Here is a 44,862-nt window from a genome sequence, read left to right on the forward strand (position 1 = left end):
TCATAATCCCTTGGTCGGCGGTTCAAATCCGTCCACCGCTACCATCACGTTAGGGTTTATCCTCAAGGACTTAGACAACTTTTCTACGGCTTGGCCGGTATCGTTGTTAGTCACTTTTTTTCCCCTGTTTAGAAATGTTAGTCACTCCCCTCTTTTCCTGCCGCTGCTCCAGGGCGCGATTGGAGAGCTTGGCGATGGCATTCACCGCGCGGGTTTTCTGCTCGGCATGACGCACATATACGCTCACGGATGCGGCCGTAGTGTGTCCCGTGATCGACATGATTTCCCGTTCCGTGCATCCCATTTCCGCCAACCATGATGCCGCTGTCGCCCGCAGGCCATGCCACACAATTCCTTTCAGCCCGGCAGACCGGATTGCCTTACTGACAGCGGATTGAAACTGCCCTAGTTCCCATGGCCTGCCCGGTGCGTACGTCAGGATGGTATCCGCAGTGCGCAGCGTCAACTCCCGTTCAAGGACGCTTTTCAGTTCGGGATGGCAAGGTATCCATACCTTTGCGCCCGTCTTCTCCTGCACGACCTCGATCACGTCCCCATCAAAGGCGCTCCAGGTCATGGCAATCTGGTCGATCCCGCGTTGCCCCGTACCCAGCGCAAGCAGAAGGGGCAGCCGAAACTGCGGCTTTTCCCGCAGGAAGGTCTGAATTTCATCACGCGTCCATGCCCGATAGCCCGGACCGGTCTTGAGCCGTTTGGGACGAAGGGCCGGGTTATCGGAACGCATGCCGATCTCGATGGCGTAGCTCATCAGGATTGAGAGCATCGATACCGTCTTGTTGGCACGACGCGGGCTTGGAATCGGGTCATCCCCTTCTTTCCGGCCGGGGCGGAAAGCGTAGCGATCGCGGACCAGCCTTACGGCTGCCCTGTCCAGTTCAGACACCAGCGCCATGCCGAAATCATCCTCCAGCGGCTGGAGAAACTTTTCATAGTCCTTCCGCGTGCTGGGCTTGAGCTGCGTCCATTCCGGTGTTCCCCGATAACGGGCTATCAGTTCGGCCAGGCTGCCGGGAATAATGCCCGGCCGAGGCCTTTCGCTTTGCTCAAAACGGTTATGGATTTCCTGGTAGGACTTCAGAAACTCGGGGCTGCCGATCTCGCCCGCGATCCGCAGGCGAACACCATGCCGACGGTAATAAGCGTATTTTTTGCGACGGGCCTGATAGGTATTAACGTAAGGTAGAACGACGTTGGCCACTGGTCTTCCCTGCTGCCGCTGCAGCAGCAGTCCATGAATTCGTTGTCCGTTTCTGTCCGGGCCTGGCTGAGGCGGCCTGACCCTTGATCCGGTCCATCCAGGCATCGAGTTCTTCAATGAACCAGACGACCCGGCGGCCGGAAATATGATGGGGTCTGGGCGCATTGCCTTCGGCCACTTCTCGCCGCAGCGTCGTGACACTGATGCCACCGGCATACGCGGCCGCCAGTTCCTCGCTCATGGCACGCGGCCAATACGGCAGGCGCGATGCATCCTTCATGCCGTGACGTCCTTCCGTTCCTTTGCCATCCATGCCTGCACGCCGCGCGCACGGATCAGCTTCACATTCCCTTCCCTGACCAGCGGCCCACGGAATACAATCCGGCAGGGGCTACCGCTTTCGACCACCTGGCCAAGGTACTGACCGGTCCCGTCGCCGTAGATTTCCACGTCATAGATCTCCTGCCCAAACTGGAGACCACGCAGGCACGGATGCGCCTGATCGTTCAGGGCATGCGGTTTCAGTCCTTTGGATGCATACGCGGCCGCGATCAGGACATTGGCGGCTGCCCGGCGGTAGTTCTGCCAGTTGGGCACCAATGTGCCGCCATGGATGGTCTCGACCATGGCGTCAGGACCGCGCGGGTCATTAGAGGATTCGCACAGCGCACGCGCTCCGGCTTCCACGACTTCGCTGGGAATGGTGCTCATGGGACATCCCCCGCGATAGCCAGCCGCTGTTCACCTGCCATAGGGGCATGCAGTTGTGCCTTGCGCCCTTCCCTGTGGCCATCACAGAACGCCTGGTCAGACCGGCGCGAGGGCGGCGCAGCACGTCCTTCCGTCATTTTCTCCATCTCGCCCAATGCCGTGTCCTCATAACGCAGCAGCAGCTGCTCTTCCTCGGGCGAGATGACAAGGCGCTGCGCCTTGCTGCGCACGGCAAGGATCCAGCCCTCGGCAAAGTTATCGGCCCGGCTGATCTTGGTGGTGCGTTTGATGCGTTTGTTCTGCGCCCCCAAGAAGTCAGCACGCGCCTGGCGCAGCTGGCGGCTGAGCACATCGCACGTATAGGCTGCGATCTCGGCACGGTCTGTCAGGCCGTAGAAACGGATCTGGCCAGATCCTTCCATAAAGACCGATCTTACCCCGAAGACGGCATTGATCATTGACCACAGACGGGTCTGGTATCTGGTCGGCCGGGTCTTCGCGCCCCACGTGAAGCGGCACGCAAAATCCCCTATATTCGACAGGACCAGATCATCCTCGGTGATCTGGTGTTCGTGCATGAGCTGCTGCGCGCGCGCCAGTGCGGCGGCGGCTTCGTGCGCGTTGCTGGACCTGGACAGCGCCAGCAGCTTCTTGAGGCGCTCCATGACTGCTTTCTGGCTCATGCCCTTTCCGGTAGTTGTCCCGGTCATGATTGGCCTCCCACTTTCCGAGGCATGCTGTAGGTCGTGACGAAGCTGCCCCGGTCGTCGTACCCGGACTTGGCCAGCATGCCGCTGCGCACCAGGTCGTTGAGGATCCGCGTGACGTGGCTCTGCCGTTTCAGGCCGGGCATGAAACGGCGTACGGTGGTGGCCGGGACGGCAGGCGCATGGGTGTAGCGGATGGCGTCGCGGTGGGCGTCCAGCACCTTCTGGCGCATGCCGATGTGGACTGTCTTCATGGCAGGCACTCCAGAATGATCAGCCCCAGGCAACCCCATACGACGAAGAAAAACAGCACATGCGCGCCGACTTCCTGCGCTGTTGGCAGGTTGAGCCGGACGTGTTCAGGCAGGTGGATCATGCCGACACCTCTTTGCAGCGTGCCCGGTTCTCATCCCTGACGGCCAAAATATATGGCCCCAGATGCTCACCGATCTCGCCCTGCATATCGATGCCCATGTCCACCAGTTCGACGGCGATACGTGCCGCCTGCTTCCCCAGCAGCGGGAGCACCTCCACGCCCTGCAGTTGCGCAATATCCGGGCCAGAACTGAAATGGGTTCCTAACGGAAACAGGCATTGAGGAAATTCGGCGGCTTCATTGAACGCCTTTACGGCCTTCCGATACTGCTCACGGATCTGCAGTGCCCGATCCAGACCACGAAGCTTCATGACGCCACCTTCCCCGCCTTTCGGCGCGCGGCGAAAATGGTTGCTTCGATCTCGCCACTGGCGTTGTCGATGGGGGCTGCGCGCAGCAGCAGGCTTTCCATGTCCATCCAGCGGGCATCGGCCTGACTGGTGGCGTGGCGGCAGGCCTGCTCGATGCCTTCGGCCTTTGCCTGCTCGGCATCGATCATGAATCGGTTGTGCTGGTGCAGCAGGTTCATGGCGACGGACTGGTTGGTCAGGGTCGAGCGCGATGCCAGATCGCGCGGCGCCATGGGGCGGAAAATGTCGGTCATGCTGCAGCGTCCTTCTTGTTCGGAACATGGCTTGCCACGCGGTGGCAGCCGATCTGCTGGGTGATGATATCCTCGGCATCCATGGCGCGGGTGAGCAGCGCCATGCACTGGCGGATGCGCCAGCGTTCGGCGTGGGTGAGGACAATGCCGGGAGCGGGATTGGTGCACAGCGCCAGGCGCAGCTGGCGTTCGCATTCCTGCCGGCGCAGGACCGCGGTCTGCAGGTCACGCGCCTCACTGGCGGCAATCTCGGGGAGCGGAATGGTCATTTCCCCTCCCCCATGCCTGCGACCTTCTCGGCAAGGATCGCGGCCAGCAATGTCTCCCATTTCCTATGGATATCGATGACAGCCCCGGCTTCCATTTCCGATGCATGGGAAGGCTGGCCGCTGAGGGCGATAATCAGATCGAGCGTTTTTTCCCGCCGGGTGCTGCGGAGCACATGGATACGGAACGGCCTTTCATCGCGCAGGTCGGACCGTTCGGCATCGGCGATCAAGGCGCGGGCACGGGTCTCATCCGCTGCGGTAAAGGCAACGTAGGGTTCGAGGCGGGAGCCATCCAGACGCATGGTGCGCAGCTCGATGACCTTTTCCGGCGGCTCGATGCGGGACAGGTCACCGCTCATGACTGTGCACCCATCTGCTGGAGCACCTGCGCCATGCGGGCGCATACGCCCTCCACATAGGCACGATCCCGGTAATCCCCACGCGGGCTGTGCCGCTTCATCTGAGCAAATACCGGTTTAAGATCACCCCAATGCCCGCAATCGAAGCCAAGCCACCATACGGTGTCGGGCTCGCCGTCGTCAGGGATATGGCAGATCGACGTGGCTTCATCGCCATGCGAACAGCCGCCGGTAAATGTCAGACCGCCATGCGCTGCCTCATGAACAGCGTCCGGCATGTCATCATACGTCAGGCCATAGAGCGGATGCTGGGGCGGAATGCCCACATATCCGCACAGGATCCCGAGCTCCGGATTTCGCTTGATCAGGCACGGCAGGCCAGTCGCCTTGTCCTGCCATTGAGTCTTGTCGGGCTCATTGTCCCAGGGACCGGGGCCAAACGGTTGTTTGTCCACCGTGTGGTATTCACGGGTCTGCATAAAGAACCTCCATCGCGGGTGGCGATGGAGGTAGTTTCATTTAATGAAAGTATCTAGTCAAGAATAATTTCATTTAGTGAAACTGTCATTTCGTGGACATCGCTTTTCCTGTTTTGATCCAGATATCCAATTTCTCCGAATCCAATTCATTAGCCAGCTCAGCGATTTCCTTATAACGCGCGGCTTTTAGGCTTTCTTTTGGATCAAATAACAATTGCTCGGGGGTGGCTTTTAACAATTCCGCCACCCTTACGAATTGCGACAACGTCATATTTACCTTACCATTCAGCCACTTAGAGACAGATGGTTCGGACATCCCAAGTCCCTCAGCTAGGTGTCGCTGAGTCACGCCACGCAAGCGCATCCAAGGTCGAACGAACCGCAACGTGTGGCAGTTCAGCTCTACTTCTTCGGGTGTGAGATGCTTGTCGCTCATGGCGAAACGGTGCCACTACACGTGCACATAGTGGATGCCACCACATGAAAACTTTCTTGACCTGAAAGTTTCATCTGAATAAATCTCGGTGCATGAGCTTACGTGTCTTCCTTAAGCAGGCCGACCTGACCCAACGGCAACTGGCAAAAATCGTGGGTGTTAGCGAACCCACTGTTTCTCGCTGGATCACGGGAACTGCTCTGGTACCGACGGAAAAGCTCAGAACTGTCGCCGATACATTGGGGATATCGATCGAAGAATTGGTCCCGAAAAGCCCTGTTCCATCGTCTTTGACCGATATCTTCGAGCAGAGGGGGGCGGCATGAATATGATCCCCGCCCAAGACCTAACTCTGCGTTCTGCGTTGCCAGAGATATTCTCCTATGTCGGGAATCGTCTGTCGTGTCTCTGCGTCCACTGCGGCCGTGATTCGGTCGATCTTGAACTGCCTGTCGTCCTTAACCCCCTCGCAGTATGCGTAAAGATCGACGACCTGGTGGGTATCCTCGGCAGGGCACAAAAACCCGATGCGGTGCGGGACAACAGTCCGAGAGGTTTTGGTGCCGCTTATCTCGGTATAATCAATATTTATTGGGGCCGATTTCACATAAGCATCTTCCGGCGTCTCACGTCGATCGCGCACGATCTCTTTGACGGAAGTAGTGATGGACTGCAGGAATGCGACCAGCCCTGCGCTGTCGAGTACTTCGCCAGTATCCGGCAGCCATGCTTTTTCAATATTGGTGAAAAGAAAAGCACGGCGTCCATCCCTCAGTTCGCAAAACGCATTAATGTTGGCGATCTGATCACATCCGGTTTTCCTATTTACGTAGACTGTATAAGACGTAATGCAAATAGTTCTTTCGGTTCGACTATAGCCATCATTGTTATAGATGATTGTGATACGCTCTTTTTTTGTATTGCATCGTTTATAATCATCATTCCAAAGGATGTCGGCTCTCGGAATTTTTTGTATTTCTGGCTCTTTATCAGAAGAAATTACTGTGTTTTGGGGGCTAACAGGTTCCACATTACGCGGCTGGGTATCGTTCCATATTCGCCGAAGCCACAGGTATTTCCCAATGTTTGGGATATCTTCTCCGGTTTCGGCATCAGCAGCTCCCTTGATCCGGCTGTATTTGAACTGGCGCGGAGCCTTCCGCAATTCGCAGTAGGCATGAATGTCTGTGATGATGACCACGTCATCCTTGTTGACGTAGAAATCGAGCTTCTGCGGCACGATGGTGCGCTGGGTCGCGTCCCCTGCCCCATCCTGATAGTCGATGATGATTCGTGTCTTCTGGATCTCGACCGTGGAGATTTCCTGTTTGGCGCGGCGACGTCGCGGATTGGGCGGTTCGACCTCAGCCGTGTTCCAGTCATGGAGGGCCTTCTTCGCGCCCGTTCTGGCAAACAGGACATGGATCATGGCTATCGGGAACAATACCCAGCCGTAGATCAGCCATGGAAAGAAGGATCGGCCCTTCATCGCGGCAATAATGCCGGGCAGAGAGGCCACAAGAATAATGGCGATAATAGTCATTGTTTAATCTGTTCTTTTCCTGAAATCAGCCGCTGGGGGAGAGCATGAGCATCACCCTGTCCATCCAGAAACGGGAAAAATATGTCGCTCAATTTTTTGGGCTTCCCGAGGACATGTTTTCGCAGATGTCCCTTCCCGTGGATGAGCTGGAAGAGCGGCTGCTTGAGTGGGAGTGCAATGCACGCAGGATCGCCTCCTGCGTGAAATCTGACCGACGGAGTGCAGCATGAAAATCGACATGCTCGGTTTCCGGGTCGATGAATGGGAAATTTCCAACGCCGACCCGGATCAGACCTGTGCCATCAGCCCCCGGCAACTGGTTGCCCTGCTGAAGGCGCTGGAAAATGCGTGTGAAGATAGGAACAGGCCGACGCAATCCAGTCCTCTGTCGTCGTGGCTGGAAGGGTTTGAAGCCGGATGCGAATTGTCACGGAACCGTCAGGGAGTATCGCTTTCCTCTCTCCCGCCCCTCCTGCAAGCGGCGGCAGCGTTTTCGCCTGCATGGGGCTTAACTCCATCTCAACCTGAAATGCCTGTTTCGTCTCCTTCAGGTCGTGGAGAATCGACAGCTTCACAAGCCTTATCTGATTCGGATCAAGGTTCATCGGATTCCTCTCCATCGTTGTGTGTGGTAGCCGACAAGGTAGAGGATACGGGGGATGACGTCATGTCATCCCCCGGCACGACAGCCATTCCTGACGGGATCACCGCCGCCCGGTCGCAGCACGCCGGTACGAAAAAAAGCCAGGTGTCTCACCTTGTGGACTTTCTCGTTTTCCATGGGATGGCGACCGATGCCGAGGATGCACGCTGCCTCATCCGAAAGGGTTCGGTCAGTATCAACGGTGTTGCTGTCAGCAGTGAGCATTGCCGCCTGTTTCCGGGTGACGTGATTACGCGGGATTTCGCGTGGCATCCGCCTTTCTGTGCCCCCCTTGTCGATGGAATCCCGGTCAAGCCGCGTGATCCCATCACGGTTACGGTCGATGCCGATTTCGACGCGGTGCTGGCCCAGCGCCACGGTGAAAGGCTGGAAATCGTGACCGGGCAGAGTGGCGTGTCCGGTTTCATGAACGGCATTCGTCCCCCCACTTTGGCAGATGCCCAGAACACGCACGCGATGGTCATGCGTCTTTTTGCCAATGCGCGGCGGCTCAACGCGAAAATCAAGGCATTGCGGGGGGCGACCACCGGCGCTGCAGGTAGCAAGGCAAGGCAGAAGGGGCAGCCCCGTGGCTAAAGCGCCAATGCCGCCACGCCCCCGCCATCGCGACACGGAGCCAGTCGTTCCGATGGTCCCCGGATTCTGGTGCGCATTGCTCATGCCGTGGAAGTGGCCCGCGCGCAGGCGCGGCCTGCTGCGGCGCGAATGCATATCGCGCGCCCAGAATGTCGGGCTGCAGGACCCGCAAGAAATCGTCAAGGCAGCATGCATTTTCGAGCAGTACCTGTCCGGAATGCTGCCTTCCGAGGTGCGCGATGAAGACGCGGCACCATCCCCGTTTCCTCCAACTGTCTGAATAGGAAATTGCCCCTATGGGTAAAAAAACTGACTACTGGACGCATCCCCAGAACAGGCGCGCGGCGTGCCTGGCCATGGCCATCCGGCATGCCGATGCGGCCGACTACACTTATGAAGCCGAGGACGTAATCGAGCATGCGGCTATGTTCGGTGATTACATCATGACTGGAGAAGTGCCGTCGGTGGATGACGACACGGACATGGGCAATGGCGCATCTGAGCCGGTTGTCGGTCTCAATGCCGGTCTGGGCACGCTTGATAATGAACCGTTGCTGGACACGCCTGTGGGGAAGGCTGCTGACGAAGCTGATGCGAAGCCGACCGGGACTGCCCAGGACAAGGCAGCTTACGACATCGAGCGCGAAAAGCGGAATGTCGAAGTCGCGTTGGCTACGGCTGCCCGGTGTGGCCTGAACGTGAAGCGTATCGATGTGAAGAACGGTCGGCTGGTCGCTGACTGGAGCGTCCCCTTTCAGATCAGTCCGTTCCAGGCAATCGCCTGTGAAATTGCTTGTGATGCGATTACTCGCAGCCTGCAGGAAATTTACGGCCATGGGCAGATCTGCAGCATCCGTTATGACCGGAGTAGTTTTCCGTGCGTGTCGTGGTCGTCGGCAGTAGGCGCGGCGGCCTGATGACCCGTCGTTCACCCACCGCCACGACCAGCGGCGCAACCTGCCAGTGGATCGAGGGGACCGTGCGCCATGGCGTGCGGCCCGCGTTCTGCGGCAGGCCTGCGTGCGTGCGTCGTGTGTGGTGTGGTGAACATGCGGTGCGTGTGTTCGCGGCCCCTGCACGGGCTGCGGACCTGGGCAATCCTGAACAGAATGAGGTGTCAGCATGATGGTGGCATCAGGTCTGACGCAGCACATGCCCCGTCCCTCACCCGCGATGGCTGGGACATGCGCTGCTTCATATAGACCCCTTTCCTACCCGGTCCTGATCTCACTTGTTGCTGAGAGAGATCATGGAGGAAACGGGTGGGAAAGAATTGGTCAAATTGCACTCAGAAGATTCATTTTATGACGGCCGCTGTTTACCGCGACACGGTCCGGGGCGTGTTGACGCGCCAGTACGGACGGATCCGGAACGGCGCCAAGCTTCTGGCCGGCCGGATCGATACCAGTCCGCGCACCGTGCGCAACTGGCTGGATGGTGTCTCCGCCCCGCGTGGCGAAGAACTGATGAAACTGATGATCGAGTGCGACGAGCTACGCGACGAAATTTTCCGTCTGGTGGATGAAGGTAGGCAATGCCCAAACGAATAAAACTGCCACGGGGCATCTCTTTTGACTTCGGGCGCGGGTTTGGGCTGCGGCTGGACCGTGGAAGCTACTTTCCGTCCCTAAGCCTGTTCCTGACCCGAATCTATGCGCTGCCTGATGGCCTGACGGGCATCGTCACCCACCTGATCGCAAACCGACAGGCATTGCGGCTGGCGACGGACGAACTGGAGCGCCTGCGCGCCCGGTGCGCGGACTGTCCGCACCAATGTCCGCCCCAAGACGAGGAAGGCGACGCATGACAACCCTGCCAACAGTTGCCGATTTCGACGCCGAGGCCGTGCCGCCGTGGTCCATGATCCGCACCATGCCGGCCGAGGCGCGTGGCGTGGCACATTCCCTGATCGATACCCTCAAGGCCAACCGGATGATCGTGCTGCGCAGCGGCACGCACATGCTGACGGATGCCGAGGTTGCGACGTTCATAAGCGAAAGCCCGGATGTGCTGGCCCACACGCTGCCCATGATCGAGCAATGGGGCTTTGCCGCGCGGGATGATGATGGCGCGCTGTACAGCCCCCATCTGCTGCAGCGCGAGATCCGCCGGCAGGAGCGTGCGCGGCGGCGTGCCCAGCGGGACGAAAACCTTCGCCGCTTTGAAGCAGCACAGGCCGCTGGGGAAATCCCGGCCGGAGATACGCTCAAGGCACAACAGGCACGCAAAAACGGGATGCTTGGTGGCCGTCGCCGCAATGGAGAAACGATAGAACAGGCCAAAGCCCGTCGTCTCCAGGCAGCCGAGGAAGCCGTACGCCAGCGGCATCTCGCGCTGATGGTCTCCGTTCCCTCCACCCAATCGGCAGAAACCGAAAACCCAAACCAAAACCGAAATCGGTTTTCGGTTTCCGGTGGTTCGGTTTCCCCGGTCGGTTCTTCGGTTCCGTTAGGTATAGATATAGAATTAGATAATTATCCTATTTCTACACCTACACCTGACGAAACCGACCAAACCCAAAACCCGGCACCTGCTGCGAAAGCCCCTGTCCCCCAGGCCGTCCTGACCGACACGGTGGAAAGAGTGATGGAGATAGCGGATTTCACGGAAGGCAAGCGGCAGCAATACCCGGCAATCCGCAAATGGCTGTCCGAAGGCTGTCCGCCGCACATCCTGATCGAAGCCGTCAGGGCGCATAAGCAGGTTCTGACCGCCCGACCCAACCACATGGGCGCATTCCAGGGTCCGATCCGGGCTGCGTGGGAACAGTATCAGGTGCAAGCCCCTGATCCGATGCCAGAACCGGTCATGGAGGAATGGGAAAAGCAGGCCCGCGCGGATCTGGCCGAAGACCGGCGCAAATGGTCTGACCTGATGCAGCAACTGGGCGACTACGGCCGCGCCAAGCGGGAATGGGCACAGACTGCCGCCAGCCTTGGCAGACCAACGGAACTGACCCTTGATGCCTATCTGGATGCCTACCGCCCGCAGGACGTGGCGGCATGAACATGCGGCGGCACAAGCATGTGCGCGAACTGATCGCGCGTGCTCGTGCCAAAGGCTGGCGCGGCAGCCTGACCAGCAAGGGGCATATCCGCCTGATGCATGATCGTGCGGCGCAGTTTGTCATCGCGCCTGGCACGCCATCGGACTACCGGTCATGGAAAAACACGCTGGCGCAGATGAACCGGCTGGTACCGGCCTGATCCCATGTGGATTATTTCGCGGTCTGTGGCGGTCCGCACCCATTAAAACTGGCGGAAAACAGGAATTGGCGACTCGGCTACTGACCTGTGTACAAAAGGGGGATATATTGTGGCCAATTCCTGGCCGCTGATCGATCCTGCCTGATGCCCAGATGCAGCAGGTTCCGCAAAGAGACGATGACGCCGGGAGTCCTGCTTACTGAAAGGCTTCGCGTGTCAGTCGCCGCCCTTTCCCGTCGTCGGGCACAGTCGCCCGATCAGTCCGCCTACCGTCCCGACTTCCGTCCGTCGGAGACACGTATCGCCCACCATGACCTTGCGCTGGTGGATGTCGAGATCACCAGGAAATCCCGCCCTGTCGAGGTCTGGCGTCGGTGCGCCGGGCTGTATGGCCTGTTGCGTTCCAAGGCGATTACCGAAGGTCAGGTCCAGTCTGCCCAGTTCTGGGCAACCGATTACGAAATCAGCGCCCTTGGTGGAACCGATCCGAAAATGGAACACGGTGCAAAACGCGGTGACATTCATGACGCCATGATCGGGCGTATGGGATCTGCCGCGCGCCGTGACTACATCCGCCAGCGCATCGGTGCGCGCGGCGAGCAGCTGCTGGTGCTGCTGATGATCGATGGGCTGTCCCTCAATGACATGGCGGCACGGCTGAAACAGGACAAACGCAACACGTCAGGTGCGCTGTGTTTTCTGCTGGAACAGCTTTCCGAACATTATGACGGGATGCCGGGACCTTTATGGAAAGGTTGACGTGCCACCGCTTTTAAGTCATTTGTGGCAAACTATCGTTATGCGTGGGTCCAGAGAATGGACGCCACGCTTTTTTTATGCCCGCTCGGGCGTTCCCAACATAGAGCCATCAGATGAAATCACAGCTGCCGACCCTGTCGCGCGGCGACATTGTCCTGCGCGGTAACCGGCACGGCATTGTCGTGACCCTGACAAACCGGCGCATGTTGGTCGTGCCGCTGGAATGGAGACCGTTCCCCCGTCATCGGGCTGATGTCGGAATCGGGACACTGGCGTCGCAGGTCATGTTCCATGATGCGGTTGCGCGGTGCGGAGATAGCCAGTGGGTAAGCCGGGAAGCCCAGCGTTTCGTTGGGCGCGTGTCCCCTGTTGTCGTGACGGCAGTTGTGAACGCCATCCGCCGGGAAGAAATAGACCGTCAGAGTGAGCAGTTTCCCGCCGGCCTGGTCAAATCGACATTGGCCTTCGGTCCCATGATGGGCAGTCGCGGGCGGCGCGTTGGCGCGCCTTCGCTGGGATGAGCGGGGGAAAGTTCACCGCCAAGGTTGCAGCGCGAATTAGTTTCGGTGGCATTATCGGCGGCCTGGCCATGAATGCTGCTCATGACATTGCGGGGCATAATGCTGGAACGGCGCTTAGCATCGCTTTAGCGATCAGCGCGGCAGCCGCTGTCCTGTCAGTGATCGGGGACATGTAGATCGATGAGCGATAGCATTGGCGGAAAACCGCCGGTCCCGAGGAAATATCTAGAAGCAGTGGCCAACCAGAAAGCCGGGATCATCAATGCCGGCCCTCTGCGCAGCTTCCGCTTTTTGGCACGTCGGCCGGATGGCATTGAGTTCATTTTCTGGGTGAAAGCACACGACAGCGCAGGCGCGGCGGATCTGGCTGCCGTTTATTGCATGCACCACGGCTATCACGATTGTGGCCGTGTAGTCGGCAACAGGAGCGCATTCGACCGCGCAGCAGCCGAAGCGACCCACCGGTTAGGGACGAAACAATGATCGATCTCATCCATGCACTGAGCGCAATGCCGATCGTCCGGTTCTTCGATCTGCTCATTCTCGCGGGCTGGATCGTGGCGCAGCCCATGCTGTGCATCGCCATCTGGCGCGCCCCATAGCCGCAAGGATAACTCAAAGTTATCTGGCAGCGCCGGATCGGGCATCCGCAAGATAACCCCATGCAGGGGCCTGATAGCCGCAAGATAACACCAGTTATCTGGCGGATTTCAGGGGGGCTTAACCACCCCGTTTTATAATGAAATCATATGGTTAGCGGAGACCGCGCCATGCCGTCCACTGATGAGGCCCCAAAAGCCCCTCAGAACTCGGCCGACAATCTGCTGATCAAGACATGGCTTCACAACCGTGGTGCGAACACGCGCCGCGCGTATGAAAGCGATGTCCGCGCCTTCCTTGCGCATGTGGGCAAACCGCTGGCGCAGGTGACGGCGGCCGACCTGCAAAGCTGGTACGACAGCCTGACGGGAGCGGACGCCACGCGACGGCGGAAGCTGATGGCCGTCAAGTCGCTGCTGTCCTATGGCGCTGCCATGGAAATGCTGCCCCGCGATGTGGGGCCTGCCGTCCGTGTGCCGAAGATGCGCGACAGCCTTCATGAGCGGATCCTTACGCAGGAACAGGTGCGCGACCTCATTGATGGGGAAACGGACCCGCGCAGGCGGACAATGCTGCGCGTCCTGTATGCCACCGGCCTGCGTATCTCCGAGCTTTGCGCCATCCGGTGGAAAGACCTCAAGCGCCGCCAGCAGGGCGGCGTCGCCCATGTGTTCGGCAAGGGCGGCAAGAACAGAACCGTCGAGATCCCCGCCAAGGTGTGGAAGGAGATCGTGGCGCTGCGTGTTGATAGTCGGCCAGAAGCGCCGATGGTCCCCGGCCACGATGGCGGTCCGCTTAGCGTCGATGCGGTCCACCGCTCCGTTAAGCGGGCCGCGAAGCGCGCAGGCCTGCCATCGCAGGTTTCCGCGCACTGGCTGCGCCACGCGTACGCCAGCCACATGCAGGACAACGGCGCGCCGGCGCATGTGGTGCAGCAGCAGCTGGGCCACACATCGCTGGCGACCACGACACGATACAGCCACGCACGCGAAGGCGCGGGCGCTGGGAAATTTCTGGACCTGTAGCGTCACGCACGCCGGTCCCCTCACCCGTGAAGCAAGGAAGCCTCATGAAGCCGAGCCGCAAGCCGCGCCAGCCCGCAACGGATGTCACTGTCTGGGAGCGTGCCGCCGCGCATTATCGTCGTATTGCGGGCCGTGACCGTCGCCCTGGCGTGAAGATCTGGGCCAGCGACCGCGCGGCGGAATGCGCGGCCAACATGCGGCGTGCGCAGCGGGAGGCCGCATGATGGTGCCCGAAGGCTACATGCAGGATTCAGGCGGTCGCCTTGTGCCCCGTGACAAGGTCAAGCCTGAACACCTGATGGTGGATGAGCTGGTGCGCGAGACGTTCACCGGCGCAGCGGAACTGCGAAAGGCGCTGAGTGGGTTTCGCAAAAAAGCCTTCGAGGACATCCGCACCGTCCTGGCGCTCATTGCCGAGAAGTATGGCACCACATATGGCGGCCAGAAGGGCAACATCACGCTGACCAGTTACGACGGGCTGAAAAAGATCACCATCGCGATGGGTGATTCCATTTCGTTTGGGCCAGAACTGCAGGCTGCCAAGTCGCTGATCGACAGCTGCCTGGGGCGCTGGTCCAAGGGCGCTGACGAGAACCTGCGCGTCATCGTCACGGATGCGTTCGAAGTCGGCAAAGAGGGCAAGATCCGCACGGACAAGATCCTCAGCCTGCGCCGCCTCAATATCGATGATGAGGAATGGCTGCGCGCGATGCAGGCCATTTCCGACAGCATCCGCATCGATGCAACCAAGGCTTACATCCGTTTCCATGAGCGCGCGCGGCCGGAAGATGACTTCCGCCAGGTGCCGCTGGATATCGCCCGGGCTTGACCCCCGTCCTCTCATCACAGGAAATCGTAATGCACCCCACGCACCATGTGCATATCAGCACGGGCTTCATGTTCGTGTGCCTGCTGTTCATTGTCGTCATCGTTGCGCTGTTCGTATGGCTGTCCTGGTCGGATCGGCGTGCCAAGCTGATCAAGATGCAGATCGATCAGCGGCACGCAGAACAGATGGAGCGGATCCGGCGTGGACATGATGACCAGATTGCCCGGGCCGTTGCCGCTGATACCCGACAAAAGGCTGAGACGAATGACGCAAACCCTAAGCCTGCTTTCGCAAGCTGCATTGCGTCCGATGGTAGTCGTCTCGGGGATCGCACTTATGGCGATCCTTCTGACCCGTTTGGACGACGTGCGCGGCGTGATCGCGCCCCGGTCTGCAATGACAGCACCCCAGCAGCCCCCGTCATAGTCAATACCGGTTCCGGTCGTTCGGGTGGGTCTGACTTTGTCGAAGGTGCGCTCCTGGGCGGTATCGCCGGATCCATGATGGGCGGCCGCGACCATGACACCGTCATCGAACGCGATGTCAGCGCACCGGCAGCAGCTCCCGCGCCTGATCCATTCGCAGGCAGTGGTAACGACGCCGGATCCAGTGGCGGTGGTTTCGACTACAGCAGCGGTGGCGGCGATAGCGGTGGGGGCTTTGACTGCGGCGGCAGCAGCGGCGGGTTCGATAGCGGTGGCTGCGACTTCTGACCATGGGTGATTTCAGCATCACGCTGGATACATCACGCATCCAGCGTGATCTGTCAGACATGCAGAAGCAGATCCCGTATGCGACGTCCACCGCCGTAAACAGCCTGGCCTTCGATGCCATGCGACTGGAGAACAGCGCGATGTCGGAAATCTTCGATCATCCGCGCCCGTTCACCACACGCGCCACGCAGGTGGACAAGGCGACGAAAAGCAACCCGACTGCGGTGGTATCGCTGCGGGACCAGCAGGCGAAATACCTGACGCCATACGAGACCGGCGGCGACCACTGGGTCGGCGCAAGGGATGGCACGGGTGACCTTCTGGTGCCAGTGGATGGCAGGACGGACGCATACGGCCAGATCCCACGTGGGCTGATCAAACGACTGCTGGCGCGCCCTGACGTGTTCGCGGGCACCGTCCGTGGCATCCGTGGCATCTGGCAACGTCCGACAGCACGGGGCGCACGCCGCAACGCAGCCCCCGCGAAGCTGAAACTGCTCTACATGTTCAGGGCCAACAAGGCAGTGGACAAGCATCTCGACTTCGAGCAGCGCGCGGCGGAGATGGTCCAGCGTGAAGGCCCGAAGGCCATCGAGGCGGCGATCCTGAAAACCATCCGCACGGCCCGCTGACCCACGGGCGGCCCAGATGCACGGGAGGGTCGCCCTCCCCGCGTAGGGAATGCCTTGGGTCCTTCCTGCGACTTTTCGCATCGCGGGGTTGCGCGAGCCCGTACGATCTCTAGCTGAGATAAAATTTTCAGGTTGCAGTTGCAGTTGCACTTTCCGTGAAAAAACCCTCGATCAGCCATAGTGAGGCCGCGCGCCGCGCAGGCGTAAGCCGTGCGGCAATTCAAAAACATCTAGCTTCCGGCAGGATTGTTTCCGACGGCAAGCGCGTGGATGTCGCGTCGTTCGAGGAATGGCTTGCCGAGCGCACGGACCTGCAACCCGACCTGCAACCAGAGGTGCAACCCGGGTTGCAGGTTGCAGATGAGGTTGCACCCATCAATGAGCTGCGTCCGGACCTGATACCGGACGAAGCGTGTCAGCAGATCGAGAAAGGACTGGCTCCCTACACGACGCAGGAAGCCAACCGGATTGAGAAGAACTACAAGGCGCTCATGCGCAAGCTGGAATACGACCTGAAAGCTGGAAAGGTCGTTGAAAGTTCGAAGGTGGTCGAGACCGTTGGCGAGGAATACGCCCGCGTGCGCACCAAGCTGCTCGCCATGGCCGCCGAGAAAGCCCCGTCCCTGCACCGCTGCAAGACCGTAGCCGAAGTGCAGGACCGTCTGACCACGCTAGTGACACGCGTCCTGGAAGAACTGACTGCGGATGGCGATCCTATCACCGGGCAGCAGCCTCTATGAGCGGGGGCTGAAGCTATTCCGGGCTGAACTGGCGCGCGTGCGCCGGGAGACACTCAAGCCGCCGCCGCGCCTGACCCTGAGCCAGTGGGCGGCAAAGTATGCCGTCCTCTCTCGTGAATCGAGCGCGGAGACAGGCCGTTTCGAGGCATTCGCCTACCAGAACGGCATCATGGATGCCTTCACGGATCCGGCTGTCGAGCGGATCTACGTCAAGAAGTCCGCCCGCGTCGGTTACACGAAGATCCTCGACCACGCTGTCGGCTATTACCTGCAGCAGGACCCCTGCCCGATCCTTCTGGTGCAGCCGCGTGAAACGGATGCCGAGGACTACAGCAAGAGCGAAATCGCTCCCATGCTGCGGGACACGCCCGTCCTGGCAGCCCTGACGGGTGATCCCAAGTCGCGTTCGTCGTCCCAGACGCTGCTCAAGAAGACCCTGCTGAACGGGTCATCGCTGACGCTGGTGGGAGCGAACAGCCCGGGCGGCTTCCGTCGTATCACGGCCCGCATCGTGCTGTTCGACGAGGTGGACGGCTACCCGGTCAACGGCGCGGGCAGCGAAGGCGACCAGATCGCGCTGGGTGCCAAGCGGTCGGAGACATTCTGGAACCGCAAGATCGCGGCCGGATCCACCCCGACCATCGCGGGCCTGAGCCGGATCGAGAGCCTGTACGAGCTGGGCGACCAGCGGCGCTACTACGTGCCGTGCCCCCATTGCGGGGAAAAGCAGCCTCTGGAATGGGGTGGCCCCGACACGGCCCACGGCATCAAGTGGGACAAGGACCAGGACGGCAACCATCTGCCGGAAACCGCACATTACGTGTGCCGGCACAATGGTTGCATCATCGAGGAGGCCGACAAGCCCGGCATGATCGATGCCGGGGAATGGGTAGCGCATGCCCCGTTCAAGGGCATCGCCTCTTTCCACATCTGGGCAGGTTACTCCCTGTTCCCGAATGCCAGCTGGACCAAGCTGGTAGCAGAATGGCTGGACGTCAAAAACGACCCGCTCAAGCGCCAGACCTTCATCAACCTGACGCTGGGCGAGGCTTACGAAGATCGCGGCGACGGTGCGCTGAATGAAATCAGCCTGGCCGCCCGCGTGGAAGTCTGGCCCGGGGAAGTTCCGGACGGCGTAGCCATACTGACAGCCGGCGGCGACACCCAGGACGACCGTGTCGAACTGGAGATCGTGGGCTGGGGCCGGAATGAGGAACGCTGGTCCATCGCCCATATCGTCATCGAGGGAGATCCGGACGGCCCCGAACTGTGGGAACGAGTGGACGAGGTTCTCAAGCGGCAGTGGTATCGCGCCGATGGCCGCCCGTTCACCCTGGCAGCTGCCTGTATCGATTCAGGCGGCCATCATACGCAGAAGGTCTATGAGTTCTGCCGTGCCCGTCTGGGCCGCAAAATCTGGGCCGTGAAGGGTGAGTCGGCGCGTGGCGGGGCCAGATCCCCCGTCTGGCCGACAAAGCGCCCCAGCGCGCGCAACAAGGCGGCTTTCCGCCCTGTCATCATCGGGGTCAACGCGGCGAAGGATGTGATCCGCAGTCGCCTGCACCTGCCCCAGCCGGAACCCGATGAGCCATCGCCGGGCTACATGCATTTCCCGGCTGACCGCGACATCAACTACTTCGCCCAGCTGGTGGCAGAACGGTCCGTACGAAAGACCAAGGGCGGCCAGACATACCGGGTCTGGGAAAAGATACCCGGCCGCGCGAACGAGGCGCTCGACCTTGCGGTCTACAGCTACGCCGCCCTGTGCGGCCTCCTGTATCTCGGTCTGCGGCTGAACAAGAAGGCCGATGACATCGCGGCCGAGAAAGTCGAGCACCCGCCGCCACCACCTGCCGAACCGGTGCAGGAGGACGGCAGCCCGCTGCATGACGGCATGGCGGTACAGTCGCTCACCGTCACGCGCCGGGATCCGCAGTCAACTGACGGATCCAAACGCAAACGATCATGGGCGGAACGCCTGCCCTGATCCGGTCAAAAAGGAGATGCCCCTTTATGATGGGCAGTCCCTACCCCTTCCTGCCGCAGGCTACCTACAACCCTGCAACCAGCATTCTGGCAGGTATGTCGCAGGCTCAGCTGCAGGCGGCACTGAGCACCGCGCAGCAGACCCTTATCGCCCTCCAATCCGGGCAAAAGGTGGTATCGGTCAGCTATGCGCAGGGCGATGGCAGCCGGTCGGTTACCTACAATCAGGCCTCCATTTCCAACCTGACCATGCTGATCCAGCAACTGCAGCGCCAGCTGGGTATCCCCGGCGTGCGCCGCAGGGCACTGAGGCCTGTATTCTGATGGGCGTTGGTGATTTCATCCGCAGGGTGGCATCGCCTCTGGTTCCGAAATCTGGCCCCGGGCGGCGCATCCTCAACGCGCTGACCTCGCCGTTCGGCACACCGTATGATGCGGCCGACATGTACGGCCAGCGCATGCAGGGGTGGCAGCCTTACCTGGGGTCCGCTGATACGGAATTAAGCCCGTATCGTGACCGGATCGTCAGCCGCGTGCGTGACCTGGTCCGCAATGACGGCTGGGCATCCGGGGCGGTTACACGGACACTGGACAATGCCATCGGCGTCAAGCTTCGCCCCATATCGAAGCCTGACTACCGTGCCCTTGCCCGCCTGAGCGGCACCACCGCTTTCGATGCGGTCTGGGCGAAGGAGTATGCGCAGGCCGTGGACGCCCACTGGCGCACATGGGCGGACGATCCGCTGCGCTACAATGATACCGAGCGCATGCTGACCTTTGGCCAGCAGATGCATCTGGCCTTCCGTCACCTGATCGTGGATGGCGATGCCCTGGCGCTGCTGCCATGGATGGAGGACCGCGTCGGCCTTGGCGCCGCGCAATATGCCACGACCGTCCAGATCATCGATCCGGACCGCCTAAGCAACCCGCAGCAGACCTTCGACCTGAAGAACCTGCGCAACGGGGTCGAGATTGACCCGAACAGTGGCGCGCCGATTGCCTACTGGATCCGCAAGGCCCATCAGGCGGACTGGTACAGCGCGGCCGACACGGTCACATGGGACCGTTACGAACGGGAGACCGGCTGGGGCCGTCCCAATGTCGTGCATATGTTCGAGCATCATCGCGGCTCCCAGCATCGCGGCGGTGCCGGCATCCTGACGCCCGTCCTGCAGCGCCTGAAAATGCTGATCAAATACGACGGGACCGAACTGGACGCCGCGATCATCAACGCGACGTTCGCAGCCTACATCGAAAGCCCGTTCGATCCCGCCATGACGGCCGAGGGTCTGGAAGGTGGCGACGAGCAGCTCGCCTATTATCAGGACCAGCGCATCGCCTTCCACCAGCATCGGAACATCTCGCTTGCGGGATCCCGCATGCCGATCCTGTTCCCGGGCGAGAAGATCAACACCGTCTCGGCAGCCCGACCGGCCAGCAACTTCCGCGACTTCGAGCGCGCGGTGCTGAACAACGTCGCCAGTGGCGCGGGCCTCTCGCCCATGCAGGTCAGCAATGACTGGTCGGACGTGAACTATTCGTCCGCCCGTGGATCCCTGCTGGAAGCATGGAAGACCATGAAGCGCCGGCGCGATGATTTCAGCATCGGCTTTCCGACCCTTATCCGCCTGTCCTGGCTGGAAGAGTCCATGGAAGAGGATGCCCTGCCGCTGCCGCGCGGCGCGCCACCGTTCATTCAGGCGCGCGCAGCCTATGCCCGTGCCATCTGGCTTGGCCCCGGCCGTGGCTGGATCGATCCGGTGGCGGAGAAACAGGGTGCCGTGTTGGGCATGGATGCCGGCCTCTCCACCCTTGAGACCGAATGCGCGGAGAACGAAGGCGCGGACTGGGAGGAAACCCTCGATCAACGCGCCATCGAAGTGCAGGCGTTCAAGGACCGCAACCTGCCCACCCCGGAATGGGCCGGGCAGAACCTTGCATCGAAAACCGACAGGAAACCGGAAGCAGAATGAAGAGCCTCGCGCTTGCCCAGAGGATGCTGGGCCGCCCGCTCGCCCTCACGCCTGACCGCATGGAGGTCGTGCGGCACCTGCTGGCGCATGGTTCGGACGATATGGCCATGTTCGGCCCCGTTCAGGAAAAGGCGGACCGAGACCCCGTGCTAGGCACAGTGATTTCCGATGTGGCCGTCATCCCCGTTTCCGGCGTGCTGCTGCCCGGTGAAAGCCCCGGCTGGTGGTGGAGCGGGGCGACGTTCTACGAGGACATCAATGTCGCCTTCCAGCAGGCCATCAATGATCCGTCCATCAAGGCCGTTGTCCTCCTGGTCGACAGCCCCGGCGGAACGGTCGCCGGCTGCTTCGATCTGGCCGACCGCATTTACGAAGGACGCGGGGCAAAGCCCATCGTCACGATCGTAAACGAAAGCGCCTATTCCGCCGCCTATGCCCTCGCCAGTTCGGCCGACACGATCATCGTGCCGCGCACGGGCGGGGTCGGCTCGATCGGTGTCGTCGGCATGCATGTCGATATCACCGGCGCGCTGGAACAGGCCGGCATCAAGGTCACGACCTTCCAGTTCGGCGACCAGAAAACAGATTCCTATCCCACGACCACCATGTCGGAAGAGGCCGCCAAACGGTTTCAGGCCGACATCGATGCGATGGGTGAACTGTTCGTCGCCACGGTTGCACGCAACCGCGACATTCCGGCCGACCGTGTGCGCGCCACACAGGCCGGAACCTTCCTCGGCCAGCGCGGCGTCGATGCCGGCCTGGCCGATGCCGTGATGGGGGCAGAGGCGGCATTCCGCGAACTGCTCGACACGATCGGCTGATTTCTCCCTTCTGGAGCCATTACATGTCCGCACCGCGCAAACCCGGCGCCAGCGCATTTGCACACCTCAAGCCCCGTGCCGAGGGTGACGACAAAGACGACAACAAGACGACCACCGACGGCAAGAAGGCCGAAGGTGACGACACCAACGAAGACCCCGAGGACGAGGGCACCAACGGCAAGAAGGCGGGCAAGAAAGCCGGCAAGAAGGCCGACGACAAGGAAGATGATCCCTGCTGCGAAGATGGTGATGACGACAGCGACAAGGAAGACGAGAAGGACGACGCCAAGGCATCCGCCCGCGCGCGTGAGCGTGGCCGCTGCGCCGCGATCTTCATGTCTCCCTCTGCTGCCGTGAACCCGGCCGCCGCCGCTGAACTGGCGTTCGGCACGAACCTGCCCCGCAGCAAGGCCATCGGCATCCTCGACGCCACCGTCGCATCGATGCCCGCGCCTGCGCCGCAGGCAACCGTGCAGCGTGAACCGTCCCTGCGCAGCCGCATGCGCGGCAATGCCGTGGCACCCGCCACGCAGGACGCATCGGAAAACCAGAACCGCCCCGGCGCACGCCTTGGCGCGTCCCTGCGCCATGTGCGCGGCGATCGATAAGGAGAACGGCTGATGTCCGGTTCCCTCAACAGCTACGGCTTCTATCCGCAGGCCCGCTCGGCCCTGTTCGTCCCTGACCAGCTTGTCGCGGGCAACATGAAGCTGGTCACGCGCACCGTGACCTTCGGTGCCAGCCAGACCCTGCCGCGCGGCGCGGTCGTCGGCCGCGTAACGGCGACGGGTCAGTATATCCTGTCCGTGGCCACGGCCACCGATGGCAGTGAGACGCCCTGCGGTATCGTGGTCGATGCCGTGGAAACGGCGGCTGGCGCGACCCAGACCGGGGCCATCTACGAGATGGGCGAGTTCAACTCGAATTACATGACGTATGACGCGAGCTGGACCCTCGACACCCTGACGCAGGCGCTGCGCCAGTGGGCCATCTTCATCAAGACGGGCCTCTCGAACGACATCGTCTGATCGTTCGCTCTTCCATAGAAATCAAGGATTACACCGTGGCAGGTTCTGTTACCGGTAGTGCTGGCGTTCAGGGGTCCCTGAACGCCATGCTCGGCGCGTACGACATCGCCGAGTTGGTTTATTTCGTGCGTAACCTCAAGACGGCGCAGAGCTTCCTGCTCGACCACATGTTCCCCAACATGGTGGAATCGGACGCCCCGGAAGTTGCGATCGACGTCGATGTCGGTAAGCGGCGTCTGGCCCCCTTCTGCTCTCCGCTGGTCGAAGGCAAGCTGGTGGAAAGCCGCCAGTGGCAGACCAACCTGTTCAAGCCGGCCTACATCAAGGACTGGCGCAACCCCGACCTGCTCAAGCCCGTGCGGCGCGCAATCGGCGAGCGTCTGATGGGCGGCATGTCGCCTGCGGAACGGCTGGAAGCCAATCTCGCATGGGAAATGGCCGATCAGATGGACATGATCCTGCGCCGGCAGGAATGGATGGCGGCCAATGCGCTGGTCAGCGGCAAGATCACCGTCGTCGGCGAAGGCTACCCTGACCCGATCGTGGTGGATTTCCAGCGTGACCCGGCCCTGACCGTGGCCCTGACCGGCACCGCGCAGTGGGGGCAGACCGGCGTTTACCCGTCGGACTACATCACCGCCTGGGCTGCGCTGGTCCTGCAGAAGTCCGGTGCCGCACCCACCGAGGTCATCTTCACGAATTCCACCTGGAACGCGTTCAAGAACGACCCGAAGGTGCTGAATGCCATCGTGTGGCCCGGCCGCACCGGTGATTCCAGCGCGGATCTGGGTGGCCGCGTCGTGAAGGGGGCCATGTATATGGGCCGCTGGGGTCAGTTCGACCTCTACCTTTACAACGACTGGTACGTCGATCCGGTGACGGATGTCGAGGAACCGATGATCGCGGATGGCACCGTCATCCTTGGCGGTCCCGGTGTGGAAGGCACGCGCGCCTATGGCCTGATCATGGATCCAGCCTTCAATTATGGCCCGCTCGCCTACGCCCCCAAGCTCTGGTACAAGGAAAACCCGGCGACCATCAACCTGCTGATGCAGTCGGCACCCCTTGTCATCCCGTCGCGAGTCAACGCCTGCATGGCGGCCACCGTCATGGCTGCCGGCGCTGACGTTCCCTCCCCGACCCTGTGAGGCTGACAGATGGCTGACGACAAGAAGAACAATGGGATCGAGGTTCTTACCCTGATCCCGGTTTACCCTGAACCGGGCAAGGCCCCCTATCCGATTGGTACCCGCCTCAAGGTTCCCCTTGAGACGGCCGCATTCTGGAAGGGACGCGGCATCGCCCGTTTCGCCAATGACCCGCGTGAAAACGCCGCGACCGTGTCTGCCGGCATTGCCGACCACGTCAAGAATGCGCCGCTGCCGCCCGCGCCCGTCATGACGCCGCCGCCTGCATCCATGCAGCAGGGCTTCACGCCCCCGGCTGCGTGAGCATCGATTTCGGGCAGCTTGTCCTCGGTCCGTGCCTGGACGCCTTCGCCAATCCCTACCCGTGGCAATCCCAGTCCCTATCCGGTCCGGTAATCATCAACGGCATATTCGATGATGGTTTCAGGGGACTGGATCCACAGGGGGATTTCCCTGGCACGACGCCTGTGGACATCACCACCAGCCTGCCCCGCCTTGGTGTCAGGCTGTCGGACTTCCCGATGCCACCTGCCCAGGGCGATGAGTTCGTCATCAATGGCCAGACATACAGCATCCGCGAGGTCCAGCCGGACAGTCACGGCGGTGCGTGTCTGGAACTGAACCTTGTGGACATCAATACGACATGACGCTTTACCGCGTGCAGCTGCGCGATGCAGCCGTGCAGGCGCTGATCGCAGCCAAGACGCTGGTCGGCGCGAATGTGCTGGTCAACCGCAGCCTGCCGCTGCCGATCGCAAAACTGCCTGCCATCCTCGTCACCGCCCCGCGTGATCAGGGCACAACGACAGGGCGCAACCAGCCTGGCTTCACGCGGGTCACCACGCTGGCCATCCGGGGTCAGCTGTGCGGTGCGTCCCCTGAACAGGTCGCCATGGATCTGGACCAGCTGGCGGAACAGATCGAGCTGGCCATCATGCTCGATGTCGGGCTGCAGGCGATGATCACCCAGGTCACCTCGCTGAATACCGAGTTGATCGTGAACAGCGAGACCCGCGAACATACCGGCGAAGTCCGAATGCTGTTCGGTCTGGAATACATCGAATACTACCCCCCTGCGGGCACGCCGCTGACCGAGGTCACCGGACAGATGCAGGCGAACGGCAATTCCGATTTCGCCGACATGCAGGTGCCGATCACCCTCAACTGAGGTCCCCCACATGTTTGTAAAACCCGCCCCGGGCCGCTCAGTGCGGTGGCCCGGCACCATGCGGCTGCTCAAGGCTGCGGGTGAAACCGTGCCCGAAACAGGCTTCTGGCTGCTGTGCCTGCACAACGGTGACGTGGTGAAGGCCACGCCGCCCGCCGCATCGGCCGCGCCTGTTTCGCCCTCTCCTTCGCCCGCGCACCTGTCCGGTGGCGCGGCGGCCATCCCTGAACCCGCCGAGGCCCACGCATGAGCGGCTCCATCACGGTGCCGGGTTACCCGACCAACAACCGGGTGCCCGGCTTTTATTTTGCCCTGGACAATTCCAGGGCAAATACCGCGTCCTACGGCCGCCGCGTGCTGATCATCGCGCAGACCACGACCGGCGCGGCCCTTGCGGGCACCGCGCGCCTGTCCGCCGGGATCAGCGATGCGCAGGGCCTGTATGGCATCGGCTCACAGGCCGCGATCATGGTGGCGCAGTATTTCGCCCTCGACCCGCTGGGCGAGGTCTGGGTGCTGCCGCTGGCCGATGATGCAGCAGCTGCTGCCGCCAAAGGCTCATTCGCCATCGCAGGCCCCGCGTCCGCATCCGGAACGCTGTGCCTGTATGTGGGTGACCAGCTGATCCCCACGCTGGTCACGGCGGGCGACACGGCAGCCACCATTGCCGAGAACGTCATCACCGCTGCCGCCGCCGTCACCGGCCTGCCGGTCTCGCTGGCAGTCGATGACACCGTGGCAGGACAGATCAATGTCACGGCGCTGAACAAGGGGCTGTGCGGCAACGACATCGGGCTGGGTGTGGACCTGCTGGGCACTGCTGGCGGGCAGTCCCTGCCCACGGGCGTGTCGGTCACGCTGGGCCAGATGACGGGCGGCACGCAGAACCCGACCACGCTCGCCACCGCACTCGCCACGCTGGGTGACCGTGTGTACGACCTGTTCATCCATCCCTACACCGACACGGCCAGCCTGACGGCGTTCAAGACGCTGTTCAACAACACCGATGGCCGCTGGGCACCGATGAACCAGCTGTATGGCCACGGCATCACCGCCTACCGGGGCACGTATGGGGAAGCCACCACGTTCGGCCTGACCCAGAACGACCCGCACACCACGGTCATGCCGGTATCGGACAGCCCGTCCAGCCCCATGGTCTGGGCGGCACAGGTCGGGGCACTGGTCGCAGCCAGCATCCGGACCAATCCGGCAATCCCCGTGACAGGCGTTGCCCTGACCGTCATGCCGCCCACGGATGCCGGGCGCTTCACGCTGGCCCAGCGCAACAGCCTGCTGCATGACGGCATCAGCACTTTCACGGTGGATGACAGCGGCACGGTCAACATCGAGCGCCTGGTCACGACCTATCAGGAAAATGCCGAGGGCGTGCCCGATAACAGCTACCTCGACATCGAGACGCTGATGACGGCCATGATCTGCCTGCAGGACATGCGCATCTATCTGGCCTCCATGTTCGGCGGCTTCATCCTCGTGGCTGATGGCACGAAGATCCCGGCGGGGGCCAAGGCCACCACGGCCCAGCTGATCGGCAAGGCCTGCGCCGCCCGCTACCGCTGGCAGTGCACGCAGCTGTGGGCGCAGAACGCTGCCACCTTCGCCACCAACCTGCAGGCGCAGAATCAGGGTGGCGGGCAGGTCTTCCTGCTCATGCCCTATGACTTCGCCAACCAGCTGTGGGTCATCGCTGGCAACTGCCAGTTCGTGAAATCGTAAGGAGCCGCCATGTCCGGAACCGTCTATCGCGGGCCGCTTGGCGGCACCGCGACCCTCACCCTCAACGGCATCCCCTTCAACGTCGTGGGCGAAGGCCAGTGGCAGGCCTCTGGCCCGGTCAACGAGACCGCCAAGGGCCAGTCTGCCGTCGAGGGTTTCACCCAGATGCCTGGCCAGGGCTTCATCAGCGCCACCTGCCGTGACCGCAGGGACTACCCGGTCAGCAGCCTGCAGGGCGCGTCCGACCTGACCGTCGTGCTGGTCTGCGCCAACGGCAAGGTCATTACCTGCAACACCGGCTGGCAGACCGAAAACATCACCGTCAACACGCAGGAAGGCACGTTCGAACTGCATGTCGAAAGTGACACCGTGACCGAGGATATCGTTTCGTGAGCCATCACCACAGACAGCCCACCGATGAAGAAGTCATGGCCATCGTGATTTCTGCTGGTGATGACGTGGAACAGGAAGATGACGGGGACCGCACCCTCGTCATCGATCTGGACCCGCCGCTTGAGGTGAAAAAGGCCGGCACGTTCGAGGCGCTGCGCCTGCATGAACCCAACGTGTACCAGATCCTGTGCGCGGCGCAGGCCATGGGCCGGCAGATGACACCGGAATCGGTCTACAATTCCCAGATCGGTCTGGTCGCACGCATCTCCGGTGTGCCGGAACGGGCCATCATCGAACTGCCCAGCACCATCCTCGACCGTGCTGTCGTGTTCGTCACGGGGTTCGAAGAAGACGCGCGGCGCAGGCCCGGTGAAGAACCTGACACCGCCCCGTCCTTTTCTTTAATTTTCCCCGACCCGATCGAGGCCACCGGCCGCACATTCAGCGATATGGCGCTGCGTGAGCCAACGGTGCGCGAACGCCGGATCATGAAGGCGGCGGAAGCAAAGGGCACGCCGGAAGCCTTCCTGCAGGCGGAAATCGCCCTGGTCGAGGCAGTCAGCGAATGGCCCAAGGCCGCCGTCCTCAAGATGCCGATCAGCAGGTTTGCAAAAGCTGCCGACTACCTGACCGGTTTTTTTATTTCTGGCCCGGCAACTGGGAACGTCTAGGCGCGGACCTGTGCCGGTTCTTCACCGGCTGGTCACGCCATGACGTGGAAACGCTGACCGGCACCGACATGGTCGACGCGATCGAGACCGCCAGCCAGATCGCGGCGGAACAGAAACGGGAGGCCGAACGTGCCAAACGCAGGCGTTAAGGTTGTCATCAGCGCGGCCGACCGGGCCAGCCAGACGATCGAGCGGATCAATACCCGCATCGCCCGCATGCAGGCCCCCGTCCGCCGCGTGCAGGCGGCCTTTGGCCGCTTTGCCAGCCTGTCGGGCCTGTCCCGCCTGAATAATGGCATCGTCGGCGTCGGCCGGTCTGCCCTGGGTGCGTTCCAGTCGCTGGGCCAGATTGTCCCCGTGCTCGGCACGCTGACCGGTGCCGCCAGCGTGGCGGGCGTGTACCGCCTTGCCAGCGCGTGGGCACAGGTCGGCACAGACCTGCGCACCACATCGCGCACCATGGGCATGGCGCCGCAGAAACTGCAGGCCATGCAGAACGCAGCCAAGCTGGCTGGCGGCTCGGCTGAATCCATGACCGGTGCGCTGCAGCAGCTGTCCCAGACCAGCTGGGCTGCATCCCATAATCAGGACCCGGCCGCTGCCGCCCAGTTTAGGGCGGTCGGCGTATCCATGAAGGAACTGCAGACCCTCACCCCGGACAAACTGTTCCAGCGCGTAGCCGCACGCCTGCGCGAGATCCGCAACCCGGCCGCGCAGGCTGTCGCGGCAACCACGTTATTCGGTGGTGCTGCACAGGGTCTGATGCCCATATTCCAGCAGACCGGGCGCGAGTTTGAACGCAACCTGCAGCTGGCAGAACGCTATGGCGTGATGAACCAGAAAGGCGTGGATGCAGCAAATCGCATGCGGCAGGCCCAGCAGCAGCTTGGGCTGGCTGTGGAAGGCTTCGGTAACAGTCTGGCGCAGACGCTGGAACCCGCCATCACACCGGTTCTGCAATTCATGGCGGAGTGGATCGCAGTCAACGGCAAATGGATCTCGCAGGACATAGGAAAATACGTCGGGCAGTTCGTCACATGGATGCGCACGGCCGGTTGGAAGCAGATCAAGGGCGATATCAGCAGCACCTATCAGGCCATAAGCAATGTTGTGGACCGCCTGGGAGGTTGGAAATCAGCCGGACGCGATGCGCTGATCGCCATTGCCGCCCTTTATGCGATGCCAGTCCTTACAGGCCTCGCCTCCATTGCGGCGGCGGCCGTCACGATCGGCACAGCACTCGCCGCCATCAGCCTGCCCGTAGCAGCTGCGATCGCCGCTGTCGCGGCACTCGGGGTGGCCGGGTATGAACTGTGGTCCCACTGGGGCGGCATCAGCAAGCGGTTCGCCGGCATGTGGAATGGCCTCAAGGGCATATTCCAGAACAATACCGGCTATGTCCGCACCCTGACGGAAGCCCTGTTTCCGGTGCCCGCAATGATCATCAACCACTGGGGGCATCTGGGAAAGTTCTTCTCGGATATGTGGGACGGGATCAAGGACGCGTTTTCGTCGGCCTGGAGCTATATCTCGCCCATCGTGGACAAGATCTCGCAGTCCATCGATGCGGTATCCAACAGCTGGATCGGCAAGAAGATCGCAGCGGCTGCTGGCGCTGTGGAACAGACGGTCATGTCCGGCGTCAGCGCCGTAGGCAGCTACGACCGTAAGGGCATGGACTGGTATGCCGGGTATGTCGATCGCATAACCGGATACCGGTCGCCCCGGCTTGCGGCCCCGATACAGCAGGCGGGGATCGCGGCGGCCCAGCGATATGGCCTTGACCCGGACCATTACCTGGCACTCCTGCGCACGGAAGGCGGCGGCTACAACAACGTCTCCAAGGCCGGGGCCTTCGGTCCCGGGCAGCTCATGCCGGCAACGGCGCGCGGGCTTGGAGTGGCGGATTCGATCAATGCCCCGGATTATGACTGGCGCAAGAACCTTGATGCCAGTGCACGGCTATATAGCCAGCTGCTGAAACGGGCCGGCGGCGATTATGCTGTGGCGGATGCATCCTACAATGCAGGGCCATACAGCAGGTCCGTGTCCCGGTTTGCCCAGACACATGACCTGTCCGTCCTGCCAAAGGAGACGCAGGATTATGTCGCCACGATCGCGCGTGACAGCCGTTCGGCACCGGCAATGAGCGTTCCCCCCGGGACAGCAGCCGGAACGGCGGCGACCCCGCAGGGTGGAAGTGGCCAGCCCCAGTCCATGACCGTTCACGTCAGGGCGGATCCGGGGACACAGGGCCGTGTGACCCGATCCACACCGGGTACGCGCGTCGTCAACCAGATGCCCGTCCAGCAGGCCATGCCGCCCGCGCTCACACCCGTAGGAAACTGACATGGCCGGAATCATCACGACCCTTGCGGAAGAATACCTGCAGGGGTCGTTCCGTGGCGTCCCCTTTGTGGTTGTCGGCAGCGGCGGCAGCAACGGGCGCAATTTCCAGATCCACCGTTACCCGTTCCGCGACCAGCCATGGGCTGAGGATCTGGGACGCGCCCCGCGTTCCTACCGGATCCGTGGCTTCCTGATCGGCCCCGAATGCCTGGTGCAGCGTGACCTGCTGGTCATGGCGGCTGAAACACAGGGGCCGGGCACGCTGATCCATCCCACGGTGGGCGCGCTGCAGGCCGCCCTCACCCGCTTCGAGTGGTACGAACGCGACGGGGTGATGGGCATCGTCGATATCGAGATGGAACTGGTCGAGGTCGTCAATTACCTCGGCTCGGTCATTACCCTGGCGCTGGACGCCGCCATCGGGGTCGCGGCCGTGGCGTTCGGCGCATCTGCGTCATCCGACTACACCGCCAGTACGCTGACCCCGTATTCCTACGGGCGCTCCGTCCTCGGTGCCGGGCGTACCGTCGCCAGTCTCTGGGGCGCGGGTGCCGTCACGGCCATCCGTTCCCCCAGCGCATGGCAGGCCTCGCTTGGCGTCCTGCCAGGCAACCTTGGCCGGTATGTGGGTGGTAATGGCGCCGCCACCGATCCCGATGCGACCGAGGCCAGCGTGCTGGAAGACCTGACCACGAACGGGCAGGTCGTCAGCGCCAATGTGGCAGGGCTGGCGGATGCGGCAGACGCCACGGCGCTGGCCACCGGCATCCTTGCCGTGCCGGAATCGGTCCGCTCGGCCATCGCGGATCCGGCGGGACAGATCGCGGTCCTGACCCCGCTGGTGTCCTGCGATGCCACGGTGATGGCCTCCAGCGCACCGATCGGCGGGGCCATTGCAACGGCGCAGGCCGCGACTGCAACGCTGTGCCGGCAGGCTGCCCTGCTGTCGCTGGCCCGCGCCTGCGGGGACTGGCAGCCTTCATCCGCCGAGGACGCGCAGGCCATGCGCCTCAAGGTCGGCACGCTGCTCGATGATGAAGCCATCACGGCGGCCGACAGTGGCAATGACGCCAGCTTTCAGGCCTTGCGGTCGCTGCGCGCACAGGTGCTGCAGGATCTGGCTGACCGGGGCGCGCGCCTGCCGGACATGATCACCGTCACCCGCAACGCCGCCCTGCCCGCGCTGGTGCTGGCCCAGCAGCTCTATGCCGACGGATCCCGCGCGCCCGACCTGATCCGGCGCGCCGATCCCATCCATCCCGCTTTCATGCCAACCGCATTCGAGGCCCTGTCATCATGAGTGGTGCGCTGACTGCCCTGTCCGACTTTCTGGGATGGAATAACGCCCCGTCGGATCAGGTCTCGATCGTGGTCACGACCGGTGGTGCGTCGCGCCAGATCACCAACTGGACGTCGGCCGTGCTGCGGCTGGGGATCGAGATCATGCCCTGGACGGCAACGCTGGGCATGACAGCCGCCCACGCGTCCGCCACCGGGGCCGGCACTCTCAACCCGGGCGATACCTGTCAGGTCTATATCGGGGCTGATCTGGTATTCACCGGATACGTCATCACCGTGGTGGATGACCTCGGGCCGGAAGATCACATGATCGAGGTGCAGATCGCCTCGAAATCCGTCGATCTGGTGGAGTGCGCCGCCGAGTTCAGCACGTTCCAGATGAACAGTACCAACGTGCTGGCCATCGCGCAGGCTGTTGCCAGTCGCATGAACATTGACGTGATTTCCGTCAACGGCGCAGGCGATACCGACATCCTCGCCTTTTCCGTCATCCTGACGGAAACCGCCTATGAGGTGATCGAGCGCGTCTCCCGTCTTGCCGCCGTGCTGTTCTATGACCGGCCGGACGGCAATATCTGCATGTCAGCCGTGGGCACGCGCCGCGCGGCCAGCGGTTTTACGGTGGGTCAGAACGTCGAACGCATCCAGACCGTACGCAGCCTTGGCGGTCGGTATTCCAAGGTTATCGCCATAAACCAGAATACCGTATCCCTATTCACCGATCCGCATGTCGATGCGCTGGCAAGCCAGATGAGTGCCCTGACCGTAGGCATTGAGGCGACGGACAGTGGCGTGCCGCGTACGCGCATCATGTTCATTCCGGTAGAAAACGGAGACGAGAACAATAAGGTCTGCCAGCAGCGCGCGCAGTGGGAGGTCAACCGCCGGTATGGTCGCGCCTATCCCGTCACGCTGACGGCCGACAGCTGGCGCGACGCGGCTGGACAGCTATGGCTGCCCAACACGCTCGCCCCCGTCACCGCGCGCGACGGCACGGTCTCGGACCTGCTGATCGGGGAACTGACCCTGCGCCAGACGGTCGAGGACGGAACCCATGCCGATGTCGTACTGATGCCCCCCGGCGCCTTCTCGCCTGAGCCTCTGCTTAACCCGGCACTAGCCGATAAATTCCTTCAGGTCATGAACAGTGCGCAGAACAGCGTGGACACATCCATCCAGACCGAGGACTTGGCTGCCCCGAAGAATACCACATCATGACCGCGCCCCTTCTGCGCACCGCGCGCCGTGTGATGATGGCGCTGGGCATCGGCCGCCAGACCGCCAACACGAACGAAACCCCCAACACGCCCACCGTGCAGGCCGCACTGGCGGCGGGGGAGATAAAGGCCGACCTGCCGATCATGCAGGAATACGGGCTGGCCAGCCGGCCGGTGCCGGGGTCCGACCTGGTCATCGCCTTCATCGGCGGCGACCGCACGCGTGGCGTGGTCATCGCCACCGGCGACCAGCGCGGCAGGCCGAAAGACCTGCAGCCCGGTGAGGTCTGCCTGTTCCATCCTTCCACCGGCAGCCGGATCTGGCTCATGGCGGACGGGTCGATCGCCCTGAACCCGGCCAATAACAAGGTCACCACCCCCGGCGATTTCACGGCCGGGGGCACCATCACCGGCAATGAGGTCGTGGCGCAGGGCAAGAAGCTGTCCAGCCACGAACATTCCAACGGTAATAATGGCGCGGATACGGGACCGCCCGTCTGATGCTTACTCCGCCGCGATCCCATGGACCGGGCGAGACGTGCGCTCGCGCACATCAAGGACCTCGATGCCGATCAGCCCGCCATCGGCATCGTAATCCAGCATCACGCCGGGGGAGACTTCGCGGGTTTCCACGGATTTTGCCCCTTCCGGCCCAACCCAGATGAACATGGCGTCGGTCTCGGGATCGTAGCTGGTTTTTATCATGACCTTGCTCTCCGCTTCTCTGCATCCCGGTCAGGGAAAACAGTCAGTACGACTATATCAGAACCCTCGGGCCAATGGACAACACGAAGAATGCGCCCTCCAAGTTCCGGTATGGCGCGATATGAGCGCGTACGCTCGGGATGGATGGGGTCCGCTTCGGTCCATTCCGAGTGCAGGACCGTGTCCGTTACCCATTCAGGTTCGATGCTGCGGCGCTCCATCGCCTCGCGGGCATGCGGTTTGAAAATCAGCGGCATGGCCGGGCCTGTGCTGTGTCTGTGTTCATGCTGCTCCCCTGCCCGGCAGGCATAGCACACAAGACGGCGGCCTCCACGCCCTTCGATCTCACGGAAACATAATGGATATCGCAATCACCTGGAACGTCCGCGAAGCCCGCGGCGACTGGCCCATCGTGTCCAGTGATCTGGCGCTGGACAACCCCCTGAAATCAGCGGTCATGGTTTCGCTTTTCACAGACCGCGTGGCACCGCAGCAGCCATCATCCGATGACACTGCCGTCGGCATCCAGTCCCCTACCGGCCCGACGGGTGCTGCCTCGGCCGACCGGCGCGGCTGGTGGGGCGACGCCTTTGCCGACCTGCCCATCGGCTCTCGCCTGTGGCAGCTCAGGCGCGCGGTCAAGGTCGGCACGCGGGCCATCCCGCGCGAGATCGAGGACATCTGTTCCGAGGCCCTGCAGTGGCTGGTCGATGACGGTGTCGCGACCTCGGTGGATGTCGCGGCCTGGTGGAACCCCACCGTGCGGACCATGGCCGAATTCTCCATCACCATCACCGAGCCGGGCAACAGCACGCCCCGGGTGTTCAAGTTTTCATGGGCCTGGGAGGGTCTGACCTGACATGGCCTATCCACGCCCGACCCTGTCACAACTGCGCCAGCAGGCCCTGCAGGATGTCATAAGCGGCGGCATCCCCGGCGTGACCGCCGTGCTGCGCTTCTCGGTCATCTACGTGCTGTCCATGGTGCTGGCGGGCCTGTCATGGCTGCATTACGGCTATATCGACTGGGTCGCCATGCAGTCGGTGCCCTGGACCGCCACGGGTGCGTATCTGGCCGCCTGGGGCGCGCTCAAGGGTGTGTATCGCAAGGGGGCCACGGCCGCCAGCGGCACGGCCACCTTCACCGCCACCGGCACGGCCGTCATTCCAGCCGGCACGCAGTTCGCCCTGCAGGGCGGCCTGCTGGCGACGGCGTCGGCTGATAGCGTGACGGCCGACGGGATCACCACCGTCAGCTGGACCGCCAGCAGCACCGGCACGGCAGGCAACGTCACGCTGGGCACCATCGTCACCCTGTCCAGCCCGGTGCCGGGCATCCAGACCACGGGCACCGTCACCGACATCACCGTCAGCGGCGCGGATATCGAGGACGATACCGATTTCCGCACCCGGGTCATGGACGCCTACCAGGCGCAGGGACAGGACGGGAAAGCCGATGATTACGTCGGCTGGGCCGAAGCCGTGGCCGGCGTTACCCGGGCGTGGGTGGTCGGCAATGGTGCCGGTGCCGGCACGGTGGTCGTCTACATCATGCTGGATGAGGCCAACGCGGACAACGGCGGTTTCCCCAACGGCACGAATGGCGCGGCCACCGGGGACGACCGCTACACCACCGCGACCGGCGACCAGCTGACGGTGGCCAACGCCATCCAGCCCAGCCAGCCGGTCACCGCACTGGTCATTGTCTGCGCCCCCATCGCGCAGCCCACGGATTTCATCATCACGGATCTGGGCACCGGCAACACCACGGCCAACCAGAAACTGATTACCGAAGCCTTGACCGACATGTTCGTGCGCCTGTCAGCCCCCGGGGGCACCATCAACCCGAACGACTGGGAGGAAGCCATCGGCGCCATCGGGCTGGACAGTTTCGAGGTCCAGTCCCCGACCGGGCCGGTCACGGGTGCCAATGCCGGCACCATGCCGACCCTTGGCGCCATAAGCTTCGCGGCGTGATCCATGGCAGCACCCAGATACTCGGTGGCGGATTTCCGCACGGCGCTTCTCAACCTGCTCCCACGCGGGCGCATCTGGTCGCGTGACCCGGATGGCATGCCCTACCAGATGGCAGGCGTATGGGCGCCGTCGTTCCAGCGTAGCGCCCAGTCGGCCGGTGACCTGATCGATGACGCCTTCCCCTCCACCACGGTCAACCTGCTGCCGGAATGGGAGGCCACGCTGGGCCTGCCGGATCCGTGTGCGGGCGAAAGCCCGACCGTGGAACTGCGCCGTGCCCAGGTGGTGGCGCGCCTGACCGATAACGGCGGCGCGTCGGTCGACTACTTCGTCGCCTTCGCCAGGGCCCTTGGTTACGACATCACCATCACCCAGTTCGCGCCCTCGCGGTTCCGCCGCAAGTTCGGCACGCCCTTCGGCGGCGATGCATGGGCCTATACCTGGCAGGTCAACTGCCCGCAGCTGACCATCAACCGCCTGAAATTCGGCCAGTCCTTCGGGAACCCGTGGGCGACATGGAGCAATGCGGTGCTGGAATGCGAGCTGAACGCCCGCAAGCCCGCGCACACCATCCTCATTTTCAACTACAGCTAAGGAAAACCGATGGAACTGATCATCGGCACCGGCACCGTTGTCGAGGCTTCACGCGACACGATGCCCGCCACCGGCACGCCGGGCTGGGCGACTGACGGGGATCCGGCCGCCACCATCCCGGCCACGGATTTCCCCGCCTCCCATTACAACATGCTGGTGGCCGAGGTGGTGCAGGTCATCCTTGATTCCGGCCTGACGCTGGATCGAACCAATTGGGGGCAGCTCTCGGCCGCCATCCAGAAACTGATTGCCAGTCCCTTCGGGGGGACCGCCTTCACCCCGGTCCAGCAGGGCGGCGGTTATGACCAGGTAGCGGGCAAGGTGTTTCTCGGTCGGGATACAACTTATCCGGGGCTTCGTTATTCCTACGTTGGCACGGATGGCAAGACCATTACCGGCGGCGGATACCTGATCTCAAGCTATGGCCCGGAAAGCGGTGGCGCATCCGGCTACGCGCAGATTGGTGACATTTCGCAGGATGGCGATGGCCGCATGGCGTGGCGTCCGCCCTCGCTGGGGACGTCCTATTCCATCGGCGCGCTCCTGTCCGATGTGACGGCGGAAACCGAGCGTGCCGAGGCGGCCGAGGCAACGCTGGTGTCGGGCACCCTGTCCATGGCCGCCACGGATTATCAGGCATACGGACTACACTGGTCCACCAGCCTTGGCGCCCCGATGCTGGTTTACGGGGCGGCCATATCATCTGCGACGGTCGTGCAGCTGGCAAAATACAGTGACGTCACTGCGGAAACCACACGCGCCGAGGCCGCAGAGGCAAAGCTGGTTTCCGGCACGCTGGCTATGGGAACAAGCGACTATCAGGGACAGGGTGTGCATTTTAACTCCGTTGGTCGGGCGGTCGGTGTTTACAACGATGGTGACGCCTCGCATTACCCGGTCCTGGCCAATTACGCTGACATCACACGAATACCGACAACATACATATCCAGCGGGTCATTCACCGTTCCAGCCGGAATATTCCTACTGATTGTCACGCTGGTCGGTGGTGGCGGCTCGGGCGGTTCCTGCAAGGGTACGGATCTTACCAATTCAGTAATAGCGGCAGGCGGTGGTGCGGGTGGTTACCTCAAGGCATATATATCCGTCTCGCCTGGGGACGTGGTCGCGTTCACCGTTGGCGGTGGCGGGGCATCCCCCGACAGCACCATCGGTGTCCAGAACAATGGCGGGGATTCCTACATAACGGTCAACGGCACCGAAGTGGCCCGATGCACGGGGGGGGCCGGTGCGCTGTGGGTGAACACCAACAGTTCCGCCGGCGGCGCTGGCGGCGAGCCGGAAGGGAAAAATGGGGCGGCATCCATCGAATGGTCCAACGGAACCGATGGCGGTGACGGGCAGAGCAATGGCCAGCAAATCGGTGCTGGCAATGGCGCTCCCGGTCCCTGGGGCGGCGGTGGCCGTGCCGGGGCCGAAGGCGGGGAGGACGGGATGGGCTTTGGCGCGGGCGGGGGCGGCGCTTATGACCCGAACTATTCCGATACATTCTATAACGGCGGCGCAGGGTATCAGGGCTGCGTCATTGTGGAGATGCGGTAAAATGAGCGGAACAACCACCTCTACGGCACAGGTCTATGCGGTCTACCTGACGGCGGCGTCGGGGGGCAATCCTGCGGGCTGCGTCGTCAATAATGTCCTGTGGGACGGGACGGCGTCATGGACACCGCCTGCGGGCACTGCCGCCATAGCTGATCCGGGGCGCAGATACCCCATCGGTAGCGGCTACGGCACGACCACGGATTATGTCCTGACCGGGCCGGATACGGCGGTTGCGGCGGAACCCGTAACGCTGTCCCTGAAACCCGGCGGCAGCGGGCCGCAGGCCGATGTCACGGTCACGCTGTCCGATGGCGGCGCGGGTGGCACGTTTTCATCCGGCACGGTCACGTTTGGCGCGGACGTGAATACGACCCGGACCGTGACCTATACGCCCAAGGCGGCAGGGACGGTCACGATCAGCGCCACAAACAATGGCAGCCTGACCAACCCCGCCAGCCTGACCGTTACGGTGGCGGCTGCCGCCACGTCCTGACCGGCCCTGACAATCCGAGCCTGCCCCACCGCCCATTGAGGCGGTTTTTTATTGCCTGGAAACCTGATGTTCATTCTGTGGAGACTGCTGGGGTTCGGTGAAGATCCCCAGCTGCGTGACCGGCTGGTCCGTGTTGAAACCAAGGTCGAAGCGACCGAGACGGATCTGCGCGCCCTGCGGGTCGAGGTCCGCACCCTGTCGACCGAAATGCGCGAATGCATGGGCCAGCTGATCGGCGGCATGAAAGCGGTCAAGGCGATCGGTACGGCCATCGTGGGCCTGATCACCGTCATCGGCACCGTGGCGGCCGCCCTGTTCGCCTATCCGCCCTTCTGCGACTGGGTCACGCATCTCCTGCACGGTGGCCATCCATGACCGCGGGCAATGCCCCGAACAAGGAACATGACGATATGAGCGAAAAGCTCCCGCGCGGGATCCGCAACAACAACCCCGGCAACCTGAACTATGTGGGCCAGCCCGGCGCGCATCTGGAAACGGGCGTGCCCTGCCCCCGCTTTGCGGCCTTCTCCACCATGGCGGACGGCATCCGCGCGCTGCGCGACCAGCTGCTACGCTACGGTGAGCGGGGCCTGACCACGGTACGTGCCATCATCTCCGTGTATGCGCCCCCCAGCGAGAACCCGACCGGGGCCTATGTTTACGCCCTGTGCAACCATATGGGCGTGCAGCCCGATACCGTGCTGAACCTGCGCGATCCGGCCACGCAGCGGTCGCTGATCGCGGGCATCACGACCGTGGAGAACGGGCCGGGCCATATCAGCATGGCCCAGATCGACCAGGCGCTGCAGACCACTCCTGCCGTGCCCCATCCCGTCAGCGAGGCCTGATATGGATCCTGTCTCCATCATGCAGGATGTCCTGTCGATGATGCCGGCCCAGTATGCCGGCGACATCGTGGTCATCGTGTCGTTCCTGATATCGACCTGCGCCCTGATCGCACGGTTCTGGCGGCCGCCTGACCCAACCTCGAAATGGGTGCTGGTCTGGACCCTTGTCACGGCCATCGCGCAGGCACGCGGCTGGAACCTGCCCGCCTACCAGCCGGGCAAGAAGGCCGCGATGGTTCCGGCCACCGTCCCGCGCAGGGAGGTCGAAGAGCGCCTTGACGTGCCGCCCGGTTCCACCCGGCCGGGCAAGCCACCGGTGCGCGCTGCCCCGCCGGCCTGACTGCTACAGCCCCGGCCCCGTGGTTGGATGGCCGATAAAGGCCGGGACTGCGCGCGCAGGATACGCAACCAGAGCGCGCATTTGTGTAACAAAACACAACCCAAGGTAACCGCCAGCGAGGCGGTTTTTTTTATGGAGATGCCAGACATGGCCGAAGACACCACCACCAGCACCGCGATCCCCGCGCTGGAAAGCCTGCTCGAAACCGCGCTGGGCAAAAAGGATACGGCCGCAACACAGGCGGACATCCAGCTGGCCGGCACCGTGCTGCAGCTGCTGATCCCCGTAATTGTCGAACGCGCGGCCCCGAACCTCGATCTGGACGGCGTCGATGCCGCCATCACGAAGATCGTGGGCGGGGTCACGGACCTGAAAACCGCGATCGAGGCGAAGCCGGCAACAGTGGCCGCCACGGTCGCGCCCGCAAAGGTCGAGGCCCCGCACCCGGTCGTGCCCGGTCAGCCGATCCGCTGATCTGTCAACCTGATCCGGCCGGTCTGTAAACCGGCCGCCGGGCTTCCTGCATCCCGCCACCTGTAAACTGGTCCACCTGCATCACGCAAAAAACGCCGGATTTCTGCGGCGTTGTGGCGAAGGTGGACTATTTTCGCATCAAGACTGGAAAACTGGTCCATGACCCAGCGTGTAAACTTCGTCGCCATTGATGGCAGCCGCCGCCGTTTCCTTGGCATGGGGCTGCTGTCAGCGGCCGGCATCGCCGCCACCGCGATGCTGCCCGGGTGCAAGAGCACCACAACCGGCAATGTCACCACCATCACGATCAACGTGGCCGAGATCAAGGATTACGGGCAGGCTGGCCTGAACGCCGTCACCACCGTCCTGAGCATCGCGGCCGTCGCCAGTGCGATCGGTACGCCCGCCGTGGGCATCATCGGCCTGGCGGACACGGCGCTGTCCACCGCCCTGACCGACTTTTCCACGGCGGCCGGCTCCACGCTGATCATCACCTATGACGACACAAACTGGAAAACCCGGGTGGACAGCGTCCTGTCTGCGCTGACCAAGGTGGAAAGCGACCTGAGCGCCGCGATCACCGGGGTCTCGACCAAGGTCAGCAGCACCGACCTGTCCAACGCCAACACGGCCCTGAACGCGCTGAGCACCATCGTGTCGGCCTTCAAGGCCCTGCTGGACAGCGTGGCTACGCGCCGGAATGTCGGGGCACGCCTGTCGGGTTCTGCCGCTGCACCGTCCCAGGCGCAGGTGCAGCAGGCGCTCCAGGTGCTGGGGGTGACGGCATGACGCCCTTTATGCAGGGCGTCATCTCCGGTGCGGGCGGCGTTGTCGTCCTCATTGGGCTGCTGGTCACGATCCCGCTCAAGCTGCATGCGCTTTATGTGGCAACACAATTGCAAAACCGTGGGATTGAATAATGTCAGACTGAACGCAAGACGGAAGGACGTTTATCGCCATGACGAAGATAGTTAATAATCTCATTAGCAATGACATTCCGAGGATCAATAGATCTTTGAATAAATGAATTTCCTTTGGTAGATACAAAATTTCCTGAAGGGGTCGTATATTTATCAAGCCATTGAATTATATCATCTCTATCGCTAACATTATCGTAATAAATATTTATATCTATGTGAGTATCTCTCCCCAACTTATCTCTCCGTATGTCTGCATCCAATTCAGCAGACACGGTACAAGATGCTCCATAGGCCAATGATATTTTACCGGTAGGATTGGTTTTCAGAAGATCTACACTAACCAATACACTTCCACCATTATCACTAAAGAAAGTCATATTTTATTTACCCCATACGTTAATTGAAAATATTTAATTATAGAATTACATTCATAACACAACGGAATTGAGAATATTATTTTTCATATCCGTAGAAACCAATATCTCGACCGTGGGCTGTCGCCCCAGTTCATGCAATGCTGCTTCAATACGCCCGATCTTGCTTTCATGTAATAGATCCCGCATGCGTCGCACGGACGATTCAGCCACGCCCAGACGGCGCGCCAGTTCTACATTGCTGATCCTGTTCTCCAGCATGGCCGTATGCAGCGCCAGCTTGGCGGCTTCCAGCATGGGCACATAGACCAGAGGGCGACCATTGGCCGCAGGCGGCACGGGAACGGCCGCACCGTCATCCACATAGATGGACAGCGATGTGACCAGCAGGTCCTGGGCCTCGCGCAGGGCTTCCTCCCGGGTTGCGCCCTCGGTTGCCCCCGGCAGCCCCTCGAATGAAGCCGTGATGGTGCCGTCCGGATTGGTCTCCAGATCGACCGGGTAAGCGTAAAGCATCCTCATACCGCCATATGCGAGTTCTCTGCCAGAGCCAGCAGATGATTGAGAAGGATATGGCGTCCGCGCTATTCTGCCGCCACATCCAGCGCCCGGCGCGCCGCATCTGGTTCTCGCCCCAGAATACGCAGCAGCGCCTGCACGGCCGGATCCAGTGCTACACGCCCCTGCTCCCAGTTGCGCCATGTCGCCACAGGGATGCCGGTTAGATCCGCGATCTGTTTCTGGGTCATGTGCAGGGTTTTCCGCACGGTTGCGGGTGTCGGGTATGGGGCGGACAGATGGCTTGTATCATCCGTGCCGTCCTCACGTGCCTGACGGTCGATATCATCCTCTGTGGTGGCATTCACCTTGTCCCGGTCGATGGTTCCACCGTGCCGGGCGATCTGGCTCAATGTCATCCTTGCCATTTCTTCCACTCCTTGTCGTGCATGCGGCGCGCGGAGATGATCCACGTAACATCGCCGCGCCGTGTGTAGACGACCATGTAACGGCACCCTTCGATCATCCCGACTGCCTGAATCCGTGTCTCACCGTAATCCTTGCGGGTGTCTTCCCGTTCGATCACTTCTCCAAGAAAAATGCGGGCGGCGTATATGAAATCGAAACCACGGATGGAGAGGCACGCTGCGCTTTTTTCATCATGCCAGTCAAAGGCGTGGTGTGTTGCCGTCATAGGCATTTTATACGCTGGAAGCGTATCAGTCGCAAGGGAAATAATACGCTAACAGCGTATTTCCGATCAGAACAATCAATCGTATTGCGTAACCACGAGGCGGCTCTCCGGAGCCGCCTTTTTTATTGGAGCCAGCATGAAAAATCGCAAACTGGGCTGCCGCCCGGCCGAACGCCGTCCCAATCAGCCCCATCTATCCGCCATGCGTGGCTTCTGTGCGCGGCAGGCCCCTGCCCGGCTCGACCGCAGCGGTCTCAATCCCGCACCGCTGATGCTGGGCAATGATGTGCTGGGGGACTGCACCAGCGCGGGCATCGGCAATCACCTGCGCGCTACGGCGGCGCTGGCAGGCTTCCAAATTGCCGTCACCACACCTGCCGCCGTGCAGTTCTATTCCCGCTCCACCGGCTACGTGCCCGGCAATCCCGCCACGGACAACGGCGGCGTGGAGGTGGACGTACTGACGACGGCCCTGCGCGACGGCTATGCGTTGACAGACCAGACCCTGTTTCCGATCTGGGGCAGCGCCGATCCGGGCGACCTGAACGGGATCCGCAACATCACCGCAGGCCTGTCTGCCGCCTATCTGGGTGTGCAGCTTGCCACGGCGGATATGTGGGAGGACCAGGACGGCAACCTGCCGCCAGTATGGGATACGGACAGTCCGGCTGACCATGGCGATCCGACGCCGGGCAGCGCGGGCGGCCACTGCCTGCTGCTGTGGGATTACGCGGGCACGGCTGACACCGACCTTGTGACGCTCCTGACATGGGGTAGCAAGCAGAAAGCAACATGGCGCTGGGTCAGGTCGCGCATCATGGAGGTGCACGGTCTGGCGTGGGGGCAACTGCACGCGCCCGGTGGTCTGTATCCGGCTGGTGATGACTGGGCTGCGCTGGTCGCGGCGAATGAAGCATACTTGCGCGGTGCGGCATGAACCGGGGCGACCGCGCGGCATTCCTATTCGCCTGCATGGTCGGACTGTCGGGATGTGCTATTCATCCCGCCAAGGTCAGCACAACCATTCCGCAGGCCATGGCAGGCATCCAGTCCAGTCTGGCACAGGCCGGAGTGGTATCGGTATCGCACGCGGGCGATTGGACCCCGGCGCAGGATGCGCTGTTCGTCCGCGCCATCCGGGCGGCACAGTACCGTCAGGACCGGCCCGACCCGGTGGTGGGAACGATTGCGGGCGATGTGACCCTGCAACTGTCTGGGCAGTTCACGCAGGGCGGACAGTTCAGCGTGGAGGCGATCACGACCGCGCCCACCTTTGGCATGCAGGCCGATGCCAGCCGGGTGCGCGGACAGACGGTCAGCCTGCCAGTGGCCTATGCGCCCCTATCATCCATGCCCGATGTGGAGATGGGACGGCAGCTTGGATATGAGACTGAGATGTTGGCACAGAACGATGATACCCGGCATACCGAGGCTGCCCGGCTAATCGCCAACCGGGAAGCATTGCAGAGCCGGGTGCGAACAATGATTAATAGCTGGAAACAACGAAATTGTATCGGGGCTGCACCGACAGCCCCTTTTGTTGGAAGAACAAAACCCTAGGAGGGTATCTCCTAACGTCTTGATTATCCTTTAAAAATTTTATCTAGAACTGTATGTAGTTCTTCAACTTCTTGAGGTGCCCACTCACGATACATCGCCTCGCAAGGCGCAGATGGGGCGAGCGCTCCCGATGAAACCTGATCCAGCACCTGCTGCACCTTTGCGTCGTTCGCCGCCGCCTGGACCACCGGAATTTCCTTCGCTTTTGGGTCCGAATACATAACCTTCCCCTTTGTCTTGAGGGCTACCGCTGTATCGTGCAAGGTAGCCGTCTCATTCAGATTATTCGTTCTGTCCGAGAAAGCAAGATACCTAGTGCTTCCTCCGCTATAACGATCAGATTGCTGCGCCGTTGCCACTGCCTTAATAGCATCACGGTTTGCTGACCAGCAGTTATATGCATAAAGACCGCCGGATCCTGCGAAATAAGCTTCTTCACCATATTGCCGAGCTGTTCCATGAAAGAACTCGAGCTTGCTAGTTGTAATGTTGGCGATATGTAGAGCTATGCTATTCGTGTTCGCACCGGTACCCACCGAAACAGGGGGAATTTTCCCTCGGGTCGTTGGGTCTGACCCAAGCCACCTCTTCCATGCCTCGATTAACGCACCGTTGCCGGCAAAAACGAAAGCCCAATTTCCAACGACGGAAATTTTTTCAAACCCGGTGTCATCAACAAACACTATAAAGCCCGGCCCGTCAACAGACCACCGCGTGTCACAAGCCAACTGACCAGCGTCAAGGTCGATCACATTTGTTGTCACGTCGACTTCTTCCGCCCCCGTAAAGTTTTGGGGCTTATATCGACATGATCTTATCCACGGAAGACCCAGTTTAGCGAATATCGTTCATGCAAGATATGTTACCATCTATCCCATAATAGGCAAATATGACGCAGGCACGTGTGAGAATTTCGAATCGGAACAATCGTTAGTCACTCTTTGAACGACTCGTGATTTTTCCGTGCGCCATCTATGGGCATTTTCTGACCAACCGCATTGATATTATTTGAAAAACAGGAAAATCATAATCCCTTGGTCGGCGGTTCAAATCCGTCCACCGCTACCA

At 61.9% G+C, this 44,862-nt stretch carries 72 protein-coding genes; 51 read left to right on the plus strand and 21 right to left on the minus strand.

Going from position 1 to position 44,862, the window contains the following annotated elements; genetic code table 11:
* Nucleotides 1-106 precede the first annotated feature (106 nt).
* The 11 genes from GEU01_RS08600 to GEU01_RS24245 form a co-directional block, all read right to left on the minus strand.
* A complete protein-coding gene (locus GEU01_RS08600; protein WP_232272463.1) occupies nt 107-1,336 on the minus strand; it encodes a tyrosine-type recombinase/integrase in 1,230 nt (409 codons plus the stop codon).
* A gap of 159 nt (nt 1,337-1,495) precedes the next feature.
* Nucleotides 1,496-1,930 (minus strand): hypothetical protein, encoded by a 435-nt coding sequence (locus GEU01_RS08610; RefSeq protein WP_019085750.1) that lies wholly within the window; start codon nt 1,928-1,930, stop codon nt 1,496-1,498.
* Nucleotides 1,927-2,640: a DUF7168 domain-containing protein gene (locus GEU01_RS08615; RefSeq protein ID WP_232272464.1), complete on the minus strand. Its 714-nt coding sequence runs from the start codon at nt 2,638-2,640 to the stop codon at nt 1,927-1,929. Before GEU01_RS08615 ends, GEU01_RS08610 begins: the two co-directional genes overlap by 4 nt.
* Nucleotides 2,637-2,891: a hypothetical protein gene (locus tag GEU01_RS08620; protein ID WP_019085752.1), complete on the minus strand. Its 255-nt coding sequence runs from the start codon at nt 2,889-2,891 to the stop codon at nt 2,637-2,639. The genes GEU01_RS08615 and GEU01_RS08620 overlap by 4 nt, the downstream gene beginning before the upstream one ends.
* Nucleotides 2,888-3,013, minus strand: a complete 126-nt coding sequence (locus GEU01_RS27300) for a hypothetical protein (protein WP_019085753.1) — start codon at nt 3,011-3,013, stop codon at nt 2,888-2,890. Before GEU01_RS27300 ends, GEU01_RS08620 begins: the two co-directional genes overlap by 4 nt.
* A complete protein-coding gene (locus tag GEU01_RS08630) occupies nt 3,010-3,324 on the minus strand; it encodes a hypothetical protein (RefSeq protein ID WP_019085754.1) in 315 nt (104 codons plus the stop codon). The genes GEU01_RS27300 and GEU01_RS08630 overlap by 4 nt, the downstream gene beginning before the upstream one ends.
* Nucleotides 3,321-3,617: a hypothetical protein gene (locus tag GEU01_RS08635; protein WP_019085755.1), complete on the minus strand. Its 297-nt coding sequence runs from the start codon at nt 3,615-3,617 to the stop codon at nt 3,321-3,323. The genes GEU01_RS08630 and GEU01_RS08635 overlap by 4 nt, the downstream gene beginning before the upstream one ends.
* Entirely contained in the window at nt 3,614-3,886 is a 273-nt protein-coding gene (locus tag GEU01_RS08640) for a hypothetical protein (protein ID WP_019085756.1), read from the minus strand. Before GEU01_RS08640 ends, GEU01_RS08635 begins: the two co-directional genes overlap by 4 nt.
* Nucleotides 3,883-4,245: a hypothetical protein gene (locus GEU01_RS08645; protein WP_019085757.1), complete on the minus strand. Its 363-nt coding sequence runs from the start codon at nt 4,243-4,245 to the stop codon at nt 3,883-3,885. The genes GEU01_RS08640 and GEU01_RS08645 overlap by 4 nt, the downstream gene beginning before the upstream one ends.
* A complete protein-coding gene (locus GEU01_RS08650) occupies nt 4,242-4,724 on the minus strand; it encodes a hypothetical protein (protein ID WP_019085758.1) in 483 nt (160 codons plus the stop codon). Before GEU01_RS08650 ends, GEU01_RS08645 begins: the two co-directional genes overlap by 4 nt.
* Before the next feature lie 85 nt (nt 4,725-4,809).
* A complete protein-coding gene (locus tag GEU01_RS24245; protein WP_081499946.1) occupies nt 4,810-5,160 on the minus strand; it encodes a helix-turn-helix domain-containing protein in 351 nt (116 codons plus the stop codon).
* Nucleotides 5,161-5,252: 92 nt separating this feature from the next.
* On the opposite strand from GEU01_RS24245, the gene GEU01_RS22525 reads away from it, so the two are divergent.
* Complete coding sequence (locus tag GEU01_RS22525) at nt 5,253-5,486, plus strand: helix-turn-helix domain-containing protein (protein ID WP_019085760.1); 234 nt, start codon at nt 5,253-5,255, stop codon at nt 5,484-5,486.
* A gap of 20 nt (nt 5,487-5,506) precedes the next feature.
* On the opposite strand, the gene GEU01_RS08665 is transcribed toward GEU01_RS22525, so the two are convergent.
* The gene (locus GEU01_RS08665; protein WP_019085761.1) at nt 5,507-6,703 is read right to left on the minus strand and encodes a WYL domain-containing protein; all 1,197 of its coding nucleotides are present in this window, start codon (nt 6,701-6,703) and stop codon (nt 5,507-5,509) included.
* Nucleotides 6,704-6,747: 44 nt separating this feature from the next.
* Between GEU01_RS08665 and GEU01_RS08670 the strand changes: the two genes are divergently transcribed.
* Nucleotides 6,748-6,933 (plus strand): hypothetical protein, encoded by a 186-nt coding sequence (locus GEU01_RS08670; protein WP_019085762.1) that lies wholly within the window; start codon nt 6,748-6,750, stop codon nt 6,931-6,933.
* 72 nt (nt 6,934-7,005) lie between these two features.
* Here the strand turns inward: GEU01_RS08670 and GEU01_RS26765 are convergent, their stop codons facing one another.
* On the minus strand, nt 7,006-7,308 hold the full coding sequence (locus tag GEU01_RS26765) for a hypothetical protein (protein WP_019085763.1): 303 nt from the start codon (nt 7,306-7,308) through the stop codon (nt 7,006-7,008).
* Between the two features lie 62 nt (nt 7,309-7,370).
* Between GEU01_RS26765 and GEU01_RS26770 the strand changes: the two genes are divergently transcribed.
* From GEU01_RS26770 to GEU01_RS08755, 15 genes are all read left to right on the plus strand, one after another.
* Nucleotides 7,371-7,943: an RNA-binding S4 domain-containing protein gene (locus GEU01_RS26770; protein ID WP_019085764.1), complete on the plus strand. Its 573-nt coding sequence runs from the start codon at nt 7,371-7,373 to the stop codon at nt 7,941-7,943.
* Nucleotides 7,944-7,995: 52 nt separating this feature from the next.
* The gene (locus GEU01_RS08685) at nt 7,996-8,223 is read left to right on the plus strand and encodes a hypothetical protein (protein ID WP_157212830.1); all 228 of its coding nucleotides are present in this window, start codon (nt 7,996-7,998) and stop codon (nt 8,221-8,223) included.
* A 16-nt stretch (nt 8,224-8,239) separates the two neighbouring features.
* The gene (locus GEU01_RS08690; RefSeq protein WP_019085766.1) at nt 8,240-8,860 is read left to right on the plus strand and encodes a hypothetical protein; all 621 of its coding nucleotides are present in this window, start codon (nt 8,240-8,242) and stop codon (nt 8,858-8,860) included.
* The gene (locus tag GEU01_RS08695) at nt 8,860-9,069 is read left to right on the plus strand and encodes a hypothetical protein (RefSeq protein ID WP_019085767.1); all 210 of its coding nucleotides are present in this window, start codon (nt 8,860-8,862) and stop codon (nt 9,067-9,069) included. The genes GEU01_RS08690 and GEU01_RS08695 overlap by 1 nt, the downstream gene beginning before the upstream one ends.
* A 178-nt stretch (nt 9,070-9,247) precedes the next feature.
* Nucleotides 9,248-9,493, plus strand: coding sequence for a hypothetical protein (locus GEU01_RS08700; RefSeq protein ID WP_019085768.1), 246 nt, complete (start codon nt 9,248-9,250; stop codon nt 9,491-9,493).
* Entirely contained in the window at nt 9,478-9,750 is a 273-nt protein-coding gene (locus GEU01_RS08705) for a hypothetical protein (protein WP_019085769.1), read from the plus strand. The genes GEU01_RS08700 and GEU01_RS08705 overlap by 16 nt, the downstream gene beginning before the upstream one ends.
* Entirely contained in the window at nt 9,747-10,949 is a 1,203-nt protein-coding gene (locus GEU01_RS08710) for a hypothetical protein (protein WP_019085770.1), read from the plus strand. Before GEU01_RS08705 ends, GEU01_RS08710 begins: the two co-directional genes overlap by 4 nt.
* Nucleotides 10,946-11,149, plus strand: coding sequence for a hypothetical protein (locus tag GEU01_RS08715; RefSeq protein WP_019085771.1), 204 nt, complete (start codon nt 10,946-10,948; stop codon nt 11,147-11,149). The genes GEU01_RS08710 and GEU01_RS08715 overlap by 4 nt, the downstream gene beginning before the upstream one ends.
* Before the next feature lie 213 nt (nt 11,150-11,362).
* Complete coding sequence (locus GEU01_RS08720) at nt 11,363-11,908, plus strand: hypothetical protein (RefSeq protein ID WP_232272465.1); 546 nt, start codon at nt 11,363-11,365, stop codon at nt 11,906-11,908.
* A gap of 113 nt (nt 11,909-12,021) precedes the next feature.
* Nucleotides 12,022-12,429 carry a hypothetical protein gene (locus GEU01_RS08725; protein WP_019085773.1) on the plus strand — a complete coding sequence of 136 codons (408 nt, stop codon included), beginning with the start codon at nt 12,022-12,024 and terminating at the stop codon, nt 12,427-12,429.
* Between the two features lie 180 nt (nt 12,430-12,609).
* Complete coding sequence (locus GEU01_RS08735) at nt 12,610-12,912, plus strand: hypothetical protein (RefSeq protein ID WP_019085775.1); 303 nt, start codon at nt 12,610-12,612, stop codon at nt 12,910-12,912.
* Nucleotides 12,909-13,031 carry a hypothetical protein gene (locus GEU01_RS27305; protein WP_019085776.1) on the plus strand — a complete coding sequence of 41 codons (123 nt, stop codon included), beginning with the start codon at nt 12,909-12,911 and terminating at the stop codon, nt 13,029-13,031. The genes GEU01_RS08735 and GEU01_RS27305 overlap by 4 nt, the downstream gene beginning before the upstream one ends.
* Nucleotides 13,032-13,178: 147 nt before the next feature.
* Nucleotides 13,179-14,054, plus strand: a complete 876-nt coding sequence (locus GEU01_RS08745) for a tyrosine-type recombinase/integrase (RefSeq protein ID WP_026018606.1) — start codon at nt 13,179-13,181, stop codon at nt 14,052-14,054.
* A gap of 44 nt (nt 14,055-14,098) precedes the next feature.
* A complete protein-coding gene (locus GEU01_RS08750; RefSeq protein ID WP_019085778.1) occupies nt 14,099-14,278 on the plus strand; it encodes a hypothetical protein in 180 nt (59 codons plus the stop codon).
* Nucleotides 14,275-14,883: a DUF3164 family protein gene (locus tag GEU01_RS08755; RefSeq protein ID WP_019085779.1), complete on the plus strand. Its 609-nt coding sequence runs from the start codon at nt 14,275-14,277 to the stop codon at nt 14,881-14,883. Before GEU01_RS08750 ends, GEU01_RS08755 begins: the two co-directional genes overlap by 4 nt.
* A gap of 14 nt (nt 14,884-14,897) precedes the next feature.
* Here the strand turns inward: GEU01_RS08755 and GEU01_RS26775 are convergent, their stop codons facing one another.
* Nucleotides 14,898-15,404 (minus strand): hypothetical protein, encoded by a 507-nt coding sequence (locus tag GEU01_RS26775; protein ID WP_232272466.1) that lies wholly within the window; start codon nt 15,402-15,404, stop codon nt 14,898-14,900.
* Here GEU01_RS26775 and GEU01_RS26780 point away from each other — a divergent pair.
* From GEU01_RS26780 to GEU01_RS08865, 21 genes are all read left to right on the plus strand, one after another.
* Nucleotides 15,384-15,596: a hypothetical protein gene (locus GEU01_RS26780; protein WP_232272467.1), complete on the plus strand. Its 213-nt coding sequence runs from the start codon at nt 15,384-15,386 to the stop codon at nt 15,594-15,596. The genes GEU01_RS26775 and GEU01_RS26780 overlap by 21 nt on opposite strands.
* A 2-nt stretch (nt 15,597-15,598) precedes the next feature.
* The gene (locus GEU01_RS08765) at nt 15,599-16,228 is read left to right on the plus strand and encodes a hypothetical protein (RefSeq protein WP_019085781.1); all 630 of its coding nucleotides are present in this window, start codon (nt 15,599-15,601) and stop codon (nt 16,226-16,228) included.
* A gap of 155 nt (nt 16,229-16,383) precedes the next feature.
* On the plus strand, nt 16,384-16,968 hold the full coding sequence (locus GEU01_RS08770; RefSeq protein WP_026018607.1) for a helix-turn-helix domain-containing protein: 585 nt from the start codon (nt 16,384-16,386) through the stop codon (nt 16,966-16,968).
* Nucleotides 16,934-18,955, plus strand: coding sequence for a phage terminase large subunit family protein (locus GEU01_RS08775; RefSeq protein WP_019085783.1), 2,022 nt, complete (start codon nt 16,934-16,936; stop codon nt 18,953-18,955). Before GEU01_RS08770 ends, GEU01_RS08775 begins: the two co-directional genes overlap by 35 nt.
* Nucleotides 18,956-18,981: 26 nt before the next feature.
* The gene (gene gpW / locus GEU01_RS08780; protein ID WP_019085784.1) at nt 18,982-19,278 is read left to right on the plus strand and encodes a gpW family head-tail joining protein; all 297 of its coding nucleotides are present in this window, start codon (nt 18,982-18,984) and stop codon (nt 19,276-19,278) included.
* Nucleotides 19,278-20,927, plus strand: a complete 1,650-nt coding sequence (locus GEU01_RS08785; RefSeq protein ID WP_019085785.1) for a phage portal protein — start codon at nt 19,278-19,280, stop codon at nt 20,925-20,927. Before gpW ends, GEU01_RS08785 begins: the two co-directional genes overlap by 1 nt.
* Entirely contained in the window at nt 20,924-21,751 is an 828-nt protein-coding gene (locus GEU01_RS08790; RefSeq protein WP_019085786.1) for a S49 family peptidase, read from the plus strand. Before GEU01_RS08785 ends, GEU01_RS08790 begins: the two co-directional genes overlap by 4 nt.
* Before the next feature lie 23 nt (nt 21,752-21,774).
* On the plus strand, nt 21,775-22,359 hold the full coding sequence (locus GEU01_RS26225; protein WP_019085787.1) for a hypothetical protein: 585 nt from the start codon (nt 21,775-21,777) through the stop codon (nt 22,357-22,359).
* A 12-nt stretch (nt 22,360-22,371) separates the two neighbouring features.
* A complete protein-coding gene (locus tag GEU01_RS08800) occupies nt 22,372-22,779 on the plus strand; it encodes a head decoration protein (protein WP_019085788.1) in 408 nt (135 codons plus the stop codon).
* A gap of 35 nt (nt 22,780-22,814) precedes the next feature.
* Nucleotides 22,815-23,927 carry a major capsid protein gene (locus GEU01_RS22530; RefSeq protein ID WP_198284455.1) on the plus strand — a complete coding sequence of 371 codons (1,113 nt, stop codon included), beginning with the start codon at nt 22,815-22,817 and terminating at the stop codon, nt 23,925-23,927.
* 9 nt (nt 23,928-23,936) lie between these two features.
* On the plus strand, nt 23,937-24,230 hold the full coding sequence (locus GEU01_RS08810; RefSeq protein WP_019085790.1) for a hypothetical protein: 294 nt from the start codon (nt 23,937-23,939) through the stop codon (nt 24,228-24,230).
* On the plus strand, nt 24,227-24,574 hold the full coding sequence (locus tag GEU01_RS08815; RefSeq protein WP_019085791.1) for a head-tail joining protein: 348 nt from the start codon (nt 24,227-24,229) through the stop codon (nt 24,572-24,574). Before GEU01_RS08810 ends, GEU01_RS08815 begins: the two co-directional genes overlap by 4 nt.
* A complete protein-coding gene (locus GEU01_RS08820) occupies nt 24,571-25,095 on the plus strand; it encodes a hypothetical protein (RefSeq protein WP_019085792.1) in 525 nt (174 codons plus the stop codon). Before GEU01_RS08815 ends, GEU01_RS08820 begins: the two co-directional genes overlap by 4 nt.
* 10 nt (nt 25,096-25,105) lie before the next feature.
* Nucleotides 25,106-25,345: a DUF2635 domain-containing protein gene (locus GEU01_RS08825; protein WP_019085793.1), complete on the plus strand. Its 240-nt coding sequence runs from the start codon at nt 25,106-25,108 to the stop codon at nt 25,343-25,345.
* Entirely contained in the window at nt 25,342-26,829 is a 1,488-nt protein-coding gene (locus GEU01_RS08830; RefSeq protein ID WP_019085794.1) for a phage tail sheath subtilisin-like domain-containing protein, read from the plus strand. The genes GEU01_RS08825 and GEU01_RS08830 overlap by 4 nt, the downstream gene beginning before the upstream one ends.
* A 9-nt stretch (nt 26,830-26,838) precedes the next feature.
* On the plus strand, nt 26,839-27,222 hold the full coding sequence (locus GEU01_RS08835; RefSeq protein ID WP_019085795.1) for a phage tail tube protein: 384 nt from the start codon (nt 26,839-26,841) through the stop codon (nt 27,220-27,222).
* Nucleotides 27,219-27,893 (plus strand): phage tail assembly protein, encoded by a 675-nt coding sequence (locus GEU01_RS08840; protein WP_019085796.1) that lies wholly within the window; start codon nt 27,219-27,221, stop codon nt 27,891-27,893. Before GEU01_RS08835 ends, GEU01_RS08840 begins: the two co-directional genes overlap by 4 nt.
* Before the next feature lie 129 nt (nt 27,894-28,022).
* Complete coding sequence (locus GEU01_RS08850; protein ID WP_019085798.1) at nt 28,023-30,242, plus strand: transglycosylase SLT domain-containing protein; 2,220 nt, start codon at nt 28,023-28,025, stop codon at nt 30,240-30,242.
* A gap of 1 nt (nt 30,243) precedes the next feature.
* Nucleotides 30,244-31,542: a DNA circularization protein gene (locus GEU01_RS08855; protein ID WP_019085799.1), complete on the plus strand. Its 1,299-nt coding sequence runs from the start codon at nt 30,244-30,246 to the stop codon at nt 31,540-31,542.
* A complete protein-coding gene (locus GEU01_RS08860) occupies nt 31,539-32,759 on the plus strand; it encodes a phage baseplate assembly protein (protein ID WP_019085800.1) in 1,221 nt (406 codons plus the stop codon). Before GEU01_RS08855 ends, GEU01_RS08860 begins: the two co-directional genes overlap by 4 nt.
* A complete protein-coding gene (locus GEU01_RS08865; RefSeq protein WP_019085801.1) occupies nt 32,756-33,259 on the plus strand; it encodes a phage baseplate assembly protein domain-containing protein in 504 nt (167 codons plus the stop codon). Before GEU01_RS08860 ends, GEU01_RS08865 begins: the two co-directional genes overlap by 4 nt.
* 3 nt (nt 33,260-33,262) lie before the next feature.
* Here the strand turns inward: GEU01_RS08865 and GEU01_RS08870 are convergent, their stop codons facing one another.
* Nucleotides 33,263-33,463 carry a DUF2283 domain-containing protein gene (locus GEU01_RS08870; protein WP_010514104.1) on the minus strand — a complete coding sequence of 67 codons (201 nt, stop codon included), beginning with the start codon at nt 33,461-33,463 and terminating at the stop codon, nt 33,263-33,265.
* A complete protein-coding gene (locus GEU01_RS24250; RefSeq protein WP_081499947.1) occupies nt 33,460-33,720 on the minus strand; it encodes a DUF4258 domain-containing protein in 261 nt (86 codons plus the stop codon). Before GEU01_RS24250 ends, GEU01_RS08870 begins: the two co-directional genes overlap by 4 nt.
* Nucleotides 33,721-33,821: 101 nt before the next feature.
* Here GEU01_RS24250 and GEU01_RS08880 point away from each other — a divergent pair, with 101 nt between their 5' ends.
* The 11 genes from GEU01_RS08880 to GEU01_RS27310 all read left to right on the plus strand — a co-directional run bounded on the left by GEU01_RS08880 (nt 33,822) and on the right by GEU01_RS27310 (nt 40,668).
* Nucleotides 33,822-34,322 carry a phage GP46 family protein gene (locus tag GEU01_RS08880; protein WP_019085803.1) on the plus strand — a complete coding sequence of 167 codons (501 nt, stop codon included), beginning with the start codon at nt 33,822-33,824 and terminating at the stop codon, nt 34,320-34,322.
* A gap of 1 nt (nt 34,323) precedes the next feature.
* Nucleotides 34,324-35,439, plus strand: a complete 1,116-nt coding sequence (locus GEU01_RS08885) for a baseplate J/gp47 family protein (protein WP_019085804.1) — start codon at nt 34,324-34,326, stop codon at nt 35,437-35,439.
* A gap of 3 nt (nt 35,440-35,442) precedes the next feature.
* On the plus strand, nt 35,443-36,033 hold the full coding sequence (locus GEU01_RS08890) for a YmfQ family protein (RefSeq protein WP_026018609.1): 591 nt from the start codon (nt 35,443-35,445) through the stop codon (nt 36,031-36,033).
* Between the two features lie 9 nt (nt 36,034-36,042).
* The gene (locus tag GEU01_RS26785) at nt 36,043-37,593 is read left to right on the plus strand and encodes a glycine-rich domain-containing protein (protein ID WP_019085806.1); all 1,551 of its coding nucleotides are present in this window, start codon (nt 36,043-36,045) and stop codon (nt 37,591-37,593) included.
* 1 nt (nt 37,594) lies between these two features.
* A complete protein-coding gene (locus GEU01_RS08900) occupies nt 37,595-38,086 on the plus strand; it encodes a hypothetical protein (RefSeq protein WP_019085807.1) in 492 nt (163 codons plus the stop codon).
* 66 nt (nt 38,087-38,152) lie between these two features.
* Nucleotides 38,153-38,461: a hypothetical protein gene (locus GEU01_RS08905; RefSeq protein WP_019085808.1), complete on the plus strand. Its 309-nt coding sequence runs from the start codon at nt 38,153-38,155 to the stop codon at nt 38,459-38,461.
* 35 nt (nt 38,462-38,496) lie between these two features.
* The gene (locus GEU01_RS08910) at nt 38,497-38,934 is read left to right on the plus strand and encodes a structural protein (RefSeq protein ID WP_042710821.1); all 438 of its coding nucleotides are present in this window, start codon (nt 38,497-38,499) and stop codon (nt 38,932-38,934) included.
* A gap of 1 nt (nt 38,935) precedes the next feature.
* Complete coding sequence (locus GEU01_RS08915) at nt 38,936-39,274, plus strand: hypothetical protein (RefSeq protein ID WP_019085810.1); 339 nt, start codon at nt 38,936-38,938, stop codon at nt 39,272-39,274.
* A 147-nt stretch (nt 39,275-39,421) separates the two neighbouring features.
* Entirely contained in the window at nt 39,422-39,748 is a 327-nt protein-coding gene (locus GEU01_RS08920; protein ID WP_232272469.1) for a hypothetical protein, read from the plus strand.
* Between the two features lie 159 nt (nt 39,749-39,907).
* Complete coding sequence (locus tag GEU01_RS08925; RefSeq protein WP_019085812.1) at nt 39,908-40,537, plus strand: hypothetical protein; 630 nt, start codon at nt 39,908-39,910, stop codon at nt 40,535-40,537.
* Complete coding sequence (locus GEU01_RS27310; RefSeq protein WP_265000623.1) at nt 40,534-40,668, plus strand: hypothetical protein; 135 nt, start codon at nt 40,534-40,536, stop codon at nt 40,666-40,668. The genes GEU01_RS08925 and GEU01_RS27310 overlap by 4 nt, the downstream gene beginning before the upstream one ends.
* Before the next feature lie 2 nt (nt 40,669-40,670).
* Here GEU01_RS27310 and GEU01_RS25685 read toward each other — a convergent pair whose 3' ends face one another.
* From GEU01_RS25685 to GEU01_RS08945, 4 genes are all read right to left on the minus strand, one after another.
* Entirely contained in the window at nt 40,671-41,045 is a 375-nt protein-coding gene (locus tag GEU01_RS25685) for a hypothetical protein (RefSeq protein ID WP_157212832.1), read from the minus strand.
* A gap of 51 nt (nt 41,046-41,096) precedes the next feature.
* Nucleotides 41,097-41,558: a type II toxin-antitoxin system HicB family antitoxin gene (locus GEU01_RS22540; protein WP_019085814.1), complete on the minus strand. Its 462-nt coding sequence runs from the start codon at nt 41,556-41,558 to the stop codon at nt 41,097-41,099.
* Between the two features lie 68 nt (nt 41,559-41,626).
* Nucleotides 41,627-41,968 (minus strand): helix-turn-helix domain-containing protein, encoded by a 342-nt coding sequence (locus GEU01_RS08940; RefSeq protein ID WP_026018611.1) that lies wholly within the window; start codon nt 41,966-41,968, stop codon nt 41,627-41,629.
* Entirely contained in the window at nt 41,956-42,234 is a 279-nt protein-coding gene (locus GEU01_RS08945; RefSeq protein WP_019085816.1) for a BrnT family toxin, read from the minus strand. Before GEU01_RS08945 ends, GEU01_RS08940 begins: the two co-directional genes overlap by 13 nt.
* A gap of 136 nt (nt 42,235-42,370) precedes the next feature.
* Between GEU01_RS08945 and GEU01_RS08950 the strand changes: the two genes are divergently transcribed.
* Both GEU01_RS08950 and GEU01_RS08955 read left to right on the plus strand, forming a co-directional pair.
* Complete coding sequence (locus GEU01_RS08950; RefSeq protein ID WP_019085817.1) at nt 42,371-43,171, plus strand: hypothetical protein; 801 nt, start codon at nt 42,371-42,373, stop codon at nt 43,169-43,171.
* Complete coding sequence (locus GEU01_RS08955; protein ID WP_019085818.1) at nt 43,168-43,794, plus strand: hypothetical protein; 627 nt, start codon at nt 43,168-43,170, stop codon at nt 43,792-43,794. Before GEU01_RS08950 ends, GEU01_RS08955 begins: the two co-directional genes overlap by 4 nt.
* 23 nt (nt 43,795-43,817) lie before the next feature.
* Here the strand turns inward: GEU01_RS08955 and GEU01_RS25690 are convergent, their stop codons facing one another.
* Complete coding sequence (locus GEU01_RS25690) at nt 43,818-44,558, minus strand: hypothetical protein (RefSeq protein WP_157212833.1); 741 nt, start codon at nt 44,556-44,558, stop codon at nt 43,818-43,820.
* Nucleotides 44,559-44,862 lie beyond the last annotated feature (304 nt).

Origin of the sequence: Komagataeibacter europaeus LMG 18890 (assembly GCF_000285295.1) — a bacterium.
Taxonomy (GTDB): domain Bacteria; phylum Pseudomonadota; class Alphaproteobacteria; order Acetobacterales; family Acetobacteraceae; genus Komagataeibacter; species Komagataeibacter europaeus.

Excerpts from the sequence above, each read along its gene's own strand:
- GEU01_RS22525 (WP_019085760.1), top strand. The coding sequence starts at position 5,253 with ATGAGCTTACGTGTCTTCCTTAAGCAGGCCGACCTGACCCAACGGCAA.
- GEU01_RS27305 (WP_019085776.1), top strand. The coding sequence starts at position 12,909 with ATGATCGATCTCATCCATGCACTGAGCGCAATGCCGATCGTCCGGTTC.
- GEU01_RS08870 (WP_010514104.1), bottom strand. The coding sequence starts at position 33,463 with ATGATAAAAACCAGCTACGATCCCGAGACCGACGCCATGTTCATCTGG.
- GEU01_RS08830 (WP_019085794.1), top strand. The coding sequence starts at position 25,342 with ATGAGCGGCTCCATCACGGTGCCGGGTTACCCGACCAACAACCGGGTG.
- GEU01_RS08775 (WP_019085783.1), top strand. The coding sequence starts at position 16,934 with ATGGCGATCCTATCACCGGGCAGCAGCCTCTATGAGCGGGGGCTGAAG.
- GEU01_RS08865 (WP_019085801.1), top strand. The coding sequence starts at position 32,756 with ATGACCGCGCCCCTTCTGCGCACCGCGCGCCGTGTGATGATGGCGCTG.
- GEU01_RS08745 (WP_026018606.1), top strand. The coding sequence starts at position 13,179 with ATGGTTAGCGGAGACCGCGCCATGCCGTCCACTGATGAGGCCCCAAAA.
- GEU01_RS08940 (WP_026018611.1), bottom strand. The coding sequence starts at position 41,968 with ATGGCAAGGATGACATTGAGCCAGATCGCCCGGCACGGTGGAACCATC.
- GEU01_RS08890 (WP_026018609.1), top strand. The coding sequence starts at position 35,443 with ATGGCAGCACCCAGATACTCGGTGGCGGATTTCCGCACGGCGCTTCTC.
- GEU01_RS08755 (WP_019085779.1), top strand. The coding sequence starts at position 14,275 with ATGATGGTGCCCGAAGGCTACATGCAGGATTCAGGCGGTCGCCTTGTG.
- GEU01_RS08620 (WP_019085752.1), bottom strand. The coding sequence starts at position 2,891 with ATGAAGACAGTCCACATCGGCATGCGCCAGAAGGTGCTGGACGCCCAC.
- GEU01_RS24250 (WP_081499947.1), bottom strand. The coding sequence starts at position 33,720 with ATGCCGCTGATTTTCAAACCGCATGCCCGCGAGGCGATGGAGCGCCGC.
- GEU01_RS27300 (WP_019085753.1), bottom strand. The coding sequence starts at position 3,013 with ATGATCCACCTGCCTGAACACGTCCGGCTCAACCTGCCAACAGCGCAG.
- GEU01_RS08640 (WP_019085756.1), bottom strand. The coding sequence starts at position 3,886 with ATGACCATTCCGCTCCCCGAGATTGCCGCCAGTGAGGCGCGTGACCTG.
- GEU01_RS08785 (WP_019085785.1), top strand. The coding sequence starts at position 19,278 with ATGGGCGTTGGTGATTTCATCCGCAGGGTGGCATCGCCTCTGGTTCCG.
- GEU01_RS08920 (WP_232272469.1), top strand. The coding sequence starts at position 39,422 with ATGGCCGAAGACACCACCACCAGCACCGCGATCCCCGCGCTGGAAAGC.
- GEU01_RS08645 (WP_019085757.1), bottom strand. The coding sequence starts at position 4,245 with ATGAGCGGTGACCTGTCCCGCATCGAGCCGCCGGAAAAGGTCATCGAG.
- GEU01_RS08765 (WP_019085781.1), top strand. The coding sequence starts at position 15,599 with ATGGGTGATTTCAGCATCACGCTGGATACATCACGCATCCAGCGTGAT.
- GEU01_RS08685 (WP_157212830.1), top strand. The coding sequence starts at position 7,996 with ATGGTCCCCGGATTCTGGTGCGCATTGCTCATGCCGTGGAAGTGGCCC.
- GEU01_RS08820 (WP_019085792.1), top strand. The coding sequence starts at position 24,571 with ATGACGCTTTACCGCGTGCAGCTGCGCGATGCAGCCGTGCAGGCGCTG.
- GEU01_RS08610 (WP_019085750.1), bottom strand. The coding sequence starts at position 1,930 with ATGAGCACCATTCCCAGCGAAGTCGTGGAAGCCGGAGCGCGTGCGCTG.
- GEU01_RS08810 (WP_019085790.1), top strand. The coding sequence starts at position 23,937 with ATGGCTGACGACAAGAAGAACAATGGGATCGAGGTTCTTACCCTGATC.
- GEU01_RS08710 (WP_019085770.1), top strand. The coding sequence starts at position 9,747 with ATGACAACCCTGCCAACAGTTGCCGATTTCGACGCCGAGGCCGTGCCG.
- GEU01_RS26775 (WP_232272466.1), bottom strand. The coding sequence starts at position 15,404 with ATGGTCGCGGCCGCCCATCATGGATCCGGCGATACCGCCCAGGAGCGC.
- GEU01_RS08825 (WP_019085793.1), top strand. The coding sequence starts at position 25,106 with ATGTTTGTAAAACCCGCCCCGGGCCGCTCAGTGCGGTGGCCCGGCACC.
- GEU01_RS08700 (WP_019085768.1), top strand. The coding sequence starts at position 9,248 with ATGACGGCCGCTGTTTACCGCGACACGGTCCGGGGCGTGTTGACGCGC.
- GEU01_RS08955 (WP_019085818.1), top strand. The coding sequence starts at position 43,168 with ATGAACCGGGGCGACCGCGCGGCATTCCTATTCGCCTGCATGGTCGGA.
- GEU01_RS27310 (WP_265000623.1), top strand. The coding sequence starts at position 40,534 with ATGACGCCCTTTATGCAGGGCGTCATCTCCGGTGCGGGCGGCGTTGTC.
- GEU01_RS26780 (WP_232272467.1), top strand. The coding sequence starts at position 15,384 with ATGATGGGCGGCCGCGACCATGACACCGTCATCGAACGCGATGTCAGC.
- GEU01_RS08950 (WP_019085817.1), top strand. The coding sequence starts at position 42,371 with ATGAAAAATCGCAAACTGGGCTGCCGCCCGGCCGAACGCCGTCCCAAT.
- GEU01_RS08880 (WP_019085803.1), top strand. The coding sequence starts at position 33,822 with ATGGATATCGCAATCACCTGGAACGTCCGCGAAGCCCGCGGCGACTGG.
- GEU01_RS08705 (WP_019085769.1), top strand. The coding sequence starts at position 9,478 with ATGCCCAAACGAATAAAACTGCCACGGGGCATCTCTTTTGACTTCGGG.
- GEU01_RS08925 (WP_019085812.1), top strand. The coding sequence starts at position 39,908 with ATGACCCAGCGTGTAAACTTCGTCGCCATTGATGGCAGCCGCCGCCGT.
- GEU01_RS08910 (WP_042710821.1), top strand. The coding sequence starts at position 38,497 with ATGAGCGAAAAGCTCCCGCGCGGGATCCGCAACAACAACCCCGGCAAC.
- GEU01_RS25685 (WP_157212832.1), bottom strand. The coding sequence starts at position 41,045 with ATGACTTTCTTTAGTGATAATGGTGGAAGTGTATTGGTTAGTGTAGAT.
- GEU01_RS26225 (WP_019085787.1), top strand. The coding sequence starts at position 21,775 with ATGTCCGCACCGCGCAAACCCGGCGCCAGCGCATTTGCACACCTCAAG.
- GEU01_RS26770 (WP_019085764.1), top strand. The coding sequence starts at position 7,371 with ATGTCATCCCCCGGCACGACAGCCATTCCTGACGGGATCACCGCCGCC.
- GEU01_RS08905 (WP_019085808.1), top strand. The coding sequence starts at position 38,153 with ATGTTCATTCTGTGGAGACTGCTGGGGTTCGGTGAAGATCCCCAGCTG.
- GEU01_RS08665 (WP_019085761.1), bottom strand. The coding sequence starts at position 6,703 with ATGACTATTATCGCCATTATTCTTGTGGCCTCTCTGCCCGGCATTATT.
- GEU01_RS08750 (WP_019085778.1), top strand. The coding sequence starts at position 14,099 with ATGAAGCCGAGCCGCAAGCCGCGCCAGCCCGCAACGGATGTCACTGTC.
- GEU01_RS08860 (WP_019085800.1), top strand. The coding sequence starts at position 31,539 with ATGAGTGGTGCGCTGACTGCCCTGTCCGACTTTCTGGGATGGAATAAC.
- GEU01_RS08635 (WP_019085755.1), bottom strand. The coding sequence starts at position 3,617 with ATGACCGACATTTTCCGCCCCATGGCGCCGCGCGATCTGGCATCGCGC.
- GEU01_RS08800 (WP_019085788.1), top strand. The coding sequence starts at position 22,372 with ATGTCCGGTTCCCTCAACAGCTACGGCTTCTATCCGCAGGCCCGCTCG.
- GEU01_RS08735 (WP_019085775.1), top strand. The coding sequence starts at position 12,610 with ATGAGCGATAGCATTGGCGGAAAACCGCCGGTCCCGAGGAAATATCTA.
- GEU01_RS26785 (WP_019085806.1), top strand. The coding sequence starts at position 36,043 with ATGGAACTGATCATCGGCACCGGCACCGTTGTCGAGGCTTCACGCGAC.
- GEU01_RS26765 (WP_019085763.1), bottom strand. The coding sequence starts at position 7,308 with ATGAACCTTGATCCGAATCAGATAAGGCTTGTGAAGCTGTCGATTCTC.
- GEU01_RS08695 (WP_019085767.1), top strand. The coding sequence starts at position 8,860 with ATGACCCGTCGTTCACCCACCGCCACGACCAGCGGCGCAACCTGCCAG.
- GEU01_RS08615 (WP_232272464.1), bottom strand. The coding sequence starts at position 2,640 with ATGACCGGGACAACTACCGGAAAGGGCATGAGCCAGAAAGCAGTCATG.
- gpW (WP_019085784.1), top strand. The coding sequence starts at position 18,982 with ATGATGGGCAGTCCCTACCCCTTCCTGCCGCAGGCTACCTACAACCCT.
- GEU01_RS08855 (WP_019085799.1), top strand. The coding sequence starts at position 30,244 with ATGGCCGGAATCATCACGACCCTTGCGGAAGAATACCTGCAGGGGTCG.
- GEU01_RS08900 (WP_019085807.1), top strand. The coding sequence starts at position 37,595 with ATGAGCGGAACAACCACCTCTACGGCACAGGTCTATGCGGTCTACCTG.
- GEU01_RS22540 (WP_019085814.1), bottom strand. The coding sequence starts at position 41,558 with ATGCTTTACGCTTACCCGGTCGATCTGGAGACCAATCCGGACGGCACC.
- GEU01_RS08715 (WP_019085771.1), top strand. The coding sequence starts at position 10,946 with ATGAACATGCGGCGGCACAAGCATGTGCGCGAACTGATCGCGCGTGCT.
- GEU01_RS08630 (WP_019085754.1), bottom strand. The coding sequence starts at position 3,324 with ATGAAGCTTCGTGGTCTGGATCGGGCACTGCAGATCCGTGAGCAGTAT.
- GEU01_RS08690 (WP_019085766.1), top strand. The coding sequence starts at position 8,240 with ATGGGTAAAAAAACTGACTACTGGACGCATCCCCAGAACAGGCGCGCG.
- GEU01_RS08725 (WP_019085773.1), top strand. The coding sequence starts at position 12,022 with ATGAAATCACAGCTGCCGACCCTGTCGCGCGGCGACATTGTCCTGCGC.
- GEU01_RS24245 (WP_081499946.1), bottom strand. The coding sequence starts at position 5,160 with ATGAGCGACAAGCATCTCACACCCGAAGAAGTAGAGCTGAACTGCCAC.
- GEU01_RS08835 (WP_019085795.1), top strand. The coding sequence starts at position 26,839 with ATGTCCGGAACCGTCTATCGCGGGCCGCTTGGCGGCACCGCGACCCTC.
- GEU01_RS08790 (WP_019085786.1), top strand. The coding sequence starts at position 20,924 with ATGAAGAGCCTCGCGCTTGCCCAGAGGATGCTGGGCCGCCCGCTCGCC.
- GEU01_RS08650 (WP_019085758.1), bottom strand. The coding sequence starts at position 4,724 with ATGCAGACCCGTGAATACCACACGGTGGACAAACAACCGTTTGGCCCC.
- GEU01_RS08945 (WP_019085816.1), bottom strand. The coding sequence starts at position 42,234 with ATGACGGCAACACACCACGCCTTTGACTGGCATGATGAAAAAAGCGCA.
- GEU01_RS08915 (WP_019085810.1), top strand. The coding sequence starts at position 38,936 with ATGGATCCTGTCTCCATCATGCAGGATGTCCTGTCGATGATGCCGGCC.
- GEU01_RS08670 (WP_019085762.1), top strand. The coding sequence starts at position 6,748 with ATGAGCATCACCCTGTCCATCCAGAAACGGGAAAAATATGTCGCTCAA.
- GEU01_RS08885 (WP_019085804.1), top strand. The coding sequence starts at position 34,324 with ATGGCCTATCCACGCCCGACCCTGTCACAACTGCGCCAGCAGGCCCTG.